The organism is Streptomyces sp. NPDC002680 (assembly GCF_042889145.1).
In the GTDB taxonomy this organism is placed as follows: Bacteria; Actinomycetota; Actinomycetes; order Streptomycetales; family Streptomycetaceae; genus Streptomyces; species Streptomyces adonidis.
This window is the reverse complement of the sequence record NZ_JBIAQP010000001.1, coordinates 966,476-1,023,139: the sequence shown is the minus strand read 5'-3', so window position 1 is coordinate 1,023,139 and position 56,664 is coordinate 966,476. Positions and strand designations below refer to the sequence as shown.

Below are 56,664 nucleotides of genomic sequence, written 5' to 3'. Positions count from 1 at the left end.
GCGGCCGTCCTCCTGGATCACCCGCGGTGCGTCTTCGCGGAACTTGGCGGGCACGCGGTCCTGCCACAGATGGGCGGGTTCGATGATGTGGTCATCTGCGCTGAACAGCTTGAGCATGACTACCTCGTCAGTCGTGAGTTCGTGCGCCGGTATTGCCACGGTGGGGCTGACTACCGCAATTTTAGTAGGTACTCATACTATCGGCAACCCGAGCATCTGTTTGGGGAGGGGATCTGCTGTGAGACTTCTCGGTACGGCCGCCGTCATCACGGGGGCAGGACGGGGTCAAGGTGCGGCGACGGCCGCACTGTTCGCCGCGGAGGGCGCGTCGGTCGTGGTCGGCGACATCGACCTCGACGCGGCGACACGAACGGCGAAGACCGTTGCCGACGCCGGCGGGACGGCGATCGCGGTGCACGCGGACGTGAGCACCGCGAACGGAGCCGAGGCACTGATCGAGGCGGCGAGCGAGAACTTCGGGCGGCTGGACGCCCTGGTGAACAACGCGGGCGTCGCGCTCTTCAAACAGATCGAGGACATCACCGAGGAGGAGTGGGACCGCGTTGTCGACATCGACCTGAAGAGCGTGTTTCTCACCTGCCGGGCCGCGATCCCGCTGATGCGGGCCACCGGCGGCGGCAGCGTCGTCAACGTCGCCTCAGCCGCCGCAATGAAACCGATCCGGCTCCAGACCGCCTACGCGGCGGCCAAGGCGGGCGTCGTGCAGTTCACCCGCGCCCTCTCGCTGGACGTCGGCGGCTACGGGATCAGGGCGAACTGCGTCTGCCCGGGCCCCATCGACACCGAGATGCTGCACGCGTCCCTGTCCGAACTTGCGAGTCCCTACGACGCCTCACGGCTCCCCCTCGGACGCATCGGGAAGCCCGCCGAAGTCGGCGCGGTGAGCCTGTTCCTGTGCTCGCCCGAAGCCTCGTACATGACGGGAGCGGTGCTCACGGTCGACGGCGGGACGTCGGTCGGAACCCGCTGAAACGGGCCCGGATTCAGAGCGGTTCGAAGACGGTGGCGCATCCGGGTCAGCAGGACAGGCCCCACCGGCGGGCCACCAGCTCGGCGGCGTGTACGTCGGCCCGCTCGCCGATGGGTGCGGATGGTGTCCACAATGACGGCTTCGGGTATGAGGCAACTCCGGGTGAGGCCGAACTAGGCTGGGGACAGGGCTACTTGGCGGTCAGGCCGGCGTCGACCGGCAGGGCGACTCCGGTGATGAAGCGGGCCTCCTCGGAGGCGAGGAACAGCACCGCGTTCGAGATGTCGACCGGATCGACCCAGGGGATCGGCAGCAGGTGCAGATGGACGGCCGCCTCGGCCATGTCCTCCCGCGTCGGGTTCTCCAGGTCCGGGCGGAACCTCCGGTAGAGCCGGTCCGTATGGATCATCGCCGTGTCCACGTTGGTGGGGTGGACGCTGTTCACGCGGATCGACTCGGCGCCCAGCTCTGTCGCGAGCGTCCGCATGAGCCCGACCAGGCCATGCTTGGCCGCCACGTAGTGGCCGACGTTCGCGAAGGGCTTCAGGCCGGCGGCCGAACTCGTGAGAATGATCGAGCCGCCGCGTCCACCGGCCCTGAGGTGGGGGACGGCGGCTTTGCAGGTGCGCCACACCCCGTTGAGATTGACGTCCATCATGTCGAGCCACATGTCCTCGGTGAGCTGGTCGACCGGGTCCATCTGCGTGGTGATGCCCGCGTTGGCGCACACGATGTCGAGCCGCCCGAGCCGGGCGACGCCCTCGTCGAGCGCCGCCCCGAGCCCGTCGTAGTCCCGTACGTCCGCCTTCGCGGCGACGATTCGGCGGCCCCGGGCCTCGACCTGCCTGACGGTCTCCGCCAGGTCCTCCTCGGTGGCCGGACCGTACGGCGCGCCCGGGATCTTCTCGAGCACGTCGATCGCGATGATGTCCGCGCCTTCCTCCGCCAGCCGGACCGCGTGCGACCGGCCCTGTCCGCGCGCCGCGCCGGTGATGAAGGCGACCTTGCCCTCGACTCTTCCCATGACACCTCGATCGGTCGTCGGAACAGTGCGTCGAGCCGCGGCTACACCATCGTCGAGGTCCAGCCGCCGTCGATCGTGATCACGTCACCGGTGTGGTAGGCGGCGACGTCGCTCGCGAGGTAGACCACCGCGCCGGCGATCTCGGCCGGCGACCCGTAGCGCGGAATCGGCGATCGGCTGGCCAATTGGCCGGCGAAGGGCCGTGAGCCGTCGTCCTTGGCGATGTACCCCGGGTTGATCACATTGGCCCGGATGCCGTGTCGCCCGAACTCGACGGCCACGCTCTTGACGAGCCCGACCAGGGCGGCCTTGGCCGCGCCGTAGTGGGCGGTGCCGACGGCCCCGTGGTCCGTGGCCAGGCTGCCGGTGACCACGACCGAGCCGCCGGGGTCGCCGCTCTCGGCGCGGGACACCATGTGCCGGAGCCCGCAGCCGATCGTGCTCCAGGTGCCGTCCAGGACCGCGCCGAACTGAGCGGCCTTGGCCTCCGGCCCGAGGTCGAGGAACGGGCCCGCCGGCAGGAGGTTCCCGGCGTTGGCGAACACGCAGTCGACGCGTCCCAGTGCCGCGACGACGCCAGCGAACCCCTCCTCGACCTGGTCGGCCACGGAGATGTCCACGCTCGCCGTGTGGATCGGGGGCCCGATCTTCCCCAGTGCCTCGGCCGCCGCGTCGTTGCGGTCGTTCCGTCGGCCCCAGACGGCCACCGCGGCGCCTGCCTGAGCGAGCGCCTTCGCCGCAGCCAGCCCGATCCCGCTGTTGCCCCCGGTTACCAGGGCTACCTTCCCCGTGAGGTCCAAGGGATGCCGTGTGCCCTCCGCCATGGCTCACGCCTCCAGCGGGCGCTGCGCCTGGAGCTCGATGAGCTGGCCGAAGGGGAACAGGCCCGCGCCGATGACATCGGTGTGCACGAACGCCTGGTCGACCTCGGCGGCGAGGGCGGGAAGCGCGACCGGCGCGGACGGGTGCACGGTCACGCGCCCGGCGAGTTCTGCGGGCAGTGACTTCCGCAGGCGGTCGACAACGTCCGCCAGCGCCTCGAAAGTCGGGTACCGCAGTCCGAAGTGGGTGACGTCGCCGGGCTTCGACCGCACCTCGTCATGGCGCGCGATCGCGGTCCGCAGCTCCTCGCTGTCCCGCATCAGACGCGCGAGGACGTCGTCGAGCTGCCGTTGGGGCTCGCGGAACTCCGAGATGTACAGGACGTTGTTGAGCGCGTCGCGGTCGCTCGGGCCGGCGAAGACACCCAGGAGACGCCGGCTCGCGCCGAACACGTCCGTGAGGTCGACGACGGTGCAGCCCAGGGTCTCGAAGAAGAGCGTCGCGAGCTCGCCCTCGCCGGGCCGGTGCAACAGCTCCACGTGGTTGAGGAAATGGGCGTCGAACGTGGTGACAGGCGGCATGGCGACCACTCCTTGTCTGGGGCGCGGAGTTCTATGAACTGCCCGCCGGTGGCTGGATCAGTTCGACGGTCGTGCCGTCCGGATCATGGGTGTAGACGGCCTTTCCGCCGGCCCGGGGTCCGCTCTCGATGACGGCGGCCGGGCCGACAGCGTGGAATCCGTGGGACTCCAGGACCGAGAGCACCTGATCCAGGTCGTCGACCATGAACGCCACGTGCCACGAACCGACGTCGCACGGGCGTGGTCTGAGCACATGACGCTCCACCGGACCGACGTACTCGATGAGTTCGATGCTGTGCCCGTGGCCGTCCAGCATCGCCACGCGAAGATCGGCTCCGGGTACGCCGGTCGCTCTCGCGGCGAAAACCCCGTCCGCTTCTGCACGGAAGAGGACGTCGAACCCGAGTGCGCCGTTCCAGAAGGCGAGTGAACGGTCGAGGTCGGCGACGGTGATCCCGGTGTGCGCCAACCGGAGGGCCGGATGCGTCATGTCAGCAGATAGTAGGTACTCCGATAATCGGCGGTCAATAGGTGGGGAGGGTGCCTCTCGGTCCGGCCTTCCTTGCCGACGAGCCCCAGGTCACCGTGCCCGCGCTGCTAGCGTGGGGCCGGTCCCTGCGTGCTGGTTGGGGACACCGGACGACATGGAGGGACAGGTGGCGAGGCCCGCGGAGGGACGGCAGCCGGCCGCTCCGATGTCGAACAGCCAGGCCGCCCGACGGGTACGCATCCTGCGTGCCGCCTCCGAACTCGGCGCCCGCGAGGGGCTCGCCAGCGTGCAGATGCACGACGTGGCCAAGGAAGCCGGCGTCGCCATCGCCACGCTGTACCGCTACTTCCCCTCCAAGCCCTACCTGTTCCTGGCGGTCCTGGAGTGGTACATCGAGCAGTTCCTGGGGGATCGCGACCCTGTGGGCGCCGCCGGTGAACCGGCGGACCCGGCGTCCGAGGTGGCGGAGACGCTCGCCGCGCTGACCGGCAAACTGCTGGAGACCCCACTGCTCGCCTCGGCGGTCGCGCTGTCGTCGTTCACCGAGTACGCGGGCACCGCGTCGGCCGGGATCGACGTCGTCGAGGGCGCCCTGGGGCAGCGGCTGCTGCACCTGCTCGGAGGCCACGACGAGGACGCTGCGGCCGACTGCAGCAGGGTGCGGCTGCTGGTGTACAGCTGGTGGGGCCTGTTCGTGGGGGCGCTCACCCAGGAGCTCACCACCGAGCAGGCGGGCGCGGACCTGCGCCTGGCGGTGAGGCTGATCCTCGCGCCGTAAAGCGCGCGGTGCCGCCGAACCGGCGTGTACGCGGTGGTGTTGCCGGGTTCAATCCGGCCGTGCACGCCCCTTGGTGAGCGGTCTGCGCCGTTGGTACCTTGACGCCGAACCAAACTAGAATTGATTTCAGTTTGAGCAGAGAGGCGCCGACGATGACGTCTGCCCTTCGCCTGAACTCGCGTACTCCCGAGAGCAATCGGCAAGCGCTGCCGCCTTCGATGATGGAACGCGTCACGCTGATCATGGACCTCTTCGAACGTCCTCAGACCCACCTGCCGCTCGAAACGGTCTCCCGCCGGACCCACCTGCCGCGTTCGACCACCCATCGGATCCTGGACCAACTGGTCCGGCTCGACTGGCTGCGTCACACGGTGGCCGGGTACACGCTGGGACCACGGGCGCTCGGTCTGGGCGGGCGCGAGATCGGGCACAGCACGCTGCGGGCCGCAGCCGCACCTCAGCTGCTCGACCTGGCCCTGCGGACGAAGATGGTCGTGCACCTCGCGGTGCTCGAAGGCCCGGAGATCTACTACCTCGACAAGGTGGGAGGCCGGGCGGCCGTCGACATCCCGTCAAGGGTCGGAGGGCGGGCGGTGGCCCACTGCACCGGGCTCGGCAAGGCCATGCTCGCCTGGCTGAGCCCCGAGGAGATCGACGCCCGCTACGAGCAGGTCATCGAGTGCCGCACCGCGCACAGCATCAGTCGCCTCGACGACCTCCACCGGGAACTGCGTACCGTACGCCGTCGAGGTGGACTGGCGATCGACCGGGGCGAGTGCTTTCCGCAACTCGGCTGTGTCGGCCTGGCACTGTGCGGCCCTGACGGACCGATCGGGGCGATCTCGGTCGTCGGCAGCGGCCGCTCCCCACTGGAATTCGTCGCGCCGCTCGTCGTGAACGCCGTGCGGGCCGTGTCCGAGGATCTCTTCGGCGCCGCGTAACCATCGTCCTCGCAGGTCGCGGCCCGTGCGCTTCCACTGAGTGGGAGCAAGCGGGCGGTGTTTCGTGACCAGAACTACGGTTCCCTGTCGTGAACGGCCGTGACTTGTCCGGCGCTGACGAAGGAGTGACGTCGATGACGACGATCATGACGCAAGCCGAACGCCACGAGGCCTGTGCGCGCATTCGTGCGGAACTGGGAATCGACCGCATGGGCAGCGGGCCCGACGCGCCACCCCTCCCGCCGCCCTCGCGGGACGAGACGGTCACCGCAGGGGCCGCGCTGCCCGTCGAGGCGGAGATCCACGGCGCGCAACTGCTGGAGTACGAGGTGTGGTCGCGTCCCGGGCTCGATCTGCGCACCCGTAGCTTTCTCACCCTGGCCGCCCTGACCGCGCTGGGACACGTCCGCCAACTGCGCCGGCATGTCAACAGTGCCCTCAACCTCGGCATCACCCCCGACGAGATACACGAGTTGTTCCTGCACGTCGGCAACTACGCCGGGCTGCCCACCTGGGAGAACGCAATGCCGGTGGCCCGCGAGGTCTTCGTCCTGAGGGGAATCCTGCCCGCAGGAGACGGCGTGACCGTCGATCCGAAGCCCGCCATGACACGTGAGGAGCGACGCGCCGCCCGGGACCGGATCGTCGCTGCCCTCAACCTCGGCAGGGTGGGCCGAGGGGCCGACGCCCCCGTGCTCAAGGGGTTGCCCGGCGGGCTCACCAACTGGTCGATGGGCGAGGGCACACCACTGCCCAAGGACATCGTCGATCTGGCGGCCGACCACGGCTTCGGTGAGATCTGGGGGCGGCCCGGGCTGGAGATACGGATCCGCAGTCTCATCACCTTGGCCGTGCTGCAGGTCCTGTACGAGACCAACGAGATGCAGATCCACATGAACAACGCGCTCAACATCGGAATCTCCGCCGAGGAACTCTGCGAAGCGCTCTTCCATGTCGGGCTCTACGGCGGCTACTCGGGCTGGCACTCCGCCGCACTGATCGCCGACGACGTGTTCGCGCAGCACGCGACAGCCCAGGAGCCAGAGGCAGGGACATGAGGGCCGGACCGAGACTCGACGGCAAGGTGGCGGTGATCACCGGCGCCGGGCGGGGTCTGGGGAAGGCCATGGTGCAGGTGTTCGTACGCGAGGGCGCCAAGGTCCTGGCGGTCGATGTCAGCGGCGCACAGAAAGCCGTCGCCGCCGAATTCGGCCCCGATGTCGTTCCGTTGCACGCCGACGTCGGCCAGGAGGACGCGATTCGGGCGATGTTCGCCCATGCCCTGAGCACCTTCGGCCGGGTCGACGCCCTTCTCAACGTCGCGGGCACCCTGCCGCAGGTGCCGCCGGTGGTCAGCGCCGAGGAACACGACCGGATGACGGTCGTGAACCTGCGCGGTGTGCTCCTGTGCTGCAAGTACGGGATCGAGGCGATGGTCGCGGGAGGCGGCGGCGCCATCGTCAATGTGACCACCGTCGGGGCCCTGGGCGCCGAGGCCATGGCGTCCGCGCCCTATTCGGCGGCCAAGGCAGGCGTCCATTCCCTGACCAAGTCCTTCGCCGTCCAGTACGCGGCTCAGGGCATCAGGGTCAACGCGTTGGCCTCCGGCTTCGCGAACACCGAGCGGATGCGCGGACTCTCGCCCGAGGTCCTGAGCTACATGGCCGGCAAATCCGTCCTGGGGCGCATGGCCGAACCACGTGAACACGCCGAAGTTGCGGCGTTCCTTGCCTCGGACGCGGCGTCCTTCATCACCGGCGCTGTGATTCCGGTCGACGGAGGCTGGTCGGCCCGGCTCGCCTGACATCCCAGAAACGGAGGACACAGGTCATATGAACGGGACCAATTGGGACGAGATCACAGACTTCCTGGTCGTCGGCAGCGGCGCAGGCATCGTGGGGGCACTGCGTGCGCGCGCGCTCGGCAGGGACGTGCTCGTCGTCGAGAAGGCCGACCTGTTCGGCGGTTCGACGTGTATGTCGGGCGGCGTGATGTGGTTGCCCCACAACCCGCTCATGCGGCGTGAAGGGGTGGCCGACTCCGTCGAGGCCGCGCTCGAGTATTTCGACACGGTCGTCGGCGAGGCAGGGCCGGCGTCCTCGCGGGCCCGCCGCCTCGCCTATGTGCACTCCGGCAGCGACATGGTCGGCTTCCTGGAGTCCGAGGGCCTGCGGTTCCAGCGGTGCGAGGGCTACAGCGACTACTACTCGGGCGTCCGGGGCTGCGAGGGCGGATCCGTGCGGGGCCGGTCCATCGAGGCCAAGATCTTCGACAAGAAGCGGCTGGGCCCGTGGCAGGACCGGATCCGCCCGGGATTCTCCGGCGGCATCACCATCTACACCGGTGAGGCGGCACCGATGTCCCTGATGCGCACACGTGTCGGGCTGACCGTTGTCGCCAGGGTGGCGCTGCGTACGGCGCTGGGCCGCATCCGCAGACAGCGGCTCGTGGCCAACGGAGCCGCCCTGACCGCCCGGTTGCTCGACGCGTTGCTGCGGCGGGGGGTACCGGTGTGGATGGAGTCCGCGCTCACCGACCTCGTCGTCGAGGACGGCAGGGTCGTCGGTGCCGTCGTCCGCAGGGGCGGTCGGGACATACGCGTACGAACGTTGGACGGCGTCCTGCTCGCCGCCGGCGGGTTCGCCCGCAACAAGGAGATGCGGCAGGAGAACGCGGGAGGACGGCGCATCAGCGACGCGTGGACCTCCGCCAACCCCGGGGACACGGGGGAGACCATCCGGATCGCGATGGCACGCGGAGCGGCGGCCGACATGCTGGACGAGGCCTGGTGGATGCCTTCGTGGATCACACCCGACGGGACTCCCGGCATGTGCCTCTCCGAGCGCAGCAAGCCGGCGGCGATCATCGTGGACGCCGGCGGACGGCGCTATTTCAACGAGGCGGTGTCGTACCAGGAGGCCGGTCAGCAGATGTACGCCCGCGAACGGGACAGCGGTGGCGCGATTCCCTCCTGGCTCATCGTCGATTCCTGGCACCGCGGGCACTACCCCTTCGGGATGGCGCCTCCCGGGCGGACGCCGAAGCAGTGGATCGCCGACGGGTGGATGAAGCGGAGCGACAGTCTGGAGGACCTCGCCCGTCAGTGCGGGATCGACGCCGGCGGACTCCTCAAGACGGTCGAGCGGTTCAACCGCTTCGCCGAGACGGGTGTCGACGAGGACTTCCACCGGGGCGAGGGTGACCACGAGAGGTTCTACGGCGACGTCACCCACAGGCCCAACGCCTGTCTGGGGCCCGTCGCAAAGCCACCGTTCTACGCGGTCGCCCTGTATCCCGGAGACATCGGCACCAGCGGGGGACTGCTCAGCGACGAGTTCGCGCGGGTGTTGAACACGAACGGGCGGCCCATCGACGGGCTGTACGCCACAGGCAACTGCACGGCGTCCGTGATGGGCCGCAAGTACTTGGGAGCGGGCGCGAGCATCGCCGCCTCGGCGGTCTTCGGCTACGTGGCCGCGAACCACGCCTGCCGGGCGCCCGAACCCGACGGCCGGGCCCGGGCGACGAACTGACCGTCGTCGCCCCGCCTTCGCCGGCGGATCAGCTCTTCCAAGTCCTTGTCCAGCACGGGAGTTGCGCAGGCGAGGACCTCGACCGCACCGGACCGGGCGTCGACCGCGCCCGGAGTGGACGCGATCGACGCGGGCTCGGTCACGTCGAGCCGTACGACCACGACGGCCGAGAGGCCGGCGAAATCGGCCGGAGCCTTGTACTGGGAGCGTATGGTCGCGGCGCGGCGGTCCTGGTCACCAGATCACCGGCAGTTCGTAGAGGCCGTAGACGAGGCCGTCCTCCTTGAAGTGGAGCTTCTCCAGGTCGGTAGCCATGCGCAGGGTGGGGACGCGGCGGAAGAGGGTGCCGAAGACGACCTCCAGCTCCAAGCGGGCCACGGGCTGGCCCAGGCACTGGTGGATGCCGAAGCCGAAGGCCTGGTGGCGGCGGGCGTCACGGGTCACGTCGAGCCGCTCGGGGTCGGGGAAGTAGGCCTCTTCCCAGTTGGCGGTGATGCTGGGCAGGACGATGCCTTCTCCGGCACGGATGGTCTGTCCGCCGATCTCGATGTCCTCCAGGGCGATCCGGCGGTTGCCGAGGTGAATGATCGTCAGGTAGCGCAGAAGTTCCTCGACGGCACCGGAGAGGATCTTGGAGTCGTCGCTGTCGCGGATCGCCGTGAGCTGCTCGGGGTGTTCCAGCAGGGCCGCTACGCCCAGGGCGATCATGTTGGCCGTGGTCTCATGGCCGGCACCGAGCAGCAGCAGGCCCATGGAGGCGGCCTGGCGACGGGTCAACTCGCCGTCGCGGTGACGGGCCGCGAGTTCGGAGAGCAGATCGTCGGTGGGGTCGGCCAGCTTCACCTGGATCTGGCCGTCGAGGTACTCCAGCAGGGCGTGGTGACTGGCGCCCACCTCCTCCCGGCTCGCGTCATGACGCATCGCCATCTCTGTCTTGGTCTGGAAGAACTCGTGGTCCTCGTAGGGGACGCCGAGCAGTTCGCAGATGACCAGGGAAGGCAGCGGCAGAGCGAGGGCGCGGACGAGGTCGACGGGCTTGGGCCCGGCCAGCATGGTGTCGATGAAGCCGTCGGTCATACGCTGCACGGCGGGCCGCATGGCCTCGACGCGCTTGACGGTGAACGCGCCCGTGACCATCCGGCGGATCCGGGCGTGCTCGGGGTCGTCCATGGTGAGGAAGGCGGGCTCGCTGCCGCGCTCCGCGACCTCTTGGAAGGACGGGTTCATGTACGGGAAGCCCGGGCGCCGCTGGTCCACGCTGCAGCGCGGGTCGGCGAGCAGGGTCCGCTGGTCCTCGTAGCGGGTGACGACCCACGGCGTGCTGCCGTCCCAGATCCGGACCTTGGTGAGCGGCTGGCCGGCCCGCACCTGCTCGGCGTGCAACTCCCGCAGCTGGGGCGGCGGGGCGAACGGGCACCCGGAATCCCTGGGCATCGGGAAGTCGGGGACGGCCGCGGTCGTGAGGGTGGTGAGTGCGTCGGTCATGTCGCTCCTTCGTGGGGGTCGGGGAGTGGCCGCGCGTAGGGGTTCAGCCTCGTCGGCTGTCGTGAGGGGCCGCCGCTACCAGGTCGCCGGCAGCTCTCGTGGAGGCCGTACGTCTGTCCGTCGGACTGGAACGCCGGCTCTTCCACTGGCTGCGACAGGCGCACCATCGCGCCGAAGACGATGCGCAGCCCGGTGCGTGCCGGTTGCCCCGGCTGCCGCGGGCGATGTCGAAGGGGTCGGGATCCTCGAACGGGGCCGGCAACTCGCCTGTGGCCACGGCCGTCTTCGCGGTTCCGCGGACCGTCGGGCATCGCGTCGAAGTGCTCGTCTCATGGAGACGGACGAAGGGACACGTATGTGCGAGGGCAAGGGAGTGGCGGCGGTCATGGGGAACCTCCGAGCGCACCGCTCTTATTCGGATGAATTTCGTCCGCTTGGCTTCGACCGTAACGGTACCGGAGGAAATTCGTCCACCTAGCTGGGGTCGGCGAGCCCGCCGCGCTGCGAGAATCGGCCACATGACCGCTGACTCGCACGCCCCGATAAGAGCCGACGCGCGGCGCAACCGCGACCAGATCCTGGCGGCCGCGAAAGTCGTGTTCCAGGCGCAGGGGCCCGATGTGCCGATGGAGGAGATCGCCCGGAGCGCCGGGGTCGGAGTGGGCACCCTCTACCGGCGCTTCCCCGACCGTGAGTCGCTGATACGGGCCGTGGCGCAGGACAGCTTCGAACGTGTGCTGGCGGAGGTGCGCTCGGTGGCACTGGAGGAGCCGACCGCCTGGGCTACGATCACCCGGCTCCTCGCCCACTCGCGGGAGTTGCGCGTGATGCTTCAGTTGGCGCTGCTGTCGGAGCGGGCTCACGAGATCATCACCAGGGATCCGGCCGTCAGAGGCATCCGGGACGAGATCTTCGGGCTGCTGGAGGATCTGGTGGTCGCCGCACAACGGGAGGGCAGCCTGCGTGCGGACATCGGCGCGGGAGACATCGGGGTCCTGCTGTCGCTGCTGGTGAGGACCTTTCCGGCAGCCGACGCCGAGGTCGCGGGCATGATGCTGCATCGGGCCACGGCCCTGATCCTCGACGGCCTGCGCGCCCCCGGGACGCCGCTTCCCGGCCGTCGCCTGGTCCAGGGAGACCTGGGGTGACACCTGGTGACGGTCGATGCCCCCAATGGGCAACGAGTCGCGACTCCTGGTCGCCTGCCGTAAGGGCGACCGGCTGACCGGCTACTGGTCCACGGACGCCTCGATGAGCGTGCGCCACACCCATATGGGTCGGACGGCGTGTTCGCCCCCATGGGGCGGCGAGTCCGTCGTACTCATCGGCACAACGACCCGGCCCGTCCCTTGGGCCGTTTCAGGTGTAGCCTCCACGGCAATCCAGCTGTGATCCTGAGCGAGCACATCGGCGTTCCCGAAGGGACTGCGCATGGCGGGTGGGACGGTACGGGCCGAGCACGTCAAGGCGACCCGGGAACTCATCATGACCACGGCGGAGCGTCTGTACGCCGAGCGTGGCGTGCACGCCGTGTCCAACCGTCAGATCAGCGAGGCCGCGGGGCAGGGCAACACCGCGGTGGTGGGCTACCACTTCGGCACCAGGGCGGACCTGGTGCGGGCCATCGCGCGCAAACACACCGAGCAGCTCGAACAGGTGGCCACTCGGCTGGTGGCTGGCATCGGCGACTCCACCGACCTGCGCGACTGGGTCTCCTGTCTGGTGCGGCCCCTGCCCGAGTATCTGGACGCCCTGGGCAGCCCGACGTGGTATGCCCGGTTCTGCGCCCAGGTGATGGCCGATCCCGCATTCCACGAGATCATCGTGGACGAGTCCATCACCCCACCCGTGCAACGGCAGATCCTCGACGGAGTGCACAGGTGCCTGCCCGACCTGCCGGTCGAGGTACGGGCCGAGCGCACCGCCATGACCAGGCACATCAGCCTCCACATGTGCGCCGAACGGGAGCGCGCACTCGCGCTGGGCACCTCCACGCCCAGGTCGGGCTGGCACTCCGCCGCGACCGGGCTGGTCGACGCGATCGTCGGACTCTGGCGGGCGCCGGTCACGCGCTGACTGTGGCCGAATCCTATGGCAGGAGATCATCGGTGCACCATCTATCAGTGCACCGCAAAATATTTTCAGTCAGCCGATTGACTTAACTTCTGGGCGGGAGTTCACTCGGAAGCGCGGTCGACGGAGCCCGGTTCGGGGAGATTCTCCGTGCTGGCGTTGCGTCAGTTCGTCGTCAGCCGATTCCGGCCGCTCCATGAGACACACCGCTTCGCCTCATGGCCGTGAGGAGCTCCCATGAAGATATCCATCGAGCAGGACAAGTGCGTTGCCGCCGGACAGTGTGTGGCCAGCGCCCCGAAGGTGTTCGACCAGCGTGACGAGGACGGCGTGGTCGTCCTGCTCACCCCCGACCCGCCTGCCGAACTCGCCGAGGAAACCCGGTACGCGGCCGCTGTCTGCCCGGCGCTGGCCATCCGCATCGAGGAATGACGACCTCGCGACGAGGAACGACGCCCCTGTCCCGAACCGAAGGATGGACATGTCCAACCCAGTGACAGAGACCGCAGGTGACCCGGCGGCGGCAATGCCGGAATGGCCGATGCCCCGGGCGGAAGGCTGCCCGTTCGACCCTCCGCCGGCTCTCCGGCCGCTCAGCGCGGGCAAGGGCCTGGCCACGATACGGATCTGGGACGGCAGCACCCCTTGGATCGTCACCGGCCATGCCGAGCAGCGGACGCTGCTCAATGACCCGCGAGTCAGCGTCGACGAGAAGTTGCCGGGCTTTCCGCACTGGCACGAAGGCATGGCGGCCGGCGTGGACCACCGCCCGCGCTCGGTCTTCAACTCCGATGCTCCGGAACACACGCACTACCGCCGGATCATGACCAGCCCGTTCACCTTCAAGAGGGTGGAGGCACTGCGTCCCGTCATCCAGAGGATCACCGACGATCTCATAGACAAGATGCTGGCGGGACCGCAGCCGGCCGACATCGTCGAGGCGCTGGCGCTGCCCCTGCCGACGTACATGATCAGCGAGATTCTGGGCGTGCCGCAGGAGGACCACGCGTTCATCCATCGCAGCGCCTCCGAAGGGATCAGGCGCAACGCGACCCCCGAACAGGCCATGGGTGTGTTCCGCGCGCTGAACGACTACCTCCTCGGGCTCATCGAGAAGAAGACCGCAGAACCGGCCGACGACGTGCTCTCCGACATCGCGGTACGCGTCAAGGCCGGCGACATCACCTTGGCCGAAGCGGCCATGATGGGTATCGGGCTGCTCAGCGCGGGGCACGAGACCAGCGCCAACATGATCGGCCTGGCCACGGTCGCCCTGCTCGAGAACCCGGACCAGCTCGCGATCCTCCGCGACACCGAGGACCCGAAGGTCGTCGCCGGGGCCGTGGAGGAACTGCTGCGCTATCTCGGCATCATCCACGGCGGTCAGCGGCGGATCGCCAAGGAGGACATCGAGATCGGCGGGGAGGTGATCCGCGCCGGCGAGGGCATCATCATCGAACTCTTCAGTGCCAATCGGGACGAGAACGTTTTCCCCGAGCCCGACGTGTTGGACCTGCACCGGGACAACGCCCGGCATCACAACGCCTTCGGCTTCGGCATCCACCAGTGCATCGGCCAGCAACTGGCCCGAGTGGAGCTCCAGGTCGTCTACGGCACGCTCTTCCGCCGTGTGCCCACCCTTCGCCTGGCCAAGCCGGTCGACGAGATCGAGTTCAAGCACGACCGGCTCGCCTACGGCGTCTACGCGCTGCCGGTCAACTGGTAGCGGCGAGGCCTCACAGCCGGGCATCGGGCTCGGTCCGGTGCCCGGCGGTTCCGACCCCGCGGCGCACATCCAACAGATCAGGACGAAAGGACATCAAAGACGATGGCCAACGAACTGTCCGACAGAGTCGCCATAGTCACTGGTGGGGCCGGGGGTCTGGGCCGCGCCACCGTCGAGAAACTTCTGGAGGACGGCGCCCGGGTCGTCATCGCCGACGTCAACCATGAGGCGGGGGAGGTCCTTGCCGCCGAACTCGGCCCGGACACCCGGTTCAAGCAGACCGATGTGTCGGACCAGAAGCAGATCGAGGAGCTCGTCTCCTTCGCGGTGGAGACCTTCGGCGGGCTCCATGTCATGGTCAACAACGCCGGTGTCTCGGGCGCCCATCGTGAGAGCTTCCTGGACGAGGACCTCAGCGACTTCCCCCGCGTCATGTCGATCAACCTCCTCGGCGTCATGGCCGGGACCCTGGTGGCCGCCCGGCACATGGCGGTGAACGGCGGCGGGTCCGTCATCAACATCAGCTCCATCGGCGGCACCATGGGCAACCCCGGCGTTCCGGTGTACGCGGCCTCGAAGGCGGCGGTCGTCCACTTCAGCAGAGGCGTCGCCATCGACCTCGCCGAGCACGGCATTCGCGTCAACTGCGTCGCGCCGGGCGGCATCCCCACCGGACTGCTCGCCTCGGCCACTGCCTCCGAGGAGGTGACACGGAACATCCGCGCCATCATGGCGGCCATCCAGCCGCTGAAGCGGCAGGGCACGGCCAGGGACGTCGCGGAGGCCGTGGCTTATTTGGCGGGAGACCGCTCGCTGCATGTCACCGGAACCCTGCTGACGGTCGACGGCGGAACATCGGCGGGAAGGATGCGCCCCAAGAACCTCAGCCACCCGACACCCACCGCCATGTCCGCCTCCTGACACCCCAGGTCCGCACGGAGGATCCTGATGAAGGTCGACGGCACGCTCAATGTGTGGGGCGCTTCGGAAATCGTGGGAGAGGCCAGGCGTCACGAGAAAGCGGGATACGACGGTCTGTGGACGTCCGAGGCCGCCCACGACCCGTTCCTCCCGCTGCTCCTCGCAGCCGAACACACCGAACGACTGGAGGTGGGCACGGCCATCGCCGTGGCCTTCGCCCGCTCTCCCATGCAACTCGCCTACACCGCCCATGACTTGCAGAACTACTCCGGCGGACGCTTCACCCTCGGACTGGGCAGCCAGATCAAGCCGCACATCGAGCGCCGTTTCTCCATGCCGTGGAGCCGCCCGGCCGCCCGTATGCGGGAGTACGTGGCGGCGCTGCACGCGATCTGGTCGGCCTGGAACGACGGGACGAAGCTGGACTTCCGCGGGGACTTCTACACGCACACCCTGATGACCCCGTTCTTCTCCCCGCCGCCGGCCCCTCTCGGCAAGCCGCCGAAGGTCCTCGTGGCCGCGGTCGGAGAGGTCATGACAGGGGTCGCGGGGCAGGCGGCGGACGGGCTGCTCGCCCACGCCTTCACCACCGAGCGGTATCTGCGAGAGGTCACGCTGCCGACGGTCGGGCGTGGACTCGTGGAGTCCGCGAGAAGCCGTGACGACTTCCAGGTGAGTCTGCTGCTGCTCACCGCGACGGGCCGCACCGAGGAGGAGATGGCCCTCGCCGTGCGCGAGACACGGCGTCAGATCGCCTTCTACGGCAGCACGCCGGCCTATCGCGGCGTCCTGGAACTGCACGGCTGGGGCGAACTCGGCGATGAGCTGAACGCGTTGTCGAAATCCTCCCGGGGGGACAAGTGGCAGGCCATGGGCCGACTCGTCGAGGACGACGTGCTGAACGCCTTCGCGGTGGTCGCGGAGCCCGGCGATCTCGCCGTCGAGATCCGCCGGCGATACGGAGCGCTGGTGGACCGGGTCTCCTTCTACACCACCTATGAGATCGACTCCCAGGTGTGGGAGCCCGTGATCCAGGAATTGAATTCCCCCTCGAACAATTTTAAATCAACTGATTGACAATGTGTTCCGGGGGGTGTCTACTCGAAAATGCAGGCACCGGTTCCCATGCCAGATCCCCTTTTCGAAAATTCCTTCTGTCCGGCCGACAGCACCGTCGAACTTCGGACCTCCTCTCGACGGAATTCTGTGCAATCCCGGCCGGTTTGTTTTCCGCAACGCGGCACCATTGATCGGAGACGACGATGTCCAGCCAAACAGACACGCTGTACCCGCCCGAGGGGCTGGGCGCACCGAAGAACCGGCGCGGTCACACAGGCGCTGCCCTGAACCTTCCGGCCGGTACCGAGATCTTCTCGGCCGACAACCACATCTCCCTCGGGACGGACATCTTCTACGAGAAGTTCCCCGAGCGGCTCAAGAACAAGGCACCGCGCATCTGGTACGAGGACGGCGCCTTCGAGATCGGCGTGGGCGGCAAGTCTTTCCTGCCGCCCGAGTTCAGCCGGGTCCTCATGCAGTACGACCCGCTGATCGGCTCCAACAGCGGTAACATCGCGGGCCGGATGGAGGAACTGCGCTCCGACGGCATCGAGCGGGAACTGGCCTTCCCGAACGCGCTCCTGGCGCTGTTCCACTACCCCGACCCGGAGGTGCGGGAGCTCTGCTTCCGGATCTACAACGAGCACATCGCCTCCCTCCAGGAGGCCTCGAACGGCCGCTTCTACGGCGTCGGTCTGATCAACTGGTGGGACCCGAAGGGCGCCCGTAGGACCCTCGCCGAGCTCAAGGGCCTCGGTATCCGGACCTTCCTGATGCCGCTGTCGCCGGGCAAGGACTCCGAGGGCAACCCCATCGACTACGCGAGCACCGCGATGGACGCGGTCTGGGCGGAAGTCGAGGAATCCGGGATCCCGGTCTCCCACCACATCGGCGAGACCGGTCTGAAGTCCCCCTGTGAGTTCAACGCCATCTGTGTCGGCATGGTGAACAACGTGACCGGATTCCACGAGGTGTGGGGCCGGTACGTCTTCAGCGGCATCCTCGACCGTCACCCCGGCCTCCAGGTCGGGTGGTTCGAGGGCGGCGCCAGCTGGGTCGCCTCCGTCCTCCAGGACGCCGAGCACATCCTCGCCTCCTACCGCCACATGCTGAACCGGCCGGTGGAGCACGATGTCCGGCACTACTGGGACAACCACATGTACGCGTCCTTCATGGTCGACCCGCTCGGCATGGAACTGCTCAAGTACATCGGCGTGGACAAGGTCATGTGGGCCGCGGACTACCCCCACAACGAGAGCACCTTCGGCTACTCCGAGAAGTCGATCGCGATGATCTCCGAGGCCGTCGGCCCCGAGAACGCCGCCAAGATCGTCAGCGGCAACGTGAAGCGATTCCTGGGCCTGTAGGCCGGGACCGAACCACAGAAAGCGACGGCGAAGCTCCATGACATCGTGTGGGAGGCGGGAATGACCGTCATCGACATCCCGGACACACCCGACCTGGCGCGCATGCGACGCGAGCGTGGCGGCCGCCTCAAGACGGCCATGGCCGATCAGGGCATCGACGCTCTCATCCTCCTCGGCAACAGCGCGGTGACGTACGCGACCGGGGCCATCTGGCCCCTGAGCGACGACGGCCTGTCCTACGTGGAACGCCCGGTCGCGGTGGTCGTCGCGGACGACGAGTGGCCCCACCTGTTCATGCCGTTCCGGGAAGGCGCCTCTCCCGCGGAGTCGCTGCTCCCGGCCGACCATGTGCATCCGCCGGTCTACCTCGAGTTCGACGAGGGCGTACGCAACTTCGCCGCGGCTATCGCAGACCTGGTGCCGGCCGGAGCGGTGGTCGCGGTCGACGAGCTGACGGGGGCGATGCGCAGGGCCGAGAAGACCCTGTTCCCCGGCGGAAGTCCCCGGGACTCTTCACAGGTCATAGGGGCTGCCAAGCTCGTCAAGACTCCCGACGAGCTGTCCTGCTTCCGCGAGGGCCTGAGGATCACCGAACGGGCCTTGCTCGAAGTGCAGGAGATGCTGGTCCCCGGCGTGCGTCAGATCGACCTGTCGGCCCGCTTCCTGCGCAAGGCCTACGAGTTCGGCGCCATGGCCAACGTGCTCGACCCCATCTGGCAGGTCATGCCGGAGACCAAGGCGGACGGCGTGTGGACCACGCACGGCGACCTGGCCCTGCCGCTGCTGAGCACCGAGCGGGAGCTGGAGAAGGGCGATGTCCTCTGGACCGACGTCGGCATCTACTACAAGGGGTTCCACTCCGACTGGGGCCGGACCTGGATCGTCGGCCAGGACCCGAACCCGCGCCAGCAGGCGCAGTTCGACAAGTGGTTCGAGATCCTGACCGCCGTGAAGTCCGTGACCAAGGCTGGCGTCCCGACGTCCGAACTGACCAAGGCGGCCATGGAGGTGACCGGCGGACCGAAGCCCTGGCTGCCCCACTTCTACATCGGACACGGCATCGGCGTCGACTCCGCCGAGATGCCCATGGTCGGCACCGACCTGGGCGACGAGTTCGACGAGAGCCAGGTGCTGCAGGCCGGCACGCTGCTCGTGCTGGAGCCGGTGGTCTGGGAGGACGGCACCGGTGGGTACCGAAGCGAGGAGATCATCGTGATCGAGGAAGAGGGCTGGACGGCCCTGACCGACTACACCTACGCGCCCTATGGCGACTGAGGTCCTGCCGGACGACCGCGCTCTCCGCACTGGGCGGCGGGAGCGTGCGCTGGCCCACATGGAAGCCCACGACCTTGACGTCCTCGTCCTCGGGCGCGGCGCCAACGTCCGCTATGTATCGGGCGCGCCTCGGCTGTGGAACGCCGGGACACATCCCTTCTTCCCCGCCTGCATCCTGGTGCGCGCCACCGGAGCGGTCCATCTGCTCAGCACGTGGGACGAGGGAATCCCCGACGACATCCCGCACGAGCAGTTGTACCCGCTGAGCTGGAACCCGATGAACTACGTGTCGGTGATCCAGAGCATCGAGGGTACGGCGACGGCCCGGCGGGTGGGCACGGACGCGCTGAACCCGACCATCGCCCAACTGCTGGGCGCGTGCTTCCCGACCGCCGAACTCGTCGACGGCGAACTCGCCCTGCGGGCCGCCCGGCGCGTCAAGACGGCCGAGGAAGTAGTGGCCCTGCGCAACTCCATCAGTGTGGCCGCGACCAGCCTGGCCAAGGCCGTGGCCGAGCTGCGGCCGGGAGCGACCGAGGGCGAGCTGTCCGGCGTACTCCTGGAAGCGTCCGCGGCCGGCGGGGTGAGCACGCCGTCGAGTCAGGAGGTCGTATGGCGGACCTCCCGGGAGCACCGGTGGCGGCTGGTGAACGGCGACGGCCGCATCGGCTCGGGCGACCTGGTGGCCGTCACGGCCGGCGTCATCGCCGACGGGTACGTCGGCGAGGTCGGACGTACCTGGCCGGTCGAGGGCGGGGATCCGGAAGCCACCCGGGCCCTGTACCGGCGGTGGGACGAGCTGTGGGCCCTGCTGTTCGACGCCTGTCGGCCCGGCGCCCAGGCCAGTGACCTGCTGGCCGCCTACGACACGGCCGGCGAGCCGCTGCCCCCGATGCCGGTGGCACGCGGACTCGGCCTGGGCTTCGACACGCCCGTCGTCGCCTCGGGTCTGCCGGCCACCGCGGCCGACGAACGGCTCGAACCCGGGATGGTGCTGTCCGTGACCGGCTACGTCTGGGAAGAGGGCGTGGGCGCTGTCCTCGGCCGGGAGGCGGTTCTCATCACGCCCGACGGGCCCGAGCTGCTCACGTCGAGTCCTTTCTGGAGGCCGTAGCCCCGCGGTTGGTTCATCCCGAAGGTCAGGGCCGTCCGCTCCGGCCCTGACCGCCCTCCACACAGACGGCAAAGGACTCCCAGCACATGGCTGACAGCAAGCGTCCCTCGGCGGAGGAGATCATCCTCTACGAGAAGGACCCCAAGACGAAGATCGCCACCATGACCTTCAACCGGCCCGACTACCTCAACGCCCCGACCGCGGCGGCGCGGTTGCGCTACGCCGACCTCCTGCACCGCGCCAACGTGGACGACGACGTGAAGGTCCTCGTCATCCGTGGCGCCGGTGACAACCTCGGCACGGGCGCCGACATCGCCGAGGTCATGGAGATGCACGAGGCGCCCACGGCAGGGCCGCGCCTGAGTGAACTCAGGATCGGCGAGGACGAGGTGACGCATCCCCCCAAGGACTCCTACCGGTACGGCGCGACCCTCGGCCAGTACTACGCCAGTACGCAGGGCGGCTGCCGCAGCCTGCAGGAGTTCAAGAAGATCAGCATTCTCGAGGTCAAGGGCTACTGCTACGGCTGGCACTTCTACCAGGCGGCCGACGCCGATCTGGTGATCTCCTCCGACGACGCCCTGTTCGGCCATCCCGCCTTCCGCTACATCGGCTGGGCGCCCCGGATGTGGACCTGGGTGCAGACCATTGGGCTCAGGAAGTTCCAGGAAATGGTCTTCACCGGAAGGCCTTTCAGCGCCGAGGAAATGTACGACTGTAATTTCCTCAACAGTGTCGTTCCCAGGGACGACCTGGAGGCGGAGGTGGAGAAGTACGCCCTGGCCTGTTCCCGTAACCGTCCGACGGACACGGTGTTCATGCAGAAGGTCTTCTTCGAGATGTACAAGCAGCACCAGGGCGAGTACATGGGCTCCATAATGACCGGCCTTTTCGAGTCGATCGGGAACATCGCCCGCCCCGACGGCGACGGCATGGTCCTCGACGAGGACGCGGTCGCCGGGGGAGTTCCCAACGCGGTCCGGGACAACGACAACCTGTTCCCGCCCGAATGGCGGCTGAGCCGCTCGGGCCGCAAGAAGTCGAAGTAGCCGAATTCAGCAATGGGAGCCGCTGATGTCCCCCGTTGAACCGCCGCTCAGCGGCTGTGTCGTCGTCGACCTGTCCTCCGGGATCGCCGGCGGCTACTGCACCAAACTGCTCGCCGACGGTGGCGCGGAGGTCGTCAAGGTCGAGCCGCCCGAGGGCGATCCGCTACGGGGCTGGTCAGCCTCCGGTGCCACCGTCGACGCCGAGAGCGGGGGAGCGTTGTTCAGCTTCCTGGCCTCGTCCAAGCGGAGCGTTGTCGCCGATCCCGGCAGCGCCGAGGACCTGGAGTTCGTACGTGAACTGCTGGGAGCGGCCGACGCGGTGGTGTGGTCGCCGGGTGCGGGTGTCGCCGGGCTCCAGGAGTTCTCCCCGAAGGAGATCCACCGCGTTCATCCGCACCTGACGGTCACCTCGATCACCCCGTTCGGGCTGGAGGGGCCATGGCGGGACCGCCCGGCCACGGAGTTCACCCTTCAGGCGTGGTCCGGCGGCGTCTTCGGGACAGGCCGTGGCGCGCCGGACCGGGCACCGGTCTCCATCGGAGGGCGGCCGGGGGATTGGGTCTCGGGGGCTTACGCGGCCGCGGGGACCCTGACTTCGCGGTTGCGCGGACCGGACAGCGGCCGTGGCGAACTTGTCGATCTCTCCATGCTCGAGGCGCACATCCTGTCCCTCACCTATTACCCGGTCACCTGGCTCGACCTCTTGGGCGGGCCGAGGCGGACCATGCGGTCGCTCAACCTGCCCGGGGTGGCCGTGGCCAAGGACGGCCTGGTCGCCATGGGGTGTGCTACCCCCCAGCAGTTCTTCGACCTCTGTGTGATGGTCGGCCACCCCGAGTGGATCGACGAGGAGAATCCGTTCTCGATCACCGAGCGCACCAACGAGGTGGCCCCGGTGATCCAGGAGTGGATCGGCAGCCGGACCGTCGCCGAGGTCCGCGAGGTGGCGGCGGCGTTCAGGATCCCCAGCGCCCTGGTGGCCAACGGCGCCAACGCCCCGGCCATGGAGCACTTCGAGGCGCGGGACACGTTCCTGCGCAACCCGCGCGACGGATTCGTCCAGCCCGGCCACCCCTACCGCCTCCAGCCGGCCCGGCTGCGGCCCTTCGAGCCGGCACCGCGCCTCGGCGAACACACCGAGACCCTCCGCGCCGCGCACCGGACCCCACGGCAGTCCCCGGGTCCGGACACCGGCGAGGGCCGGCTGCCGTTCAGCGGCCTGCGGGTCCTGGACATGACGGCCTTCTGGGCCGGACCGTCCTGCACCCACGTCCTCGCCCTGCTCGGCGCCGAGGTGATCCACCTGGAGTCCACCTCCCGGCCCGACGGAACCCGGCTGATGGCGGGCGTGCCCGCCACCGTGGACCAGTGGTGGGAGAAGTCGCCGATCTTCTCCGGCCTCAACACCAACAAGAAGAGCCTGACCCTCAACTTCCAGACCGAGCGCGGCCGGGAACTCCTGCGCAAACTGATCGCGACCGCCGACGTGATCGTCGAGAACTACACCCCGCGGGTGCTGGACCAGGCCGGGCTGGACTACGAGGCCGTACAGGCCCTGCGTCCCGACGCCGTCATGGTCCGTATGCCCGGCTTCGGTATCGACGGTCCGTGGCGCGACGACGCCGCCTTCGCCTACGTCATCGAGGACGCGTCCGGTCTGACCTGGCTGACCGGACACCCCGACCAGAACCCCGTCGAGCCCTACTCGATCGGTGACCCCAACGCGGGTGTGCACGCCCTCAACGGCCTGCTGCTGGCCCTGGAGCACCGTCGCCGCACCGGTGAGGGCGGCCTGGTCGAGGCCGCCATGGTCGACGCAGCCCTCAACGTGGCCGCCGAACAGGTCATCGAGCACTCCGCCTACGGCGCCCTGCTCCAGCGGGCCGGCAACCGTGGACCGACCGCAGCGCCGCAGAACCTGTACCTGACCGCCGACACCGACGAGTACGGCCGCGAGGACGTCTGGATCGCGATCGCGGTCGCCACCGACGAACAGTGGGTCGCGCTGCGCGACACTATCGGCCGGCCCGCCTGGGCGACCGGCCCCGAGCTGGACACCGCCGAGGGGCGGCACCGGGACCACGACGAGATCGACGAGCACCTGTCGGCCTGGTGCCGCAAGCGCGGCGCCGACGAGATCGTCGACCTCCTCTGGGACGCGGGTGTCCCGGTGGGCAAGGCGATGCACCCGCACCGTCAGGGCGAACTGGCGCAGCTGCAGTCCCGTGGCTTCTTCGAAGAGGTCGACCATCCGGTGAACGGCAGCGCCCGGCACAGCACCCTGCCGGTCAGGCTCTCCGGGGGACCCGCCCGCCACCACGTCCACCACGCCCCGCTGCTCGGGCAGCACAACGAGGAGTTGCTGGCCCAACTGGGCCTGACCGAACGGGAGATCGCCGCACTGGAGGCCGACGGCGTGATCGGTCGAGCACCGGCCCGGTAGTCCTGCGACAGCAAGGAGTCGATATGCAGCCACAGATCGGAATGATGCTCGCGAGCACGGTGGACAGCACCACCGTCGTGGTCGTCCGCTGGACAGCGGGGGCACAGGAAGTGACCTGCGGAGGCGCGCCGATGGCCGACGCGGCCAAGCAGGACGCCCCGTCCCCGGGGGCGATCGATCCGGACCGCGCCACCGGCACCCTGCTCGGCAAGCGCTACGCCACCGAGGACGGGACCGTCGAGTTGCTGTGCACCAAGCCCGGCCAGGGCACCCTTGCGGTGGGCGGCGTCCCGCTGGCCGTGAAGAGTCCCAAGCCCCTGCCGGCATCGGACTGACGCCGATGGACCTGACGATGCTCCTCGACATGGCGGCCGGCGGGTTCCCCGACCGCACGGTGGTCGGCACCCGCGAGGAAGGGCTCACGGCCGGGGCACTGCAGGGCGCGGCGCGAAAGGGCGCCGCCCTCATCGCCGAATCGGACGCCACCTGCGTCGTCCACCTGGCGGTGAACGGCCCGGCCTTCCCGGTCGCCTTGTTCGCGGCTGCGACGGCGGGAGTGCCCTTCGTCCCCGTGAACTACCGGCTCGGCGCGGAACAGCTGGGCGCGCTCCTGGCGAACCACACCGGTGCCTGCGTCGTCGCGGAAGGCCGAGAGGTGCCGGGCGCGCGGCGCTCGTACACGCCGGACGAGTGGCTCGCGGCCACCCGCGCGCCGAGTCCGGCAGCACGAGACGAAGCAGCGGAACCCGGTCGCACCAGCCCTGCTGCGGTGATCATCTACACCAGCGGGACGACATCGGCGCCCAAGGGGGTCGTGTTGCGACACGACAACCTCGTCTCGTACGTCATCGGAAGTGTCGAGTTCGGCAGTGCTGAGGCGGACGAGGCGGCCCTGATGTGCGTTCCGCCGTACCACATCGCCGCCGTGTCGAACGTCCTGACGAACCTCTACGCGGGCCGCAGGCTGGTGGTCCTGGACACCTTCTCGCCGAAGCGCTGGCTGGAGACGGTGCGTGCCGAGCGGATCACCAACGCCATGGTGGTGCCGACCATGCTGGCCCGGCTGATGGAGGACCGGGCGGCCGAACGGTCGGTGCCGACGCTGCGCGCCCTCGCGTACGGCGGGGCCGCGATGCCGCCACGCGTCATCGAACGGGCGCTGAAGGAATGGCCGCACGTCGGCTTCGTCAACGCGTACGGGCTGACGGAGACGAGTTCCACCATTTCCGTCCTCGGGCCCGACGACCACCGCCGGGCCCTCGTCTCCGAGGAGCCCGGGGAGCGGGCTCGCCTGCACTCGGCCGGCCGTCCGATCCCCGGCATCGAGATCGAGATCCGAGACGGCGACGGCGCCCCCGCGCTACCCGGGACGTCCGGACGCGTCTGGGTACGCGGAGCGCAGGTGTCCGGGAAGTACGCCGGCGTCGCGTCCGAAAACACCGACGGCTGGTTCGACACCCGTGACCTCGGCCGACTCGACCGGGAGGGCTTTCTGTTCGTCGAGGGCCGCCAGGACGACACCATCATCCGCGGCGCGGAGAACATCGCACCCGCCGAGATCGAGGACGTCCTGCTCCGCCAGCCGGGAGTCGCGGACGCCGTCGTCGTCGGGGTGCCGGACGAGGAGTGGGGTCAGCGCATCGAGGCGGCCGTGGTCCCCTCTCGGGGGGCCTTGCTCGACGGCGAGGTACTGCGCGCGGAAGTACGGCGGCGGTTGCGTGGTTCGAAGACGCCCGACCGCATCGTCGTCTGGGACGAGATACCCCGCACCGCGACCGGAAAGGTCCTGCGCCATGAGGTCCGATCGGAGCTGAGCCGCTGATCCGGCGCCCGCGTCGACGGCGGCCGGTCGTGGAAGGACCGGCCCCGGCACGGCCCACCACACAACACGGAGACCGGCGCATCACCCCACGGAGACCGTAATGATCACCCTCGACGCCCTGCCCCCCGACCCCCAGACCCTACGACAGGCCTACGGCTGTTTCCCCTCCGGCGTGACCGCGGTCTGCGCACTGCTGGACGGCGCCCCCGTGGGGATGGCGGCCAGTTCCTTCACGTCGGTGTCGCTGAGTCCACCTCTGGTGTCGCTCTGCGTGCAGCACTCGTCGAGGACGTGGCCGAAGCTCAGCGGCTGCCCGAGGCTCGGCGTCAGCGTGCTCGCAGCCGACCATGACGTGGCGTGCCTGAACCTCTCCCGCAAGGAGGGCGACCGCTTCGCCGGGGTGGAGTGGGAACCGACCGGGGAAGGCGCGGTGTTCGTGCACGGGGCGACCGCCTGGCTGGAGTGTTCGGTGGAGGCCGAGATACCGGCCGGGGACCATGCGATCGTCCTGCTGCGCATCCACGCACTGCGCGCTGAACCCGAGACCACGCCGTTGATCTTCCACGCCAGCCGGTTCCGGACCCTGGCCGCGATCGACTGACCCGCGCCCCGCGCACCGGATGGCGGGCATCAGGAAACCGATGTCTCCTGGAACGTCCGTGGCCGCAGCGGCAGTTCGGTGACCACTTCGAAGCCGCCCCGGTCACGCGGCCCCACCCGGAGCAGACCGCCTACGGAGCGGGCCCGCTCATGCATGCCCAGGAGGCCGTAACCCCCGTTCGGCACAGGGGAGTTGTCCGACGCTCCGGAACCGTCGTCGGCGACGGTGAGGCACAGGTGGTCGTCGCGGTACACGAGCCGCACCTCGGCGGACCGGGTGGCGGCGTGTTTGGTGACGTTGGTGAGTGCCTCCTGCACGATGCGGTACGCGCTGAGGTCCGCGCCGGCCGGAAGCGGTCGCGGTTCCCCTTCGACGGTGACGGTGACCGTGAGCCCGGCGCTGGCGAACGAGGCGGTGAGTTCCGGCAGTTGGGTGATTCCCGGAGTCGGCCCAAGGGGCTGCTCCGAGTCTTCCTCGCGGCGCAGCAGACCGACGGTGGCCTTTAGCTCGGTCAGAGCCGCGGCGGCGGTGCCGGTGAGCTCGGCGGCCACCCGCTCGGCCTCCTCGGGCCGGGTGCGAATCAGACGGGCGACGGAACCGGCCTGGAGCTTGGTGAGGACAAGATGGTGGGCCACGACGTCGTGGAGGTCACGGGCGATGCGCATGCGCTCGTCGGAGACGCGCCGGCGGGACTCTTCCTCCAGATGGGCCTCGCAGAGCCGGCTCACGGTGCCGAGGGCGGTGGGCAGCAGCAACCAGGCGGTGGGGCCGAGGAGTTTGAACAAGAGGGGTTCTTCGTCGGGGCCGTCGATCAGCCCGGTCGCCACCAAGGATCCGATGGAGGTGAGGGCGAAGAGGTTCGCGGTCTTTCGCGAGGTGCGGGCCGCCAGGGAGAAGAGGGCGACCATGAGGGGGCCGAGGAGCAGCAGGGTGGGGACGAAGCCCAGGGCGACCAGGACCACGGTGGACGCGGTGACCAGTACCACCGTGCTGCGGGGATGGCTGCGCCGCCACGGGAGGGCGGTGCAGGCAAGTGCGGTCACGAGGACCCCCAGCCACCATGCGACCTTCGGATCCCTGCCGGGGAGTGTGAGGGCGCTGCCGAAGCAGGAGCAGACGATGAGCCCGGTGATCGTGGCCGCGTCGGCGGCGCGAGGGTGGTTGTACGGATAACGCGGCAAGGTTCTGATCATGGTGGGGGGTCCTGTTTCACGGCGTGCCTGCGTCGGCGCGGGGGTTCGGCTTCTGTGGGAGTGGGGGCACTGTCGAGACACCGCTGCCCGTCGGTGGTTGCACCGACGGGCAGTGGCGGTTCCAACAGGTCGATCACCGGGACCCGGCGCGGGGGTCGCCTGTGGTGTCAGGCGAGTTTCGCGGTCCAGCCGCCGTCGACGGGGACGACGACTCCGGTGACGAAGGAGGCACGGTCCGATGCGAGGAAGGCGGCGACATGGGCCTGTTCTTCGGGGGTTCCGGGTCGGGCGAGTGCCGCTTTGTTGCTCAGGCTCTCCTCGATCGCGGGCGGCAGGCCGCGGTTCTTCTTGCTCATCGTGAAGCCGGGTGCGACGGCGTTGACGCGGATGTTCTGGGGTCCGTGGTGGACGGCGTTGGACTTGGTGAGGGAGTTGATGCCGGCCTTCGCTGCCGCGTAGGCGGTCGAGATCAGCTTGTCGGTGTTGAAGGAGGCGGCGGAGGAGAAGTTGACGATGGCGCCGCCGCCGTTGGGTGTCATGACCCGTACGGCGTGCTTGTTGGTGAGGACGGTGCCCAGGAGGTGGACCGAGGTCAGGCTCTGGTACTCCTCGACGGTGATCTCGTCGCCGCGTCGTCCGCCGGGGTTGCCCGCCACGTTCACCAGGATGTCCACGCGCCCGAACACTTCCACCGCGCGGGCGAACATCGCCTCGACCTCCTCCTCACGCGTGATGTCGACCTGGAAGGGCACGACACCGGGTCCGAGCGCGAGTGCTGTCTCCTTCTGCGCGCCGCTGATGTCGGCGGCCAGCACCTGCGCTCCTTCCTTGACGAACACGGCTGCGGTGACCGCCCCGATCGTCTCGGCCGCGCCGACGCCGGTGATCACGGCCACTTTGCCTTCGAGTAGTCCGCCGAACCGGTCGATCGGCTCGTGCGATGTGTTCTCGGTGGTCATCTGGGCTCCATTCTTCTGACTTCTGAACTGCTTCGGATGCGTCGGTGCCGGGACACCGGAGAGACGGTCAGCCGGCCGCGGTGCGCAGGAGGCAGGTGGCGACGGCCTCGGGCTCGGTGATCATCAGGTCGTGACCGGTGTCGATGTCCCAGAAGCGGCCGTTCGCGCGGGCCCTGGCCAGAAGCGCGGCATCGCGGTACGGGATGGTGTTGGTGCAGACGATGTGGGTCTGCGGGATCCGCGAGAGCTCCGCCTCGTTCTGCAGACGCAGCTTCTGGTCGAAGCACTTGTACGGGTGCGGGGTGAGCTTCGACGTCAGCCAGGCGATGTCGTCCGGGTCGGTCACGCCGTAGTGCGGGATCGGTTCCAGCCCCGGCTGGAGCACGACCTCGACCCCGGCCACGATCTCGCCCTGGGCACGGGCCGCCGCCATCTGCGGAGGCGAGATGTCGGCGAGCGACTGGCCGTCGACCGGTGTGGCCGCGTCGAGATAGACGAGGTGCCCGATACGGTCCGTGGCACGGTCGGCCACACCGGTGATGACCATGCCGCCGTAGCTGTGCCCGGCGAGGATCACGTCGTGGAGGTCCTCGTACGTCAGTAGCTGGACGACGTCGTGGATGTGCAGGTCGAGGTCGATGTCGTTGCTGAGCAGATGGGACCGTTCGCCGACACCGGTGAGTGTCGGGGTGTGGACGTCGTGCCCGGCGGCCCGCAGGATCCGGGCGACACGCTGGTAGCACCAGCCGCCGTGAGCTCCACCGGGTACGAGGACGTACGTGGCCATGAGCGCTCTCCTTTGTCGGGGTGAACGGGTTCTACGCCTTGTGCCCGGCGTCCGCGGTTGCGGGGGCGTTGGCGGGGGTTCCGTGGGCGGTGATGGTGGATCGCTTGTGGGGGAGGAAGGAGGCGAGGAGGAGGGCGAGGAGGGCGGCGCCGCAGCCGATGGCCATGATCACCTTGAAGGAGTTCTCCGAGGGCAGGGCGTGGCCGCCGAAGTCGATGGTCATCTGGGCGACGATCACACCGCACATGGCGCTGGCGAGAGAGCTGCCGACGGAACGCAGCAAGGTGTTCACGGCGTTCGCGGACCCTGTCTCGGAGACCGGGACGGCGCTCATGATGAGCATGGGCAGGGCTCCGTAGGCGAAGCCGACGCCGGCGCCGATGACGCAGGAGACGAGGATGAGGTGCCAGACCTCGCTCATCAGGAAGATGTTCAGGGCGTAGCCGATGGCGACGATGACGGCGCCGATCATCAGCGTGTACTTCGCTCCGAAGGCCTGGGAGATCTTCGAGGAGAGCGGGGCCGCAATCATGACGACCAGACCCTGGGGGGCCAGGACGAGGCCGACGGCGAGCAGGTCTTCGCCCAGGCCGTAGCCGGTCTGTTCGGGCAGCTGCATGAGCTGGGGAACGAGCAGTTGGAGGGCGAAGAGGGAGAAACCGAAGGCGAGGCCGGCGAGGTTGGTGAACAGGACCTGGGGTTTGGCGGTGGTGCGCAGGTCGACGAGGGGCTGGGTGGTGCGTAGTTCGAAGAAGCCCCAGGCGATCAGGATCACGATGGCGGCGGCGAAGAGGCCGAGGGTGGTGCCGCTGGCCCAGCCCCAGTCGCCGCCCTTGGAGATGGCCAGCAGCAGGGCGACCAGACCGGCTGCCAGGCCGACGCCGCCTAGGAGGTCGAAGCGTCCGCCGGTGCGCACCTTGGACTCCGGCACCAGCAGCACGACGAGTACGAGGGACAGGCCACCGAGGATTCCCGAGGCCCAGAACAAGCTGTGCCAGTCGAAGTTGTCGGCGACGAAGGCGGCGATGGGCAGGCCCAGGGCGCCGCCGATACCGAGGGAGGCGCTCATGAGGGCGGTGGAGGAGCCGAGCCGCTCGGCGGGCATCTCGTCGCGCATGATGCTCAGGCCGAGGGGGATGACGCCGGCGGAGAGGCCCTGGAGCAGGCGTCCGACGATCATCGGGGTGAGCGAGTCGCTGAGCGCGACGACGAACGAGCCGGCGGTCACCATCGCGAGGCTGGTGAGGAGCATGCGGCGTTTGCCGTACATGTCGCCGAGGCGTCCGGCGATGGGGGTGGCGACGGCGGCGGCGAGGAGGGTGGCGGTGACCGCCCAGGCCGTATCGGAGGCCGGTGCGTTGAGCAGGTTCGGCAGCTCGGGGACGATGGGGATGACGAGGGTCTGCATCAGCGAGACGACGATCCCCGCGAAGGCAAGCACCGCCACGACCAGGTTCGGGTTCGGGGGTGCCGACTTGGTGGTGTCGGGCGGGGGTGTGGGGGTGTGGGGCATGGGTGGTCTCCGTCTGAGCAGGCAGATGTGAGTGGTTCCGTCGAGCATAGTTTAAGTCAATGGGTTGATTTAAAATGTAGCCGGGGGTGGGTGAGTGTTCAAGTGGGGCGACGAAAGCGGGGGCGAACGCGGCGTGGAAGTGTGGTGAAGAGGGCAAGTGCTCCAATCTGTGGACTTTAGGAAGATTAAATCAACCCATTGACTTATCTTGGTGGAATGGTGTTACCTGAAGGGCCAGCGGCTCCGAGGCGAGGGAGGTCGGATGACCACGGGGGCCGGCACGAGACGAGTCGGACAAGCGGGCCGCACACGTGAGTTGATCCTGGTGGCGGCGGAGCGGCTGTTCGCCGAGCGGGGGGTGCACGCGGTCGCCAACCGGCAGATCAGTCTGGCCGCCGGGCAGGGCAACAACGCCGCCGTAAGCTACCACTTCGGCACCAAGACCGAACTGATCCGCGCGATCGTCCGTCGGCACAGCGCGCAGGTCGAGAGGATCCGGGCCGGCATGCTGGCCGACCTCCGTGACTCCGCAGACATGCGCGAGTTGGTGACCTGCCTGGTGCGGCCCATTCCCGAGCACCTGGCGACCCTGGGCAACCCCAGCTGGTACGCGCGGTTCTGCGTCCAGATGATGAACGACCCCGCGCTGAACGTCATCGTGGTCGAGGAGGCCTTCAACTCCGATGCGATGTGGGAGCTCCTGGACCGCCTGCGGCGGTGCATGCCCGAGTTACCGGCCGAGGTGCGCGCCGAACGCGCCGCCATGGCGCGCCATCTGATCCTCCATGTGTGCGCTGAGCATGAGCGAGCCCTGGCCGAGAACACCCCCACAGTCCGAAGTAGCTGGGAGGGCACGGCCGCCGGCTTGATCGACGCCATCGACGCCGTCTGGCGGGCACCGACCCGGGGCGGCTGAAGGCGCACAGCGGACGGGGTCGCCCTCTGTTCCCCCGCGCCGCCGGGGAACAGAGGGCAGGGCTCAGGCTTTGCCGCTGTGCACGGCGGCGAGTCGGGAGTCGTCGCTGTTGCCGAGGGCGGTGACGGGGTTGAGGGTGAACATCTGGTTGGTGCCACTGGCCGCTGTTCTGGCTGACGGTGGCCGTGGAGACGGTCGGGGTGTGAGTCTCCAGGTGGCAGTCGGTTTCTGGGAGTTTTCTGAGAAGCCGGGCGCTGTTCGGGCCTGGTGCGGAACGTGAACTGCGGCTGTCCGCCGAGGGTTCTCGGAAATCTCCCAGAACCTCTCCGGAACGTGGCATCCCCGGCGGACATCCTGTGCGGGTCCCCACGGCACGCGGCGCCGCATCTCCCCCGAATCACTCGTGCGGCGCCGCGTGCATTCCCGACCCGAATCGGAGTGACACGACATGTCAGTCATCACGTCCGGGCCCAGGCCCGTACACAGGCCGTCCGAGGCGCCAGGAGCCGGACCGCGAAGCCCCGAGGGGCCATGGAGGAATGCTCTGGAAGGTGCGGCGGCGGCGCTGTGCGCGGTGGCCGCCATGGTGGCGGTATCGGCGCTGGCCCTCTGGTTGTTGGACGCCGGATCGATCGGTTTGCCGTGGTCGGCTGCCGGGGCTCTGACCGCCATGGCAGTCGGCGGCTCTGTGAGCACCGGAGCGGACCCGGCGGCGACGTCGTCCGGGAGCCCCGGACTGGGAGACCTGTTGGGCGGGCTGTTCGGCGGCGGTGGCGGGATGGCCCCCTCGATGAGTGGCGCGGTGGACATCACGCCGCTCGGGGTGACGCTGGTCGGCGCCCTTGTGCTGTGGTTCGCGTTCTCGCGACGGCTGCGGGACCGCCGGTACGGCTCCCGCGAACTGGCTATACGGGCCGGCGCGGCCGGAGTGGCGGCTCTGGTCGCCTTCCTCGTGATGGCACGCCTCGCGCACGGGACGTTCACCCTGCCGGCCTCGGCGATGGACGGACTGCGTGGTGGCCAGGGCGCGGTATCGGCCGGCGGCGAGGGGGACGCCGGTGGGCTGTTGGGCGGCTTGTTCGGCGGCGGGGCAGCTGCTCAGGATCCGGCGATGACGTACGAGGTGCATGCGGGCACGACCGGCTTGGGTGCCGTGCTGTGGGTCGCGGTCGTACTCGGTGTCGGGTGCGTGGTCAGCCGTAAGTTGCGGGTGCCCCTCGGCCGCGCGATCGACCGGCTCCGGCCCGCCTGGGCGCCAGGTGTCTCCACCGTCGTACGGACGTTGCTGGTGGTGGCGGCCGTACCGCTGGTCCTGTTGACCGTCGTCGGTGCGTCCGCCGGAGGCCGGGCAGCGACCGTGGCGGGGGGCGCGTTGCTGGTGGCGCCGAACGCCGTGGCTGTGTTCCTGACCCTGGGCGTCGGCACCCCGTGGACCGCCTCGTCGGAGCAGGTGCAGAGCCAGGGAGGAAACCCGCTCGCCGCGCTCATGGGCGGGATGGGTGGACAGCGGGCAAGTACCCCGCCGGACCGAACCGAGCATCTGCGGGCGCTGTCGGCGGGCGGCTGGCCGCTGTGGCTGGGGGCTCTCACGGTGACCCTGGTGCTGCTGGTGGCATGCGCGTACGCGGCTGCGCGGGCCACGGACCCGGCGCACACTCCGCCGCTCCACCGCTACCACGGACGTTTCGGCCCGCACCTCGGCTTCGCCGAACGGTTTGGCATCGTCACCGCGCTGATCATGGGAGCTGCGGCTTGGCTCGCCGGGGCGTCCGGGCAATTCGGGGTCAGCATGTTCGGCAGTGAGATGGGCGGTACGCGGGCGCAGCTGACCGGCAGCGTGCTCTTGACCGTGGTGTTCAGCCTGCTCGTCGGGGGTGTGGCGGGGATGGCCGGGTGCCTGTTGCGCGGGGCCGTCACCCGCCGGTTTAGCACCCGCGTTCGAACGAGTCGGAAGAGCCGGAAGAAGGCACTCAAGGATCCGGCTCACTCGCACAGCGAGGACCCCGTTTCCCCGACCATGGCGCCGGGCGCGAGCTGAGGGCCCAGTGGAGGTATCTGTTGGCAACCGTTGAACGATCCCCTGTGTACGGGACCCGGCCCGACTACGTGCCGTCCGGGGCGAGCCTGTTGGTCGTGGACGACGAACCCACCGTGCGGGAACTGCTGTGTGCCGCACTGAGACATGCGGGATTCACCGTCGCCGCGGCCGGTACCGGCCAGGAGGCGTTGACCGTGGCGGAGGAGGTCTCGCCCGACCTTGTCCTGCTGGACGTCATGCTGCCGGACACGGACGGTTTCGAGGTGATCCGGCTGCTGCGCGAGCGGCACCGGCCTGCCGCGGGACCCCGCGCCGGGCACATTCCGGTGGTGTTCCTCACCGCCCGGGACACCACCCGGGACAAGATCGACGGACTGCGGCTCGGCGGCGACGACTACGTCACCAAGCCGTTCGACCTGGAGGAGTTGATCGCCCGTATCAGCGCAGTGCTGCGCCGCACCAGCGGCGACCCCTCCGCGCTGCTGCGGGTGGCCGACCTCGAACTCGACCCCGAGGGCATGCAGACCATCCGGGCGGGCGAGCCGATCAAGCTCTCTCCGACGGAGTTCCGGCTGCTGCACTACCTGATGACCAACGTCGGCCGCACGGTGTCCAAGCCGCAGATCCTCGAGCGCGTGTGGGACTACGACTTCGGCGGCGACACCGGCATCGTGGACACCTACATCAGCTACCTGCGCCGCAAGCTGGACAACGGCGGGCCGAAGCTGATCCATACGGTCCACGGAGTGGGGTACGTACTGCGCGGGCCCAAGACATGACCGCGCGACGCCCCTTGGACCTGTGGGCGCGGGCCTCCCTGCGCAGCCGCGTGCTGGTGCTGGCGGTGGCATTGCTGGGAGCCGGACTCGCGGCGTTCGGTCTGGTCACGGGCAACGCCCTCCGCTCGTACATGCAGGACCGGGGCGACGCCCAACTGCGCGCCTCTGCACAGGTGTTCGCTCTGCTGCCGCCCACGGTGGCCCGCACCGGAACCGAACGGACGCCGCCCGCGGGCCTGGCCGACTTCAGCACGGACGTCCTCGGCAACCCCGTCATCACGTACGTCGCCGAGGACGGCACCGTGGAGAGCAGCATCGACTCGCTGGCCGGCGAGCACCGGTCCCCGAGCACGACCGGCCCCGCGCTGCCGCGGCTCGACGCATCCACCCTCACCGCGCTGGGCGGCCGACCGTTCACCGTCGGTAGCACCAAGGGCGACACGCGCTGGCGGGTGATCGCCGTACCCAGGGTGGACGGCGCGCTGGGAGGAACCGTCGCCACCGGCCGGGGAGGCGTCGTCGTGGCCACCTCGCTGGCCGAGGTGGACGGCACGGTGGACAGGATGTGGCTGATCTACGAGATCGCCGGGCTGTGTCTGCTGATCGCGCTGGCGGTGGCCGGCTGGGCGGCGGTCCGCTCCGGCCTGCGCCCGCTGTCCCGCATCGAACAGACGGCGGCCGAGATCGCGGGCGGAGACCTGTCCCGCCGGGTGCCCCAACTGGCCGGCCCGAACACGGAGATCGGCCGACTGGCTGCCGCGCTGAACAGCATGCTCGGCCAGCTCGAGACCGCATTCGCCGCCCGCGCGGAATCGGAGGCCCGGATGAGCCGTTTCGTCGCCGACGCCAGCCACGAGCTGCGCACACCACTCGCGGGTATCAAGGGCCTTGCCGACCTTTACCGCATGGGCGCGGCCCTGCCCGAACAGCGGGACATCGACGACATGATGGAGCGCGTCGCCCGTGAGTCCGAGCGCCTCACCCGGCTTGTGGAGGACATGCTGCTGCTGGCGCGGCTCGATGAGCGCTCGCTGACCGCAGGTGTCTCCGATGCCCCGTTCCGGCTGGAGCTGGCCCCCACGGACCTGCGCACCCTGGCCGCTGACGCCCTGCACGACGTACGTGGCCTGGACGCGGCCCGAATCGTCAAGCTCACCGGCCCGAACGGTGACGGACCGCCCGGTTCGGCCCCTGCCCTCGCCGACGAGGCTCGTCTGCGCCAGGTCGTCACCAACCTGGTCGGCAACGCCGTCACCCACACACCGGCGGGCACGCCCATCCGTATCGGCGTGGGCACGGCCGGGGACCACGCCGTCCTCGAAGTCGCCGACGAGGGGCCCGGGCTGAGCATGGATCAGCGCCGCCGGGTCTTCGACCGCTTCTACCGCGCCGACACCTCCCGCACCCGTGCCACCGGTGGCGCCGGTCTGGGTCTGGCCATCGTCCACTCCCTCGTCACCGCCCACGCGGGCCGCGTCGAGGTCCACTCGGTCCCCGGGCAGGGGGCCACCTTCCAGGTCCTGCTTCCACGAAGCGCGGAGCACCTCGGCGCACTTGAGCCCTTGGCCTCCGGCCGGTAGTCCCAACCTGAGCCGGGGCGTCATCGACAAAAGTAGAAGAAGAGGGAAGAACGTCCTACGCAGCGTGCATGCCACCTCGGCTCGGGGCGATCTAGCGTTCGGTGGAGTGACGTCACCCTCGAGAGCCGGGCTCCCGCCGAGCGTCTTGCGGGAGATCCACTTCGGAGATGAGGCGTAGCGCTTGATCGAAATGCAGTTCGCTGACGCGGTTCGCAAGGTCGAGGCGGTGCTCACGGCGCACGGGTACGCATCCGCCTGCGCCCGCATCCTTGCCGAGAACTGCCTGACGGCGCAGCGGGACGGAAGCATCAGCCACGGTGTGTTCAGGCTCAAGGACTACCTGTCGACCATCGAGAGCGGCTACGTGAACGGAGACCCCACCCCGCGTGTCGCGGACGTGGCTCCGGGCTTTGTGCGGGTGGACGCGGACAACGGTTTTGCCCAGGTGGCACTCGCGCGGGCGCGACCCCTCCTGATCGAGAAGGCCGCCGAGAACGGGATCGCGATCGTCGCGATCCGTAACTCTCATCATCTCGGCGCGCTGTACCTCGATGCCGAGGGATTCGCGGACGAGGGCTTCCTGGCCCTCGCCGTCGTCAACAGCGACGCGTTCGTGGCCCCGCCCGGCGCCACTCGGGCCGTCTACGGCACCAATCCGCTGGCTTTCGCCGCTCCGCGCAGCTCAGGTCCTCCGCTGGTCTTCGACCAGGCGTCCGCGACAGTCGCGCACGGCGACCTGCAGGTTGCCGCCCGTCAGGGACGCCGGCTCCCGTCCGGTACGGGCATCGACGCCCAGGGACGACCGACCGGAGATCCGGGCGCCATTCTCGACGGCGGTGCGCTGTCGACCTTCGGCGGGCACAAAGGCGCCTCTGTCGCGCTCATGGTGGAGATCATGTGCGCCGGTCTGGTGGGCGCCGACTTCTCCTTTGACGTGCCGCACGGTCGTCCAGCCGGGGCCGGCACCGCCCGGACCGGCGAAACCGTCGTCGTCATCGACCCCGGAGCAGGAGCCGAAGCGCTTCCGGAGCTGCCGGGGCGTGTCGATGTCCTCGCGGCCGCGTTGGCCGATGCCGGGCAGCTCAGGATCCCCGGTGAGCGAAGGGCACGGGCCCGAAACGAGTCCGGTGCACGTATCCGCATGGACGAACAGCAGTGGGCGGACATCGAGCGTCTCCATGCGGCCGCCCTGCGGGCGTCGCAGGCGCTGGACCCGCACACGCACAAGGAGTTGGGTCCTGCATGAAGACCGAGCGCGTACTGCATATTGTCAGCTGCCACGCCGAAGGCGAGATCGGAGAAGTGATCGTCGCGGGTGTGGCCCCGCCCCCGGGCGACACTCTCCAGGAGCAGTCACAGTTTCTGCAGAAGGACGAGACCTTGCGCAACCTCGTCCTGAACGAACCACGTGGCGGTGTCTTCAAACACGTCAATCTGCTGGTCCCCCCGAAGAACCCGGCCGCCGACATGGGCTTCGTCATCATGGAGCCCGAGGACAATCCGTTGATGTCGGGCACGAACACCATGTGCGTGGCCACGGTCCTCCTCGACACCGGCATCCTGCCGATGACCGAGCCCACAACCGAGTTGGTGCTTGAAGCACCGGGGGGACTGATCGACGTCGTCGCCGAGTGCCGGGACGGCAAGGCCGAGCGCATCACGTTCAGGAATCTGCCGTCGTACGCCGACCGGCTGGACGCCGTGATCGAGGTCGAGGGCATCGGGACCGTCACCGTCGACGTGGCGTGGGGCGGCGACAGTTACGTCCTGGTCGACGGCTCCTCTCTCGGCCTGGCCGTGAGCCCCGACGAAGCCCGGGACATCGCCGAAGTCGGAATGAAGATCGCGAGCGCCGCCGATCAGCAACTGGGCTTCTCGCATCCCGAGAACGGCTGGGACCACATCTCGTTCTGCCAGGTGACCAGGCCGGTGAGTCGGGTGAACGGCGTGCTGGAAGGCACGGGCACCGTCGCGTTGCGTCCGGGCAAACTCGATCGGTCGCCGAGCGGGACGGGATGTTCGGCCCGGATGGCCGTTCTTCACGCTCGAGGTGAGCTCGCGGCCGGAGAACTCTACCGGGGCACATCCATCATCGGTACGCAGTTCGACTGCCTGGTGGAAGAGGAGCTGACGTTCGCGGGCCGACCGGCCATCAGGCCCGTCGTGTCCGGACGGGCGTGGGTGCACGCCATCCAGCAGCAGATGCTCGACCCGTCCGACCCCTTCCCCGGCGGCTACCGCCTGTCGGACACCTGGCCTCGACTCGGATGAGCCGGGACCACGGTTCCACGGTCCTGAATTGTGGACTTGGCCAGGACGAGGCGTACGGCGGCCGCGGTGAGGCGCTCGTGTCGTTCCCGCTCGACCTCCGTACGGGCTGCCCGAGCCCTGGTCAGGGCCACCCAGTCGGCGAGGACCGCCAGACCGGCCCAGGGGGAGAGGGGTCCGAAGTGCGATGACGGCAGTGTCCGCGCGCCGTGAGGGGCCAGGGGACGAAGTTCTCGTCCGGCGTTTGCAGATAGACGTCCTGCCGGTGTGCGACGACGGCCACCGCCGGTTCCCGCAGAAGGTGAGCGAGGACGTAGGCGGCGGCCAGGCTGGTGACATCCCTGATGCTGCCCATGGGCAGCAAGGACCGGGTCTCCGCGATGGCTTCGTGTTCGCCCGCTCTGATGACGAGCGGTGTACTGGGCGCCACGCCGTGCGCGGCGATCGCGACGGCGATGTTGTCGAGGTCGTCGGAACCGACGGCGGCCAGCGCCCGGGCGTGACCGAGGCGCAGCTGCTCCAGGACCGCTCGATCCTCACCGTGGCCCATGAGGACAGGGATGCCGAGCGTACGGGCGAGCCGGGCGGCCTCGGCGTGGGGATCGCGTTCCACACCCACGACCGGGATGCCGTGGCGGCGTAGTTCGACACAGAGCCGTATGCCCACCTGCCCCATGCCGACGACGATCACGTGGCCGGAGCGAGGCAGCGTGCGGGGGCCTATGAGACCGATCAGTTTCGGGCCGAGCATGTGCTCGATGACCCCCGCCGTGAACAGGGCGCTGAAGACGAGCGTGGCCAGCATGGCTGCACCGGCCGTGACCTGGTAACCGTGGGCATCGGCCGGTGCCGTAGCCGGCCCCACGGCAGCGACGACGCGCGCCGCGTGGAAGAAGGCCTCCGCTGGGTGATGGCCGTGCCCGACGAGCCAGGCCCAGTCGCCGAGCAGGACGGCGAGGAGACCGAGCAGGCCGGTGACCAGGAGGCGGGTGCCCCCGTCATGGGGGCGCAGCTGGCCGGACATGTTCCCCAGGCTGGTGCGCCACCTTCGCTGTCGATCGGGGTACCAGTGCTCCGCGCAGGGGCGCTCGTGCCGTATCCGGACGGCTTGTGCGCGGTCCCCTTGGCGACGCAGGGCCAGAACCGACGGATCGGCGCACGGCCCGGCCAGGGTGGGCGCGGCGAGGTCAGCCGGAGAAGTCACCGTGCACTGGGGCAGCAGACGGGTGAGTTCGTCCGCCACGGTGCGATCGAAGACCGTGGCGATGATGGGCACCTTGGGCGAGATATGGGCTATGGCCAGGGCGCAGCGCAGGGCAGCCACATCGTTGTGCAGGAGGACGGCCACACCGTCGGGCCGGTCGCGCAGGGTGCTGCGCAACTGGTCGTCGTGGGGCTCGAACAGATGGTTTACCGAGTGCTGCCGTGTTGTGAGCGACGCGCAGACGCGACGCGCGAGATTGGTCTCGCCGATGACGACGAAACTGCCGGGGTGGGGTGGTGCCGGGACGGTGGTGGTCACGGTGACAGGGGTTCCTGGGGGCTGTGAGCGGGCCGGAGAAAGATCGGAACGCCGCGGATCCGGTCGGCGATGCACAGGCGGGCACCGAGTTGCCCCTGTCCTCGGCGCCGACGACGGCGTCCGGGGCGACGCCCCTGCGGCAGTCGACGACGAGGTGGTCGAACTCCGTGTTCATCCGGACCGACCCCTCAGATGATTCCTTGCTCGCGCAGCGGCGTCCCGTCGGTGAGGCGCTGCCAGCCGAGGCGGGTGAGGTCGATGGTCTGGTACGAGCCCTTGACCAGCAGTTCGGCCATCGCGCGACCGCAGCCGGGGGCGTGCATCAGACCATGGCCGGAGAAACCGGCGAGCATATGGAAGTTGGCGAGGCCGTCGGCGCCGGGGCCGATGATGACGTTGCCGTCGAAGTCGTTCTGGTCGTACAGGCCGGGCAGCGTGCTCGTGCAGCGGGTGCGCTCGAACTGCGGGAAGCGATGGGCGAGTGCGGGCCAGACGGCATTCTCGAAGTAGGCGCGGTCGACGTCGAAGTTGTAACCGCGCGGCTCGTCGAGGGTGGGCACGCCGCCGGAGTAGCCGCCGCCCTCGGGGCGGAAGGCGAGGCGCTGGGTGTCCTTGAGATAGGGGAGCGGCTCGATCGGGTCCTGAGCCTCGAAGTAGTGCTCGAAGCGTCGGAGCGGCTCGATGGGCACCTTGATGCCGAGCATCGCGCAGATGTCCTTCGCCCAGGCGCCGGCCGCATTCACGAACTGGGCGGCCGCGATCCGTCGGCCGGACTTGAGGACGGCGGTCGTGACGTGGTCGCCCTCGCGGATCAGCCCGGTCACCTCGTCCGCCAGGAACTCCGCGCCGAGCGCCTTCGCCTTGTTGCGGAAGCCCATCAGGACGCTGTGCGGGTCCAGCCAGCCGTCGTCGGGGGAGTGCACGGCGCAGCCCAGGTCGTCGACGTACATGGACGGGAACCGCTGCTTCAGCTCGTCCGGTTCGAGCCAGACGACGTTGCAGCCCAGCTCCAGCTGAGCCTCGAAATTCCTCTGCAGCGTCGCCCGGTCGGAGGGCGGCACGATGAAGAGGTACCCGTTCTTCTTGAAGCCGATCCCGGCTTCGACCCCGTCGACAGCCATCGTCTCCGGGAAGCGCTCGAAGAAGTCGATGCTGTAGCGCGACAGTTCGATGTTCTCCGGCAGATGGAACAGGCGCCGCACACCGCCGGAGGCGCGGGGTGTGGACGCCAGCTCGTAGCGGGGATCGCGTTCGACCACGACGATCTCGGCAGTCGGATCGAGGAGTTTGGTGTAGTAAGCGACGGCCGCGCCGATCGCTCCGCCGCCGATGACGACAATGTCAGTTCTCATCTCCGCCTCCTAAGCCGGTGCGCCGACCGTAAGTTGCGCTGGTCAGCGGCCGCATCCGCGTGGGCGAGGAGAGACGCCGCCGGGCTTCGACAGGTGTCGAAGGCGGGTGGGCCGTCCCGGGTGACGCCTACTGACCGACAGCGCGATAGGAGGCCAGCCACAAGGCGAGCTGCAGGCTGGTGCGGCCGGCCCCGGACCGCAGGTCCATGCCGGTCAGCTCGGTGATCCGGTTGAGGCGGTAGTAGAGGGTGGTGCGGTGCACGTGCAGCACATCGGCCGCGGCTGTGACTTCACCGCCGTGGTCGAGTACGACCCGCGCCGTCGTCATCAGGTCGTCGCGCGGTTGGGCGGCGAGCGCCTCCGCGCCCGGGTGCACCTGCGCGACGGTCAAGGAGTCGGGAGCCTCCACGATGAGCCGCCAGGCTCCGAGGGCATCCCATGACACCGGGTCCAGGTGCGCGCCGGCCGCGGCGGCTCGTCGGGTTGCCGTCGCTCGTCGGGTCGCCTCGCCGAGTTCGACGAGTGGGACGGGTGCGCCACTGGTCGCCGCCCGCGCCCGACTGCCCGCGACGTGGGCGCTCATGGAACCTGGCAGCGGCCAGCCACCGGACGCCGCCGGCGCCTCGACCTGCACGCATGCGTCGGACGGCAGGTTCTCCAGTCGGACGAGCTCCCGGGCCGCGTCCTGGTCCGGCGCGCGCAGCAGGCGGTGGATGAGCTGGTCGCGCTGCTGATGCCGCTGCTCGGCCGACCGCCGGGTCTTCGACATCACCTCGGCGGCGAGGTCCGCGCACTCCACGATCGCCGGCAGATCGTCCTCGGTGACGGTGCCGTCGGGGTCGAGCACCCAGAGATAGCCCAGCGCCCGACGCTCGTACCGCACGGGCATGCACCAGCGCGCCCACATGTCCGCCTCGGGTATCGCGGGGACATGCACGGGCTTCGTGGCCTGGGCGAGCCTGAGTTTCTGCACGACCGCGGCCGCGGCGGGTTCCACACGTCGGTCGAGGATCGTCCGCATCCGCGTGCCGTCGACCGCACCGCGGGTGCTCCACCAGACGGGGTGTTGGTCCAGGTCCTCGATGAGCACCGACAGGTCGATCGTGGACGCCAGACCGTCGACCGCGGCCTGCATGTCGAGCGGCTCCATCGTGGCTTCCCTTCTCTTCCATCAGCCACGCGCCGGTCTGAAGGCCGGAGACCCGGTTGATTCGACAAGTGTATGAAGGTCGGCAGAACAATTCACACTGCTGTTGAAGTTCGGGGTGTACGGCGCTCTGCTGGACGTGCCACACCGTCCCTCGCCGGTCGGGGCGTCCACCGCGCCGACTGCTCCCGTGCGGTTCCGCCGGGACAGGGAGCCCGGTAACCCCGGTGTTTCAGGACGAATACCACCGGTCGCCGGCCGATCCGCTTTCGACAATTGTGGAAACAGGGTCGCAGATCTCCATCGACAGTAGATGTCGCGGCCGGACGCACTCCTTCACGATGGTCTCCAACCCGCAGCGGACTCCCCGGACGGGGAATTCGCCGGCGACCTACCGGCCCTGGCACACCGACGGTCGGCGTGCCCTTGTCTCTCAGCGATCCCGGAACCGTGGTCAGCGACTCGATGACACCCCGCAGGAAAGGCGCTGTTCCCTCATGAGCTTGAGGATCGTTGTCACTGTGAAGTACGTGCCCGACGCCACTGGCGACCGGCACTTCGCCGATGACCTGACCGTCGACCGCGACGACGTGGACGGTCTGCTCTCGGAACTCGACGAGTACGCGGTCGAGCAGGCGCTCCAGATCGCGGAGGAGTGCCAACGGGAAGGCGCCGACGCGGAGATCACGGTCCTGACCGTCGGTCCCGAGGACGCCAAGGACGCGCTGCGCAAGGCGCTTTCGATGGGCGCCGACAAGGCGATCCACGTCGAGGACGACGACTTGCACGGCACCGACGCCATCGGCACCTCCCTGGTCCTGGCCAAGGCGATCGAGAAGGCCGGCTACGACCTGGTCATCTCCGGCATGGCGTCCACCGACGGGGTCGGCGGCATCGTGCCCGCGCTGCTGGCGGAGCGGCTGGGGGTGCCGCAAGTGACGCTGCTGTCCGAGGTGTCCGTGGAGGACGGCACAGTCACCGGCCGCCGTGACGGGGATACCGCCTCGGAGCAGCTGGAGACACAGCTGCCGGCCGTGGTGTCGGTGACCGACCAGTCGGGTGAGGCGCGTTACCCGTCCTTCAAGGGGATCATGGCGGTCAAGAAGAAGCCGGTGACCTCCTGGGACCTGGAGGACCTCGGCATCGAGGACGGGGAAGTCGGCCTGGACGGTGCGTACACCGTCGTCGATTCGGCGGTGGAGCGTCCGGCCCGTGCCGCCGGAACGATCGTCAAGGACGAGGGCGACGGCGGCAAGCAGCTCGCCGAGTTCCTGGCCGGCCAGAAGTTCATCTGAGAAAGGTCCCGAAGCCATGGCTGAAGTTCTCGTCTACGTCGATCACGTGGACGGTGCCGTCCGCAAGCCCACCCTGGAGCTGCTGACCCTCGCCCGCCGCATCGGCGAGCCGGTCGCCGTCGCGCTGGGCAACGGCGCCGCCGACACCGCCGCCGCGCTCGCCGAGCACGGCGCCGTCAAGGTCCTCACCCACGAGGCCGCCGAGTACGCCGACTACCTGGTCGTCCCGAAGGTCGACGCCCTCCAGGCCGCGTACGACGCCGTCTCCCCGGCCGCTGTGCTGGTCCCCTCCTCCGCCGAGGGCAAGGAGATCGCCGCCCGCCTCGCACTGCGCATCGGCTCCGGCATCATCACCGACGCCATCGACCTGGAGGCCGGTGACGAGGGTCCGGTCGCCACCCAGTCCGCGTTCGCCGCGTCCTTCACCACCAAGTCCCGCATCGCCAAGGGCACCCCGGTCATCACGGTCAAGCCCAACAGCGCCGCCGTCGAGGCCGCCCCGGCCGCCGGCACGGTCGAGGCCCTGGCCGTCACCTTCTCCGCCCAGGCCACCGGCACCAAGGTCACCGCGCGCACCCCGCGCGAGTCGACCGGCCGTCCGGAGCTGACCGAGGCCGCGATCGTCGTCTCCGGCGGCCGTGGCGTCAACGGCGCCGAGAACTTCCCGATCATCGAGGCCCTCGCCGACTCCCTCGGCGCGGCCGTCGGCGCCTCGCGCGCCGCCGTCGACGCGGGCTGGTACCCGCACACCAACCAGGTCGGCCAGACCGGCAAGTCCGTCTCGCCGCAGCTGTACATCGCCAACGGCATCTCCGGCGCCATCCAGCACCGCGCCGGTATGCAGACCTCGAAGACGATCGTGGCGGTCAACAAGGACGCCGAGGCCCCGATCTTCGACCTCGTCGACTACGGCGTCGTCGGCGACCTCTTCGACGTCGTCCCCCAGCTCACCGAGGAGATCAACACCCGCAAGGGCTGATGAAGGATCGGTGCCAAAACTGAAATCGAGAATTAAACATTATCCAGTTCCCATCCGAAACTGATGAGGAAATGGGCCGTGTGTCGGTTCGTCGCACGACATCGCGGAATCCGCGCTTTTCAACGGTTGTCCAATTATCCAGCCGGATTTCCTACACCTGACGAAGAGCGACACGGGCCGTTCGCCCTACGTTTTTCTCAACGCAGTCAACACCTCACAGCGACCCTCGCAATGACTTGCCATCCGGCCCCCCGCGGCGGAGCGAACGAGTGATCGGAGAGACAGATGCGGAATTGCCCAGGTCGCGACAGGGGGCGCACTCAATGAATGCGACGGCAACTCAGCAGACCACGCCGCCTCGCGAACAGCGGGATGAGATTCGCGTAGCGCATCGTTCGCATCCGTCCTGGTGGCTGTTGGTGGCATTTGTCGCCCTCTGTGCCGCAGGGATCGTCAAGATGCTTTTCACCAATCCCAACCTGCAATGGGATGTCGTGGGTGATTACTTCTTCACCCAACGGATTCTCAAAGGTCTTCTGGTGACGCTCGAGCTGACGGTGCTCGCGATGCTCGCTGGCATCCTGCTCGGGATCCTGACCGCTGTCATGCGCTTGTCGCCGATTCGGATCCTGTCCTCGACCGCCTGGGCGTACACCTGGTTCTTCCGCGGTACGCCGCTGCTGGTCCAGATCATTTTCTGGTACAACCTGGCGGCACTGTTCCCCAAGATCGAGATCGGGATCCCTCTGCTCGGGCCCACGCTGTGGTCCGGTGATTCCAACGCCGTGATCACTCCCTTCGTGGCCGCGCTTCTGGGGCTGGCACTGAACGAAGGTGCCTACATGTCCGAGATCGTGCGCGGCGGCATCGTCTCGGTGGACCAGGGTCAGCACGAGGCGGCCGTGGCGCTGGGGATGCGCAGCGGGCGCGCCATGCGGCGAATCGTTCTCCCGCAGGCGATGCGCGTGATCGTTCCGCCGACCGGCAACCAGGTGATCGGCATGCTGAAGTCGACAGCCCTGGTCAGTGTCACCTCGACCTCGGAGCTGCTGTACACGTCGCAGCAGATCTACAACCAGACGTTCCAGACCATCCCGCTGCTGATCGTCGCCAGCATCTGGTACCTGATCGTCACGAGTGTGCTGAGCGCCATCCAGTACTACATCGAGCGCCATTACGCCCGCGGCGGGCGCCGGGAACTGCCCCTGACGCCGTGGCAGCGACTCAAGCAGAGCGTCGGCACTCTGCAGGCTCGCCTGCAAACAGTGGGCGAAGGGAGCAAGCGATGACCACGGTCGGCACAGAAGAGAAGGCGGAGAACGGTGAAGTGGTCCTCCGCGCCACCGGCATCCGGAAGCGGTTCGGTGCCCTGGAAGTGCTTCGCGGCGTCGATCTCACCGTCCTGCGAGGCGAGGTGATGTGCATCATCGGCCCCTCGGGCTCCGGTAAGAGCACCTTGCTGCGCAGCCTCAATCACCTGGAGGAGATCGACGGAGGGAGGGTCGAGCTCGACGGCGAGCTGATCGGCTACCGACAGCGCGGCCACAAGTACGTCACGCTGCCCGAGAAGCACCTCGCCCAGCAACGTGCACGGATCGGCATGGTGTTCCAGTCCTTCAACCTGTTCCCGCACATGACTGTCCTGCAGAACATCGTGGAGTCACCCACGGGGGTCCTGAAGGTGCCGGCCTCCGACGCCCGGGCCACCGCGATGCAGCTTCTGGAGCGGGTGGGCCTGGACAGCAAAGCCGACTGCTACCCCCGGCAGCTGTCGGGCGGTCAGCAGCAGCGTGTCGCGATCGCACGCGCTCTGGCCATGAAACCGCGTCTGATGCTCTTCGACGAGCCCACCTCCGCCTTGGACCCCGAACTTGTCGGTGAGGTACTCGACGTGATGAAGGACCTCGCCCGCGACGGTCTCACGATGGTCGTGGTCACTCACGAGATGGGCTTCGCCAGGGAAGTCGCCGACTCGGTCCTGTTCATGGACGGCGGAGTCGTGGTGGAGCGGGGGCGTCCACAGGACGTCCTGGTCAATCCGCAGATGCCGCGTACCCAGGACTTCCTGTCCAAGGTCCTGTGATGCCGCCCGCGTTCGTCTCCCCAGGCCCGCCGCGCAAGCTCGCGAGGCGCTCGAGAACCCCCCAGCCATCCGAAAGATCGTAGGAGAACCACTCATGGCTCGCATCACCAGCCGCCGCCGGCCGATCGCCCTGCTCGTGTTCAGCGCTCTCGGAGCTCTGGTCGTCTCGGGGTGCGCCGACCCCACCCCCAGTACCGGTGAGAAGACCGCGTCGGCGAGCGCGAAGGCCGAGTCGGCGATCACCACATCGTGGGGCAACAAGCCCGTCGACTCCGTGGCCGCCCTGGTGCCGGCCGAGTTCAAGAGCACGCCGATCAAGAACGCCATCTACAACAACTTCCCGCCCCAGGAGTTCCTGGAGGGCAACACGCTCATCGGTATTCAGCCGGACATCGCCCTCGCCCTCAGCGAGGTGATGGGCGTCAAGCTCCAGAACATGTCGGTGGGTTCATTCGACTCGTTGATACCCGGGACCACGAGCGGCAGGTACGACATGTCCAGCGCCGACTTCGGCGTGACGGCGGACCGTCTCAAGCAGGTCGACTTCGTGACCGAGTTCAAGATCGGTACTGCCTTCGCGGTGAAGAAGGGCAGCGGTATCGAGATCGACAAAGCCACTGACCTGTGCGGCCACTCGGTCGGTGTGCAGTCCGGCTCGTACTTCATCGACCAGATCAAGGGCGCGAACAAGGAGTGCACCACGGCCGGTCTCAAGCCGATCGACTTGAAGACATACCCGGACGACGGCGCCCGGATCCTGGCCATCACCAACGGACGCATCGAGGTCACCGCGACGACCGAGGATGCGCTGGGCTACACGATCAAGAGCCAGAACGTCCCGATCGAGCTCCAGAAGTTCGTCTACGCGCCGATCGAGCAGGCCATCGTCATCCCCGACGGCAGCAAGCTGGGGCCGGCTGTGCAGGCCGCGATGAAGGAGATCGTCACGAACGGCACCTACACGAAGATCCTGCAGAAGTGGGGCGCCGAAACCCTGGCCTACGATTCGCCGGATGACGTCCTGTACCTGACGGACCCGTCCCAGACACCGAAGTCGTAGCGGATCGAGCGGGAGCTTCGGGGGCGCCGGTCCTGTGCCGGCGCCCCCGACGTGCTCCGAACGTGTCTGAACTCGTCTCTCGCGGTGGAGCTCCGGACGGAACAGCGGCTGGACCCGTTGTCACGCTGGCGGCGAACCTGCGCTCCGGGAGGCCTGGGCGCCGCTGAGCTTGTTCCAGAAGGAGCCTGCCTGCTCGGGTGATGTGGCGCTCCATCAGCTCTTTGGCGGCCGCGGCGTCCCGCTGGTGAAGCAGTTCCAGGTGCTCGCGGGCGCTCCCGATCATCGCGTCATGCGCGCGGACCGCCTCGGTGATCTCGTCGTTGCCCCAGAGGCCGAGCGCGGTGAGGTGAACCACACGTCGGCGGCGACATGGCCGACGACGTCGAGATTCTCGGCGGTGCGCACCGTCTGCTCCGCCAGGGGGAGGAGTGCGGCGAGTTCGGCTTCGCGCACGCCCCGCTCGGCGAGGCGGCAGACGGTCGGGACCTCGAGGAGCAGCCTGACCTCTCCTTGACCAGATCGAGCGTCGCCTCTCGTACGGGGGTGGCCGAGACGCCGAACCGGGAGCCCAGCCGGGGGCCGAGTAGACCTGGCCCGCTTCGAGTTCGCCGGTGACGATGGCGGCCCGCAGGGCCTCGGTGACGCGCGCTCGGCGGAGGTTCCCGCAGCGCCGCCCGGAAGCAGATCAAGGCCGACATCACCGGGCTCCCGGTCGTGACCACGAAGCAGCCCGGCGCCGGAGCACTCGGCGCGGCCATCCTGGCAGGCGTCGGTGACGGCGAGTTCGGCTCGATCCAGGTTCGGCACCGTCGATCGCACCGCTTCTCCGCACATCGTGCGTTTCTCGCCATGGCCGAACTCTTGCCATGACAGAACGAAAAATTTAGGATCATAAAATTAACGGGGATGAAACGTTTCACTCGATGAGAGTGCCTGCTCTGGAGCCGCCATGAGTCTTTCCCGTAGACAGTTCTGCGTGACCGCCAGTGCCACGGCGGTGGCTGTCACCGCGGTGACAGCGACCACCTCGCCCGCCACCGCAGAGTCGGCCACCGGCCGGAACACCGCACAGGCCGGCGAGTTCGCAGCTCCGCCCGCTGCCGCGAAGCCGAAGATCCGGTACTGGTGGCCGTGCGGCGAGATCGAGACCGCGACGCTTGAGGCCGAGCTGACGACCATCGCCGACCGGGGCTTCGGCGGTGTCGAACTCCAGTGCATGTTCACCCTGGAACCGAAGAAGTACGGCTGGGGCAGCGAGGTCCAGACCGAGCGGCTGGAGCAGGCGGTCGAGACCGGCCGCAGGCTCGGCCTCCGCGTCGACCTGACCGTCGGCCCCGCCTGGCCTCTGCTCGCGCCCGGTCTGACACCGGACAGCCGACAGGCCGCGCAGGAACTGGCCTACGGGCGCAAGGCGCTGGCCGGTGGCGAGATGCACGACGGACCCGTACCGGCCGCCCCCGCGCCGCACACCGGCGTCACCGCGCAGACCCTCGTCGCGCTCCAGGCGTTCCGCGTCTCCGGCGACCCGGCGGCCAAGCCGACCGCGTTGGAGCAGGACTCGCTCATCGACCTCACCGCGAAGGTGAGCGACGGGGCGGTCTCATGGACGGCGCCGGAGGGAGGGCAGTGGCTGCTCATCGCCCACTGGCAGCGCGGCACCGGCCAGGCCGCGGTCACCGGCCAGTTCGTCGCCGTCGAGCCCGCGTACGTCGTCGACCACTTCGCGGCGGCCGGGGCCCGTGCCGCCATCGCCTACACGGAGCAGCACGTCCTGACCCCGCGCCTGCGCCGCCTGCTGAAGGGCAACGGTGGCAACCTGTTCGAGGACTCCCTCGAACTCGATGCCAGCCTGCTCTGGACCTGGGACCTGCCGGCCCGCTTCGAGAAGCTGCGCGGCTACTCCCTGCGCGAGCGGCTCCCGGTGCTCTACATCGACCGCATCCACCGCCAGTACACCGGTGTGACCCCCGACTCCACCCCCGACTTCGAGTTCACCGACAAGAGCGGCGCCCGGGTCCGCGAGGACTACTTCCACACCTTGACGGACCTGTACATCCGCGAGCACGTCGAGCCGCTCAAGGACTGGGCGCACAGCCTGGGACTGCAACTGCGCGCCCAGCCCTACGGCACCACCCTCGACACCCCGACCGTGGCCGCCGCGCTGGACATCAACGAGACCGAGTCGCTCGGCACCTCCTTCGACTACACCGACGGCCCCTCCCACTGGATCACCTCCGGCGCGGTCCACCTGGCCGGCCAGGAGGTCTTCTCCATGGAGGGCGCGGCCACGCTCAACCAGGCGTACGCGCAGACCTGGACGCAGTTGCTGAAGCACGTCAACGCGAACTACGCGCACGGCGTCAACCAGGTCGTCTACCACGGCTTCTCCTCCGCGAAGGGCCTGGGCGTCACGGACTGGCCGGGTTTTTCCCCCTTCATCTTCGGCCAGGGCGGCAACGGCTTCTCCGAGTCATGGGGACCGCGCCAGCCCACCTGGGACGACACCGACAAGATCACCGGGTGGACCACGCGCATGCAGTGGGTACTGCGCCAGGGAAGCCCGCAGGTCGACCTGGTCGTCTACCGGCACAGCTACGGCAACGACGTCCGCACGCCCGACGGCGCGGCCGGCTTCACCTACGACTTCGCCGGCCCCGCCCAGCTGGCGGGCACCCGGGTCCGCGGCCGCCGCCTGGCCCCCGACGGCCCTGCCTACCGGGCCCTGATCCTCGACCGCCAGCCCACGCTGCCCGTGGCCACCGCCCGGCTGCTGCTCTCGCACGCCCGCGCGGGCCTGCCGGTCGTGATCGTCGGCGACCTGCCGGGCCGCACCCCCGGCGCACACGAGGCGCAGCGGCAGGACGCCGAACTCGCCGGGCTGCTGGCGAAGCTGCTGGGGCAGCCGGCGGTGCGCCGCGTCAGCGACCAGAAGGGGCTGCCGGCCGCGCTGCGCGAGCTCGGCGTCCGGCCCGCGGTGGACATCAGCAGGGCACCGGGCCTGCTCACCGTGCGACGTACTGTGCACAGCGGCGCCCTGTACTACCTGTACAACCCCACCGCGGAGCAGATCACGGCCGAGGTCGTGCTCGACGGCGTCGGTGTCCCGCGCGGACTCGACGCGTGGACCGGGAAGGTAACCCCGTTCGGCCGGTACCGGACCGAGGACACACGGACCGTCGTCCCCGTACAGCTGGCGCCGGGCGGCTCCACCGTCATCGGCCTCGACGGCGGCAAAGCACCGCACGTCGTGTCGGTCACGGGTGGCGAGGCCGTCGTGGCCGCGGGCGGCGGCCTCCGGCTGCGGTCCACCGAGGCCGGTTCGTATACGGCCACACTCGCCAACGGCGCCGTGAGGAAGGTGACCGTCCCCGCCGTCCCCGCGGCACGGCAGCTGGACGACTGGACGCTGTCCGTCGACGACTGGTACCTGGGCGCGGACGGCCAACGGGCTGTCCGAGGCCACCTGTTGACTCTGAACGGCCTCAAGCCCTGGACGGAGATCCCCGAACTCCAGGACGTCTCCGGCGTCGGCACCTACCGCACCACCGTTCGGCTCGACCGCTGCGACGGGGCGTACCTCGACCTCGGCCGGGTCACCGACACCTTCGAGGTGACCGTCAACGGCAAGCTCCTGCCCCCGCCGGACCAGATCAGCAGGCGCCTCGACCTCGCAGGCCACCTCAGGGAGGGCACCAACACCATTACCGTGCGGGTCGCCACCACCCTGCGCAACCGGCTCCGGGTGACCGACGGCTACTTCGCGCAGGCCGCCATGCCCCGCCAGCAGTACGGCCTGATCGGGCCGGTCCGGATCACGCCGTACCGCGAAGTGGCGGTCCGCGGCTAGAGACGCGCGGCGGCCTGCCCCCGAGGGGTGGGGACTGGCCGCCGCGCATTGCCGCTCCGTACCGGATGTCGGCGGACAAGGGTTCGCCTCGAATTCGCCCTGCTCCCGCCGCACTTGCGCGCGTCGGCAAAGTGGTGTCGCTCCCATGTGACCTACCCCGCATGGCAGGCAGATAGTAGGACGACCTAGTATCTGTGACGGTCGGGCGGGACCGGGAACCTCCGTGGCGGGACTCGCCGGATGGCGCGCGAGAGGGGATGCACACATGGCAGAGCCCGAGAAGATCGTCGTGCTCGACGGGGCCCGGACCCCGGTCGGAAGCTTCGGCGGGGTGTTCAAGGACGTACCCGGCTTCGAACTCGGCGCGACCGCCTCGCAGGAGGCACTGAAACGCGCAGGCGTCGCCGCGGGGGACATCGGCGAGGTCGTGATGGGCTGTATCGGCCAGGTCGGTCCGGACGCCTACAACGCCCGCCGGGTCGCGATCACCGCCGGACTGCCGAAGCACGTGCCCGCCCACACGGTGAACCGGCTCTGCGGAAGCGGCCTGCAGGCGATCTGGTCCGCGGCGATGCAGATGCGCTGGCAAGGACTGGACTTCGCCCTCGCGGGCGGGAACGAGTCGATGACCCGCATGCCGTTCTACGACTTCGGCGCGCGCACGGGCTACAAGCTCGGCGACCGCACGCTGGTGGACGGCACGGTGATGATGCTGACCGACCCGTTCCACGGCACGCACATGGGCGTCACGGCGGAGAACGTGGCCGAGAAGTACGGCGTCTCGCGCGAGCAGCAGGATGAGTTCGCGGTCGAGTCCCAGCGTCGCGCGGCGACGGCAGCGGCTCGGGCGGTCTTCGCCGAGGAGATCGTGCCGGTCGAGGTGGGCGGCCGGAAGCCCTTCACTGTGCGCGAGGACGAGCACCCCAAGCCCGGGACCACGATGGAGGCGCTGGCCAGGCTGCGTCCCGCGTTCGCCGAGGGCGGCACCGTCACGGCGGGCAACGCCTCGGGCATCAATGACGGCGGCGCTGCCGTGGTACTGGCGCGGGAGTCGGCGGCCAGTGAGCGCGGGTTGACAGGTCTGGTGTCGCTGGAGGCGGTGGCGACCGCGGCGATGGAGCCCGAACTCATGGGGTACGCACCGGTGTTGGCGTTGCAGAAGCTGTTCGCGCAGACCGGTACGACGCCCGGGGACATCGACACGGTCGAACTCAACGAGGCGTTCGCCTCCCAGGCGGTGGCGGTCGTCCGCGACGCCGGGCTGGACCCCGAGAGGACCAATCCGTACGGCGGTGCCATCGCCCTGGGCCACCCGGTGGGCGCGACGGGCGCGATCCTGTCCCTGCGGGTGGCCAAGGACCTGGTCCGCAGGGACCTCGAACTCGGTGTCGTCACGATGTGCATCGGTGGGGGACAGGCGCTGGCGGCGCTCTTCCGCAGGATGCGGTGAGTCACCCGTACTCCAACGAGCCGTCGTAAGGTCAGAAGCCTCGGCCGCCCTCGCGGCGCAGCAGCAGCGGCTCCGCCGAGGGCGAACCGTGCGGCCCACGCCATCGCAGCGGCGTGAGCGTCATCCCACGGGCAGGACGATGGCCGACGGATGTTCGGGGCCGTGGAGAACCTGTTGCTCCGCGGTGCGCAGTTGCGTCGCCGAGCCGCGCGGCTCACCTGTGCCGGGGTTGCGGTTGAAGCGGGGGAAGGCTCCGCTGGAGACCTGGACGCGGATGCGGTGGCCGCGCCGGAAACGGTAGGCGGTGGGCCAGAGCCCGACGGTCGCCCGGGTGACCTGGTTCGCGCCGGTGAGGCTCGTCAGTCCGTCGCAGACGTTGGTCGAGCGGCCGTCGGCGTCGACGTCGCAGAGGCGGACGAAGACATCGGCGTACGGCAGGCTGGAGCGGAAGAAGATCTCCGCGCTGACCTCGCCGATGACCTCGACGTCCTTGTCCAGTACTTCGGTCGTGTAGGTGAGGACGTCGCGGCGGGCCTCCAGCTCGGTGTTGTCGACGCGGCCGTTCTTCTCACCGAAGACCATGCGTACCCCGCCGACGGCGGGGGTGGGGTCGGCCGGGTCGTAGCGGTAGTTGTCGGGCGGCGCGACGGCGGGCTGCTCGGGGGAGAGGGTGCCGCGCGGCTGGAGGTGGAAGCGCCGGGGCTCGTAGCCGGGCGGCGGCCAGGAGGGGAAGTCGCGCCACTTCTCCTCGCCCATGACGAACAGGCGTACCGGGGGGCGCTCGGCCGGCTCCCGGCCCTTGGCGAGTGTCAGGCCGAAGTCGAGTGCCTCGGGGAAGGCGGCATGTCCGACGCCGATGGAATTGTGGGCCCAGGGGCCGACGGTGAGGCGGGCCGTCCGTCCGGCCTCCTGCAGCACCCGGAAGTCCCGGAGCTGGCCGGGCAGGAAGATGTCGTGCCAGCCCGCGATGCTGCTCACCGGGACCTGGACGTCGGCGACGCGGTGGCGGTGGTCGAGGCCCTGCCAGAACGGGTCGTCGGCGTCGTGGTCGAGGATGTCCTGGACATAGTCGTAGCGGTTTCCGATGGCGACGGTGTCGGCCTTGTTCAACGGCAGGGTGCGCAGGGCGCGCTGGACCTTCTTCGCGCCCAGCATGGCGCGCGGCATGCCGAGCCGCCGTTCCTGTCCCGCCACCTGCACGGCCCAGCCGAACGGCGTCTCCAGGGAGAAGCCGTCCGAGCGCAGGAACTCCAGCGTGAGCGCCGACTCGGTGACCACCGGGATCATGGCCTTGACCTGGGGCGGCAGGGAGTCGGCGACGGCCCACTGGACGAAGCCGAGATAGCTGGGGCCGAAGAGGATCATCGACTCGCCGAACCAGGGCTGCTTGATGACCCAGTCGATGGTGTCGAGGCCGTCTTCGCGCTCGCGGCGCAGCGGGTCCCACGGGCCGTCGGAGCCGAAGGTGCCGCGGGTGCTCTGGACGAGCACCTGGAAGCCGCGCTCGGCCAGCGGCCGGGCCATCTGGCCGCCGACCAGGCCCGCCCTGCCGTAGGGGACGCGTATGAGCGCGGTCGGCAGGCCGTCGCCGCCTCGCTTCGGGGTCCAGCGGTCGGCCAGCAGGACGGCTCCGTCGCGCATGGGGACGCGCCGGTCCTGTTCGATGGTGAGGTCTCTGGTGAGGGGCGGGGGCAGGCGCAGTACGCGCTGCATGATGTGGCTGCTGAGCTTCATCGGGGGTGGCCTCCGGTCGCGGGGGTGGAAGCGGGGCGGCTGGGCGTGAGCACCGTGGAGACGTGCAGCAGGCGGTCCGCCAGATCTTCGGGGTCGAGCGGGTCGGCGGCGTCGATCACCCAGTCGTTGACGATCGCGCCGGTCCCGCCCGTGAACAGCGCCGCCAGGTCCCGGGCCGTGACCTCGTCGATGTCGCCGAACACCTCGCGCAGGCCCGCGAGGGTGATCAGTGACGCGAAGAGCCTGTTCAGGGCACGAGCCATGGGGAAGGCGCAGGATCCGGTGAGCATCGCCCGGTAGAAGGGCCGGTGCCGGGCGAAGTGGTGGGCCATCGCCAGCAGGCGTGCGCGATGGGAGGCGCCGGAGTCCGCCACCTCCGGCATCAGCTCCCGTTCCACCAGGTCGGCCGCGGCCGCCACCAGCAGGGCGTCACGGTCGCCGAACTGGATGTACACCAGTTGCCGGCTGACGTCGGCCGCCTCGGAGATCTCGATGACCGGCAGAGCGGTGGTGCCGCGCTCGGTGACCTGGCGTACCGCGGCGGCCATGAGGGCGGTGCGAGAACGCTGCACCCGGCGGTCTTGACGATCCTGCATGAGGGCAAGACTAGACAGCTGTCAAAAAATGGGCAAGAGTTAAATCAAGCAGCTTATTTAAGTTGAACCCAGGGAGGTCTTCATGTCCGCAGTCGAATCCCACGAGCCCGAGGTCCGTACAGTCGCAGGCAGGGTGCGCGGCCGTACGGAGGACGGCCTGGCCGTCTTCCGCGGTATCCCGTACGCCCAGCCGCCGCTCGGCGAGGCCCGTTTCCAGGCGCCGCGTCCCGTGCCTGCCTGGGACGGGGTACGGGACGCGTTCTCGTTCGGACCTCCCGCCCCGCAGGACACGAGCATCGCCGAACGCATGGGCGCGGAATTCCTGCTGGGTACGGGCGACGAATGGCTCACGGTCAACGTCTGGACACCTGAGCCGGACCCGGCCGCCCGCCGCCCCGTGATGGTGTGGATCCACGGTGGCGCCTACAAACAGGGCACCTCCGGCAGCCCCGGCTACGACGCCCAGTACATCGCCCGCGACGGCGACGTGGTGGTCGTGTCCCTCAACTACCGCCTCGGCATCGAGGGCTTCATCCCGCTTGAGGGCGCTCCCGACAACCGGGGGTTCCTGGACCAGATCGCCGCCCTGGAATGGGTACGCGAGAACATCGCGGCGTTCGGCGGCGACCCCGACCAGGTGACGATCCTCGGCGACTCGGCCGGCGCCGGGTCCGTCGCCGCGCTCATGGTCATGCCGCGCGCGAAGGGCCTGTTCCGGCGCGTGGTCGGGCAGAGTCTGCCGGGCACGTTCTACTCCGCCGAGCTGGGCCGGGACATCGCCGCCGTGCTTGCCGCAGAACTCGGTCGCCGCCCCTCGGCCGCCGACCTCGGCACGATCGAGGCGCGGCAGTTGGCGAAGACAGGGTTCGCCCTGGAGGCCAAGATGGCCCAGCACACGGACCGCTGGGGACAGCTCGCGCACACCCCGTCCCTCTACTCCCCGATCATCGACGGCGACGTCCTGCCGTGCACCCCCTGGCAGGGACTCGCGAACGGCGCCGGCCGGGGCGTGGACCTCATCATCGGTCACAACCGAGACGAGTTCCGCACGTTCCTGCTCCACGGCCGCCTGCTCGGCAAGGTCACCGAAGAGCAGGCCGCCCAGGCGCTGCACCGCTATGCCCCCGGCGACGAGGGCGAGCGGGCCTATCGTGAGGCGTTCCCCGAGGCGTCCGCCGAGGACCTGTTCGAACTCGTCCAGAGCGACTGGCTGTTCCGCATGCCGACCCTGAAGCTCGCCGAGGCCCACGCCGCCGCCGGCGGGAAGGCGTACCTGTACGAGCTGGCCTGGCAGTCCCCGGGCACCGGCGGCGTCCTCAGGGCCTGCCACGGCCTGGACGGGCCGCTGCTGTTCGGCACCTACGACGCCCACCTGGGCCCGATCGCCATCGGCCCCGAGCACACCGCCGAGGCCGCGGTGCTGACGTCCCAGATCCGCTCGGCCTGGACGTCCTTCGCCACCACGGGCGAC

51 protein-coding genes (2 of these 51 only partly in view) are annotated in these 56,664 nt (G+C 69.1%); 35 read left to right on the top strand and 16 right to left on the bottom strand.

Annotation, left to right across the window (positions count from 1 at the left end):
* A protein-coding gene (locus ACFYXF_RS04660) for an amidohydrolase family protein (protein ID WP_389348046.1) crosses the window boundary here: on the bottom strand, positions 1–117 show its beginning. Its footprint begins 1,029 nt before the window's first position; only the first 117 of its 1,146 coding nucleotides appear in the window; it begins with the start codon at positions 115–117; its stop codon lies beyond the left edge, outside the window.
* A 121-nt stretch (positions 118–238) separates the two neighbouring features.
* Here ACFYXF_RS04660 and ACFYXF_RS04655 point away from each other — a divergent pair, with 121 nt between their 5' ends.
* A complete protein-coding gene (locus ACFYXF_RS04655) occupies positions 239–991 on the top strand; it encodes an SDR family NAD(P)-dependent oxidoreductase (RefSeq protein ID WP_389348045.1) in 753 nt (250 codons plus the stop codon).
* 190 nt (positions 992–1,181) lie between these two features.
* Here the strand turns inward: ACFYXF_RS04655 and ACFYXF_RS04650 are convergent, their stop codons facing one another.
* The 4 genes from ACFYXF_RS04650 to ACFYXF_RS04635 are packed head-to-tail and all read right to left on the bottom strand — an operon-like array spanning position 1,182 to position 3,908.
* The gene (locus tag ACFYXF_RS04650) at positions 1,182–2,015 is read right to left on the bottom strand and encodes a mycofactocin-coupled SDR family oxidoreductase (RefSeq protein ID WP_389348044.1); all 834 of its coding nucleotides are present in this window, start codon (positions 2,013–2,015) and stop codon (positions 1,182–1,184) included.
* 41 nt (positions 2,016–2,056) lie between these two features.
* The gene (locus ACFYXF_RS04645) at positions 2,057–2,839 is read right to left on the bottom strand and encodes an SDR family NAD(P)-dependent oxidoreductase (protein ID WP_389348043.1); all 783 of its coding nucleotides are present in this window, start codon (positions 2,837–2,839) and stop codon (positions 2,057–2,059) included.
* 3 nt (positions 2,840–2,842) lie between these two features.
* Positions 2,843–3,418 carry a hypothetical protein gene (locus ACFYXF_RS04640; RefSeq protein WP_389348042.1) on the bottom strand — a complete coding sequence of 192 codons (576 nt, stop codon included), beginning with the start codon at positions 3,416–3,418 and terminating at the stop codon, positions 2,843–2,845.
* 31 nt (positions 3,419–3,449) lie between these two features.
* Positions 3,450–3,908, bottom strand: coding sequence for a VOC family protein (locus ACFYXF_RS04635; protein WP_389348041.1), 459 nt, complete (start codon positions 3,906–3,908; stop codon positions 3,450–3,452).
* Between the two features lie 166 nt (positions 3,909–4,074).
* Between ACFYXF_RS04635 and ACFYXF_RS04630 the strand changes: the two genes are divergently transcribed.
* From ACFYXF_RS04630 to ACFYXF_RS04610, 5 genes are all read left to right on the top strand, one after another.
* Entirely contained in the window at positions 4,075–4,686 is a 612-nt protein-coding gene (locus ACFYXF_RS04630; protein WP_389348040.1) for a TetR/AcrR family transcriptional regulator, read from the top strand.
* A 218-nt stretch (positions 4,687–4,904) separates the two neighbouring features.
* The gene (locus ACFYXF_RS04625) at positions 4,905–5,627 is read left to right on the top strand and encodes an IclR family transcriptional regulator (RefSeq protein ID WP_389348464.1); all 723 of its coding nucleotides are present in this window, start codon (positions 4,905–4,907) and stop codon (positions 5,625–5,627) included.
* Positions 5,628–5,761: 134 nt separating this feature from the next.
* Positions 5,762–6,685: a carboxymuconolactone decarboxylase family protein gene (locus tag ACFYXF_RS04620; protein WP_389348039.1), complete on the top strand. Its 924-nt coding sequence runs from the start codon at positions 5,762–5,764 to the stop codon at positions 6,683–6,685.
* Positions 6,682–7,431 (top strand): SDR family NAD(P)-dependent oxidoreductase, encoded by a 750-nt coding sequence (locus ACFYXF_RS04615; protein WP_389348038.1) that lies wholly within the window; start codon positions 6,682–6,684, stop codon positions 7,429–7,431. The genes ACFYXF_RS04620 and ACFYXF_RS04615 overlap by 4 nt, the downstream gene beginning before the upstream one ends.
* A gap of 28 nt (positions 7,432–7,459) precedes the next feature.
* A complete protein-coding gene (locus tag ACFYXF_RS04610; protein WP_389348037.1) occupies positions 7,460–9,160 on the top strand; it encodes an FAD-binding protein in 1,701 nt (566 codons plus the stop codon).
* A 234-nt stretch (positions 9,161–9,394) separates the two neighbouring features.
* Here the strand turns inward: ACFYXF_RS04610 and ACFYXF_RS04605 are convergent, their stop codons facing one another.
* Positions 9,395–10,645 carry a cytochrome P450 gene (locus ACFYXF_RS04605; RefSeq protein ID WP_389348035.1) on the bottom strand — a complete coding sequence of 417 codons (1,251 nt, stop codon included), beginning with the start codon at positions 10,643–10,645 and terminating at the stop codon, positions 9,395–9,397.
* A gap of 518 nt (positions 10,646–11,163) precedes the next feature.
* Between ACFYXF_RS04605 and ACFYXF_RS04600 the strand changes: the two genes are divergently transcribed.
* The 14 genes from ACFYXF_RS04600 to ACFYXF_RS04535 all read left to right on the top strand — a co-directional run bounded on the left by ACFYXF_RS04600 (position 11,164) and on the right by ACFYXF_RS04535 (position 26,095).
* Positions 11,164–11,793 carry a TetR/AcrR family transcriptional regulator gene (locus ACFYXF_RS04600; RefSeq protein ID WP_389348034.1) on the top strand — a complete coding sequence of 210 codons (630 nt, stop codon included), beginning with the start codon at positions 11,164–11,166 and terminating at the stop codon, positions 11,791–11,793.
* 283 nt (positions 11,794–12,076) lie between these two features.
* Positions 12,077–12,721: a TetR family transcriptional regulator gene (locus tag ACFYXF_RS04595; protein WP_389348033.1), complete on the top strand. Its 645-nt coding sequence runs from the start codon at positions 12,077–12,079 to the stop codon at positions 12,719–12,721.
* A gap of 234 nt (positions 12,722–12,955) precedes the next feature.
* Positions 12,956–13,150 (top strand): ferredoxin, encoded by a 195-nt coding sequence (locus ACFYXF_RS04590; protein ID WP_389348032.1) that lies wholly within the window; start codon positions 12,956–12,958, stop codon positions 13,148–13,150.
* Positions 13,151–13,199: 49 nt separating this feature from the next.
* A complete protein-coding gene (locus tag ACFYXF_RS04585) occupies positions 13,200–14,444 on the top strand; it encodes a cytochrome P450 (protein WP_389348031.1) in 1,245 nt (414 codons plus the stop codon).
* A 102-nt stretch (positions 14,445–14,546) separates the two neighbouring features.
* On the top strand, positions 14,547–15,365 hold the full coding sequence (locus ACFYXF_RS04580) for an SDR family NAD(P)-dependent oxidoreductase (protein WP_389348029.1): 819 nt from the start codon (positions 14,547–14,549) through the stop codon (positions 15,363–15,365).
* A 27-nt stretch (positions 15,366–15,392) separates the two neighbouring features.
* On the top strand, positions 15,393–16,442 hold the full coding sequence (locus tag ACFYXF_RS04575; protein WP_389348028.1) for an LLM class F420-dependent oxidoreductase: 1,050 nt from the start codon (positions 15,393–15,395) through the stop codon (positions 16,440–16,442).
* A 185-nt stretch (positions 16,443–16,627) separates the two neighbouring features.
* Positions 16,628–17,791 carry an amidohydrolase family protein gene (locus ACFYXF_RS04570; RefSeq protein WP_389348027.1) on the top strand — a complete coding sequence of 388 codons (1,164 nt, stop codon included), beginning with the start codon at positions 16,628–16,630 and terminating at the stop codon, positions 17,789–17,791.
* A 60-nt stretch (positions 17,792–17,851) separates the two neighbouring features.
* Entirely contained in the window at positions 17,852–19,066 is a 1,215-nt protein-coding gene (locus ACFYXF_RS04565; RefSeq protein ID WP_389348026.1) for a M24 family metallopeptidase, read from the top strand.
* Complete coding sequence (locus tag ACFYXF_RS04560; protein ID WP_389348025.1) at positions 19,056–20,180, top strand: M24 family metallopeptidase; 1,125 nt, start codon at positions 19,056–19,058, stop codon at positions 20,178–20,180. Before ACFYXF_RS04565 ends, ACFYXF_RS04560 begins: the two co-directional genes overlap by 11 nt.
* An 86-nt stretch (positions 20,181–20,266) precedes the next feature.
* Positions 20,267–21,229 carry an enoyl-CoA hydratase/isomerase family protein gene (locus ACFYXF_RS04555; RefSeq protein ID WP_389348023.1) on the top strand — a complete coding sequence of 321 codons (963 nt, stop codon included), beginning with the start codon at positions 20,267–20,269 and terminating at the stop codon, positions 21,227–21,229.
* Between the two features lie 25 nt (positions 21,230–21,254).
* On the top strand, positions 21,255–23,672 hold the full coding sequence (locus ACFYXF_RS04550; protein ID WP_389348022.1) for a CaiB/BaiF CoA transferase family protein: 2,418 nt from the start codon (positions 21,255–21,257) through the stop codon (positions 23,670–23,672).
* A 23-nt stretch (positions 23,673–23,695) separates the two neighbouring features.
* Entirely contained in the window at positions 23,696–24,007 is a 312-nt protein-coding gene (locus tag ACFYXF_RS04545; RefSeq protein WP_389348020.1) for a hypothetical protein, read from the top strand.
* Positions 24,008–24,012: 5 nt separating this feature from the next.
* Positions 24,013–25,494: a class I adenylate-forming enzyme family protein gene (locus tag ACFYXF_RS04540; RefSeq protein ID WP_389348019.1), complete on the top strand. Its 1,482-nt coding sequence runs from the start codon at positions 24,013–24,015 to the stop codon at positions 25,492–25,494.
* Between the two features lie 100 nt (positions 25,495–25,594).
* A complete protein-coding gene (locus ACFYXF_RS04535; RefSeq protein WP_389348017.1) occupies positions 25,595–26,095 on the top strand; it encodes a flavin reductase family protein in 501 nt (166 codons plus the stop codon).
* Between the two features lie 29 nt (positions 26,096–26,124).
* On the opposite strand, the gene ACFYXF_RS04530 is transcribed toward ACFYXF_RS04535, so the two are convergent.
* The 4 genes from ACFYXF_RS04530 to ACFYXF_RS04515 form a co-directional block, all read right to left on the bottom strand.
* Positions 26,125–27,288, bottom strand: a complete 1,164-nt coding sequence (locus ACFYXF_RS04530) for a sensor histidine kinase (protein ID WP_389348015.1) — start codon at positions 27,286–27,288, stop codon at positions 26,125–26,127.
* 167 nt (positions 27,289–27,455) lie between these two features.
* Positions 27,456–28,247, bottom strand: coding sequence for an SDR family NAD(P)-dependent oxidoreductase (locus ACFYXF_RS04525; protein ID WP_389348013.1), 792 nt, complete (start codon positions 28,245–28,247; stop codon positions 27,456–27,458).
* A gap of 67 nt (positions 28,248–28,314) precedes the next feature.
* Positions 28,315–29,034 (bottom strand): alpha/beta fold hydrolase, encoded by a 720-nt coding sequence (locus ACFYXF_RS04520; RefSeq protein ID WP_389348012.1) that lies wholly within the window; start codon positions 29,032–29,034, stop codon positions 28,315–28,317.
* Positions 29,035–29,065: 31 nt separating this feature from the next.
* Positions 29,066–30,547, bottom strand: a complete 1,482-nt coding sequence (locus ACFYXF_RS04515; RefSeq protein ID WP_389348011.1) for an MFS transporter — start codon at positions 30,545–30,547, stop codon at positions 29,066–29,068.
* A 262-nt stretch (positions 30,548–30,809) separates the two neighbouring features.
* On the opposite strand from ACFYXF_RS04515, the gene ACFYXF_RS04510 reads away from it, so the two are divergent.
* The 6 genes from ACFYXF_RS04510 (at position 30,810) to ACFYXF_RS04485 (ending at position 38,131) form a co-directional block, all read left to right on the top strand.
* Positions 30,810–31,463 (top strand): TetR/AcrR family transcriptional regulator, encoded by a 654-nt coding sequence (locus tag ACFYXF_RS04510; protein WP_389348010.1) that lies wholly within the window; start codon positions 30,810–30,812, stop codon positions 31,461–31,463.
* A 583-nt stretch (positions 31,464–32,046) separates the two neighbouring features.
* The gene (locus ACFYXF_RS04505) at positions 32,047–33,501 is read left to right on the top strand and encodes a streptophobe family protein (protein WP_389348009.1); all 1,455 of its coding nucleotides are present in this window, start codon (positions 32,047–32,049) and stop codon (positions 33,499–33,501) included.
* Positions 33,502–33,587: 86 nt separating this feature from the next.
* Entirely contained in the window at positions 33,588–34,280 is a 693-nt protein-coding gene (locus tag ACFYXF_RS04500; protein ID WP_389348463.1) for a response regulator transcription factor, read from the top strand.
* Positions 34,277–35,860, top strand: coding sequence for a sensor histidine kinase (locus ACFYXF_RS04495; RefSeq protein WP_389348008.1), 1,584 nt, complete (start codon positions 34,277–34,279; stop codon positions 35,858–35,860). Before ACFYXF_RS04500 ends, ACFYXF_RS04495 begins: the two co-directional genes overlap by 4 nt.
* 190 nt (positions 35,861–36,050) lie before the next feature.
* Positions 36,051–37,106 carry an Ldh family oxidoreductase gene (locus ACFYXF_RS04490; RefSeq protein ID WP_389348462.1) on the top strand — a complete coding sequence of 352 codons (1,056 nt, stop codon included), beginning with the start codon at positions 36,051–36,053 and terminating at the stop codon, positions 37,104–37,106.
* Positions 37,103–38,131, top strand: a complete 1,029-nt coding sequence (locus ACFYXF_RS04485) for a proline racemase family protein (protein WP_389348007.1) — start codon at positions 37,103–37,105, stop codon at positions 38,129–38,131. Before ACFYXF_RS04490 ends, ACFYXF_RS04485 begins: the two co-directional genes overlap by 4 nt.
* 121 nt (positions 38,132–38,252) lie before the next feature.
* On the opposite strand, the gene ACFYXF_RS04480 is transcribed toward ACFYXF_RS04485, so the two are convergent.
* From ACFYXF_RS04480 to ACFYXF_RS04470, 3 genes are all read right to left on the bottom strand, one after another.
* Complete coding sequence (locus ACFYXF_RS04480; RefSeq protein WP_389348006.1) at positions 38,253–39,650, bottom strand: potassium channel family protein; 1,398 nt, start codon at positions 39,648–39,650, stop codon at positions 38,253–38,255.
* Positions 39,651–39,838: 188 nt separating this feature from the next.
* Positions 39,839–41,002, bottom strand: coding sequence for an NAD(P)/FAD-dependent oxidoreductase (locus ACFYXF_RS04475; protein WP_389348005.1), 1,164 nt, complete (start codon positions 41,000–41,002; stop codon positions 39,839–39,841).
* A 127-nt stretch (positions 41,003–41,129) separates the two neighbouring features.
* A complete protein-coding gene (locus ACFYXF_RS04470) occupies positions 41,130–42,152 on the bottom strand; it encodes a PucR family transcriptional regulator (protein ID WP_389348004.1) in 1,023 nt (340 codons plus the stop codon).
* Between the two features lie 494 nt (positions 42,153–42,646).
* On the opposite strand from ACFYXF_RS04470, the gene ACFYXF_RS04465 reads away from it, so the two are divergent.
* From ACFYXF_RS04465 to ACFYXF_RS04445, 5 genes are all read left to right on the top strand, one after another.
* On the top strand, positions 42,647–43,444 hold the full coding sequence (locus ACFYXF_RS04465; protein ID WP_389348003.1) for an electron transfer flavoprotein subunit beta/FixA family protein: 798 nt from the start codon (positions 42,647–42,649) through the stop codon (positions 43,442–43,444).
* A 16-nt stretch (positions 43,445–43,460) separates the two neighbouring features.
* Entirely contained in the window at positions 43,461–44,423 is a 963-nt protein-coding gene (locus ACFYXF_RS04460; RefSeq protein WP_389348002.1) for an electron transfer flavoprotein subunit alpha/FixB family protein, read from the top strand.
* A gap of 323 nt (positions 44,424–44,746) precedes the next feature.
* Positions 44,747–45,712, top strand: coding sequence for an amino acid ABC transporter permease (locus tag ACFYXF_RS04455; protein ID WP_389348001.1), 966 nt, complete (start codon positions 44,747–44,749; stop codon positions 45,710–45,712).
* Entirely contained in the window at positions 45,709–46,506 is a 798-nt protein-coding gene (locus ACFYXF_RS04450) for an amino acid ABC transporter ATP-binding protein (protein ID WP_389348000.1), read from the top strand. The genes ACFYXF_RS04455 and ACFYXF_RS04450 overlap by 4 nt, the downstream gene beginning before the upstream one ends.
* A 94-nt stretch (positions 46,507–46,600) precedes the next feature.
* On the top strand, positions 46,601–47,566 hold the full coding sequence (locus ACFYXF_RS04445) for an ABC transporter substrate-binding protein (RefSeq protein WP_389347999.1): 966 nt from the start codon (positions 46,601–46,603) through the stop codon (positions 47,564–47,566).
* A gap of 279 nt (positions 47,567–47,845) precedes the next feature.
* Here ACFYXF_RS04445 and ACFYXF_RS04440 read toward each other — a convergent pair whose 3' ends face one another.
* Complete coding sequence (locus ACFYXF_RS04440) at positions 47,846–48,019, bottom strand: hypothetical protein (RefSeq protein WP_389347998.1); 174 nt, start codon at positions 48,017–48,019, stop codon at positions 47,846–47,848.
* A gap of 261 nt (positions 48,020–48,280) precedes the next feature.
* Between ACFYXF_RS04440 and ACFYXF_RS04435 the strand changes: the two genes are divergently transcribed.
* The 3 genes from ACFYXF_RS04435 (at position 48,281) to ACFYXF_RS04425 (ending at position 52,863) form a co-directional block, all read left to right on the top strand.
* A complete protein-coding gene (locus tag ACFYXF_RS04435) occupies positions 48,281–48,436 on the top strand; it encodes a hypothetical protein (protein ID WP_389347997.1) in 156 nt (51 codons plus the stop codon).
* Positions 48,437–48,542: 106 nt separating this feature from the next.
* The gene (locus ACFYXF_RS04430) at positions 48,543–51,413 is read left to right on the top strand and encodes a glycosyl hydrolase (RefSeq protein WP_389347996.1); all 2,871 of its coding nucleotides are present in this window, start codon (positions 48,543–48,545) and stop codon (positions 51,411–51,413) included.
* A 265-nt stretch (positions 51,414–51,678) separates the two neighbouring features.
* The gene (locus ACFYXF_RS04425; RefSeq protein WP_389347995.1) at positions 51,679–52,863 is read left to right on the top strand and encodes a thiolase family protein; all 1,185 of its coding nucleotides are present in this window, start codon (positions 51,679–51,681) and stop codon (positions 52,861–52,863) included.
* A 120-nt stretch (positions 52,864–52,983) separates the two neighbouring features.
* On the opposite strand, the gene ACFYXF_RS04420 is transcribed toward ACFYXF_RS04425, so the two are convergent.
* Positions 52,984–54,597 carry a CocE/NonD family hydrolase gene (locus ACFYXF_RS04420; RefSeq protein ID WP_389347994.1) on the bottom strand — a complete coding sequence of 538 codons (1,614 nt, stop codon included), beginning with the start codon at positions 54,595–54,597 and terminating at the stop codon, positions 52,984–52,986.
* Positions 54,594–55,193, bottom strand: a complete 600-nt coding sequence (locus ACFYXF_RS04415; protein WP_389347993.1) for a TetR/AcrR family transcriptional regulator — start codon at positions 55,191–55,193, stop codon at positions 54,594–54,596. The genes ACFYXF_RS04420 and ACFYXF_RS04415 overlap by 4 nt, the downstream gene beginning before the upstream one ends.
* Before the next feature lie 82 nt (positions 55,194–55,275).
* Between ACFYXF_RS04415 and ACFYXF_RS04410 the strand changes: the two genes are divergently transcribed.
* A protein-coding gene (locus ACFYXF_RS04410) for a carboxylesterase/lipase family protein (protein WP_389347991.1) crosses the window boundary here: on the top strand, positions 55,276–56,664 show its 5' portion. The gene runs 144 nt beyond the window's last position; the window shows 1,389 of its 1,533 coding nt (coding positions 1–1,389); its start codon is at positions 55,276–55,278; its stop codon lies off the right edge, out of view.

What these genes read in the sequence shown, in the direction of transcription:
- ACFYXF_RS04645 (WP_389348043.1), bottom strand. Translation starts at nt 2,839, where the DNA reads ATGGCGGAGGGCACACGGCATCCCTTGGACCTCACGGGGAAGGTAGCC.
- ACFYXF_RS04510 (WP_389348010.1), top strand. Translation starts at nt 30,810, where the DNA reads ATGACCACGGGGGCCGGCACGAGACGAGTCGGACAAGCGGGCCGCACA.
- ACFYXF_RS04540 (WP_389348019.1), top strand. Translation starts at nt 24,013, where the DNA reads ATGGACCTGACGATGCTCCTCGACATGGCGGCCGGCGGGTTCCCCGAC.
- ACFYXF_RS04590 (WP_389348032.1), top strand. Translation starts at nt 12,956, where the DNA reads ATGAAGATATCCATCGAGCAGGACAAGTGCGTTGCCGCCGGACAGTGT.
- ACFYXF_RS04550 (WP_389348022.1), top strand. Translation starts at nt 21,255, where the DNA reads ATGTCCCCCGTTGAACCGCCGCTCAGCGGCTGTGTCGTCGTCGACCTG.
- ACFYXF_RS04490 (WP_389348462.1), top strand. Translation starts at nt 36,051, where the DNA reads ATGCAGTTCGCTGACGCGGTTCGCAAGGTCGAGGCGGTGCTCACGGCG.
- ACFYXF_RS04635 (WP_389348041.1), bottom strand. Translation starts at nt 3,908, where the DNA reads ATGACGCATCCGGCCCTCCGGTTGGCGCACACCGGGATCACCGTCGCC.
- ACFYXF_RS04650 (WP_389348044.1), bottom strand. Translation starts at nt 2,015, where the DNA reads ATGGGAAGAGTCGAGGGCAAGGTCGCCTTCATCACCGGCGCGGCGCGC.
- ACFYXF_RS04460 (WP_389348002.1), top strand. Translation starts at nt 43,461, where the DNA reads ATGGCTGAAGTTCTCGTCTACGTCGATCACGTGGACGGTGCCGTCCGC.
- ACFYXF_RS04620 (WP_389348039.1), top strand. Translation starts at nt 5,762, where the DNA reads ATGACGACGATCATGACGCAAGCCGAACGCCACGAGGCCTGTGCGCGC.
- ACFYXF_RS04615 (WP_389348038.1), top strand. Translation starts at nt 6,682, where the DNA reads ATGAGGGCCGGACCGAGACTCGACGGCAAGGTGGCGGTGATCACCGGC.
- ACFYXF_RS04525 (WP_389348013.1), bottom strand. Translation starts at nt 28,247, where the DNA reads ATGACCACCGAGAACACATCGCACGAGCCGATCGACCGGTTCGGCGGA.
- ACFYXF_RS04600 (WP_389348034.1), top strand. Translation starts at nt 11,164, where the DNA reads ATGACCGCTGACTCGCACGCCCCGATAAGAGCCGACGCGCGGCGCAAC.
- ACFYXF_RS04585 (WP_389348031.1), top strand. Translation starts at nt 13,200, where the DNA reads ATGTCCAACCCAGTGACAGAGACCGCAGGTGACCCGGCGGCGGCAATG.
- ACFYXF_RS04470 (WP_389348004.1), bottom strand. Translation starts at nt 42,152, where the DNA reads ATGGAGCCGCTCGACATGCAGGCCGCGGTCGACGGTCTGGCGTCCACG.
- ACFYXF_RS04505 (WP_389348009.1), top strand. Translation starts at nt 32,047, where the DNA reads ATGGTGGCGGTATCGGCGCTGGCCCTCTGGTTGTTGGACGCCGGATCG.
- ACFYXF_RS04445 (WP_389347999.1), top strand. Translation starts at nt 46,601, where the DNA reads ATGGCTCGCATCACCAGCCGCCGCCGGCCGATCGCCCTGCTCGTGTTC.
- ACFYXF_RS04575 (WP_389348028.1), top strand. Translation starts at nt 15,393, where the DNA reads ATGAAGGTCGACGGCACGCTCAATGTGTGGGGCGCTTCGGAAATCGTG.
- ACFYXF_RS04485 (WP_389348007.1), top strand. Translation starts at nt 37,103, where the DNA reads ATGAAGACCGAGCGCGTACTGCATATTGTCAGCTGCCACGCCGAAGGC.
- ACFYXF_RS04465 (WP_389348003.1), top strand. Translation starts at nt 42,647, where the DNA reads ATGAGCTTGAGGATCGTTGTCACTGTGAAGTACGTGCCCGACGCCACT.
- ACFYXF_RS04495 (WP_389348008.1), top strand. Translation starts at nt 34,277, where the DNA reads ATGACCGCGCGACGCCCCTTGGACCTGTGGGCGCGGGCCTCCCTGCGC.
- ACFYXF_RS04625 (WP_389348464.1), top strand. Translation starts at nt 4,905, where the DNA reads ATGATGGAACGCGTCACGCTGATCATGGACCTCTTCGAACGTCCTCAG.
- ACFYXF_RS04610 (WP_389348037.1), top strand. Translation starts at nt 7,460, where the DNA reads ATGAACGGGACCAATTGGGACGAGATCACAGACTTCCTGGTCGTCGGC.
- ACFYXF_RS04570 (WP_389348027.1), top strand. Translation starts at nt 16,628, where the DNA reads ATGTCCAGCCAAACAGACACGCTGTACCCGCCCGAGGGGCTGGGCGCA.
- ACFYXF_RS04535 (WP_389348017.1), top strand. Translation starts at nt 25,595, where the DNA reads ATGATCACCCTCGACGCCCTGCCCCCCGACCCCCAGACCCTACGACAG.
- ACFYXF_RS04605 (WP_389348035.1), bottom strand. Translation starts at nt 10,645, where the DNA reads ATGACCGACGCACTCACCACCCTCACGACCGCGGCCGTCCCCGACTTC.
- ACFYXF_RS04580 (WP_389348029.1), top strand. Translation starts at nt 14,547, where the DNA reads ATGGCCAACGAACTGTCCGACAGAGTCGCCATAGTCACTGGTGGGGCC.
- ACFYXF_RS04555 (WP_389348023.1), top strand. Translation starts at nt 20,267, where the DNA reads ATGGCTGACAGCAAGCGTCCCTCGGCGGAGGAGATCATCCTCTACGAG.
- ACFYXF_RS04560 (WP_389348025.1), top strand. Translation starts at nt 19,056, where the DNA reads ATGGCGACTGAGGTCCTGCCGGACGACCGCGCTCTCCGCACTGGGCGG.
- ACFYXF_RS04530 (WP_389348015.1), bottom strand. Translation starts at nt 27,288, where the DNA reads ATGATCAGAACCTTGCCGCGTTATCCGTACAACCACCCTCGCGCCGCC.
- ACFYXF_RS04425 (WP_389347995.1), top strand. Translation starts at nt 51,679, where the DNA reads ATGGCAGAGCCCGAGAAGATCGTCGTGCTCGACGGGGCCCGGACCCCG.
- ACFYXF_RS04415 (WP_389347993.1), bottom strand. Translation starts at nt 55,193, where the DNA reads ATGCAGGATCGTCAAGACCGCCGGGTGCAGCGTTCTCGCACCGCCCTC.
- ACFYXF_RS04595 (WP_389348033.1), top strand. Translation starts at nt 12,077, where the DNA reads ATGGCGGGTGGGACGGTACGGGCCGAGCACGTCAAGGCGACCCGGGAA.
- ACFYXF_RS04515 (WP_389348011.1), bottom strand. Translation starts at nt 30,547, where the DNA reads ATGCCCCACACCCCCACACCCCCGCCCGACACCACCAAGTCGGCACCC.
- ACFYXF_RS04520 (WP_389348012.1), bottom strand. Translation starts at nt 29,034, where the DNA reads ATGGCCACGTACGTCCTCGTACCCGGTGGAGCTCACGGCGGCTGGTGC.
- ACFYXF_RS04640 (WP_389348042.1), bottom strand. Translation starts at nt 3,418, where the DNA reads ATGCCGCCTGTCACCACGTTCGACGCCCATTTCCTCAACCACGTGGAG.
- ACFYXF_RS04545 (WP_389348020.1), top strand. Translation starts at nt 23,696, where the DNA reads ATGCAGCCACAGATCGGAATGATGCTCGCGAGCACGGTGGACAGCACC.
- ACFYXF_RS04450 (WP_389348000.1), top strand. Translation starts at nt 45,709, where the DNA reads ATGACCACGGTCGGCACAGAAGAGAAGGCGGAGAACGGTGAAGTGGTC.
- ACFYXF_RS04420 (WP_389347994.1), bottom strand. Translation starts at nt 54,597, where the DNA reads ATGAAGCTCAGCAGCCACATCATGCAGCGCGTACTGCGCCTGCCCCCG.
- ACFYXF_RS04475 (WP_389348005.1), bottom strand. Translation starts at nt 41,002, where the DNA reads ATGAGAACTGACATTGTCGTCATCGGCGGCGGAGCGATCGGCGCGGCC.
- ACFYXF_RS04565 (WP_389348026.1), top strand. Translation starts at nt 17,852, where the DNA reads ATGACCGTCATCGACATCCCGGACACACCCGACCTGGCGCGCATGCGA.
- ACFYXF_RS04455 (WP_389348001.1), top strand. Translation starts at nt 44,747, where the DNA reads ATGAATGCGACGGCAACTCAGCAGACCACGCCGCCTCGCGAACAGCGG.